Origin of the sequence: Saccharothrix sp. CB00851, assembly GCF_001905065.1 — a bacterium.
Lineage (GTDB): Bacteria > Actinomycetota > Actinomycetes > Mycobacteriales > Pseudonocardiaceae > Actinosynnema.
In genome coordinates, this window is record NZ_LWLC01000023.1 from 288,358 (window position 1) to 334,676 (window position 46,319).

At 72.7% G+C, this 46,319-nt stretch carries 43 protein-coding genes and 1 riboswitch (1 of these 44 running past the window's edge); of the genes, 23 read left to right on the forward strand and 20 right to left on the reverse strand.

Annotated features, from left to right (window positions below):
- The 4 genes from A6A25_RS22700 to A6A25_RS22715 form a co-directional block, all read right to left on the reverse strand.
- A protein-coding gene (locus tag A6A25_RS22700) for an aminotransferase class V-fold PLP-dependent enzyme (protein ID WP_241828849.1) crosses the window boundary here: on the reverse strand, positions 1-61 show its beginning. 1,289 nt of this gene lie to the left of the window's left edge; 61 of the gene's 1,350 nt are visible here — the first part of the coding sequence; it begins with the start codon at positions 59-61; its stop codon lies off the left edge, out of view.
- Positions 58-1,050, reverse strand: coding sequence for a PLP-dependent cysteine synthase family protein (locus tag A6A25_RS22705; protein WP_083668561.1), 993 nt, complete (start codon positions 1,048-1,050; stop codon positions 58-60). The genes A6A25_RS22700 and A6A25_RS22705 overlap by 4 nt, the downstream gene beginning before the upstream one ends.
- 3 nt (positions 1,051-1,053) lie before the next feature.
- On the reverse strand, positions 1,054-2,499 hold the full coding sequence (locus tag A6A25_RS22710) for an EamA family transporter (protein ID WP_073893038.1): 1,446 nt from the start codon (positions 2,497-2,499) through the stop codon (positions 1,054-1,056).
- A gap of 79 nt (positions 2,500-2,578) precedes the next feature.
- The gene (locus tag A6A25_RS22715) at positions 2,579-3,586 is read right to left on the reverse strand and encodes a serine O-acetyltransferase (protein WP_198932813.1); all 1,008 of its coding nucleotides are present in this window, start codon (positions 3,584-3,586) and stop codon (positions 2,579-2,581) included.
- A 423-nt stretch (positions 3,587-4,009) separates the two neighbouring features.
- Between A6A25_RS22715 and A6A25_RS22720 the strand changes: the two genes are divergently transcribed.
- From A6A25_RS22720 to A6A25_RS22730, 3 genes are all read left to right on the forward strand, one after another.
- A complete protein-coding gene (locus tag A6A25_RS22720; RefSeq protein ID WP_073893041.1) occupies positions 4,010-4,810 on the forward strand; it encodes a class I SAM-dependent methyltransferase in 801 nt (266 codons plus the stop codon).
- Between the two features lie 180 nt (positions 4,811-4,990).
- Positions 4,991-6,121: an endonuclease gene (locus A6A25_RS46900; RefSeq protein WP_443217064.1), complete on the forward strand. Its 1,131-nt coding sequence runs from the start codon at positions 4,991-4,993 to the stop codon at positions 6,119-6,121.
- A 164-nt stretch (positions 6,122-6,285) separates the two neighbouring features.
- Positions 6,286-7,161, forward strand: a complete 876-nt coding sequence (locus A6A25_RS22730) for an LLM class flavin-dependent oxidoreductase (RefSeq protein WP_073893042.1) — start codon at positions 6,286-6,288, stop codon at positions 7,159-7,161.
- Positions 7,162-7,165: 4 nt separating this feature from the next.
- Here A6A25_RS22730 and A6A25_RS22735 read toward each other — a convergent pair whose 3' ends face one another.
- Positions 7,166-8,557, reverse strand: coding sequence for a pyridoxal phosphate-dependent decarboxylase family protein (locus tag A6A25_RS22735; RefSeq protein WP_241828851.1), 1,392 nt, complete (start codon positions 8,555-8,557; stop codon positions 7,166-7,168).
- Between the two features lie 647 nt (positions 8,558-9,204).
- Here A6A25_RS22735 and A6A25_RS22740 point away from each other — a divergent pair.
- Both A6A25_RS22740 and A6A25_RS22745 read left to right on the forward strand, forming a co-directional pair.
- Complete coding sequence (locus tag A6A25_RS22740) at positions 9,205-10,452, forward strand: nucleotide sugar dehydrogenase (RefSeq protein WP_073893044.1); 1,248 nt, start codon at positions 9,205-9,207, stop codon at positions 10,450-10,452.
- 97 nt (positions 10,453-10,549) lie between these two features.
- Positions 10,550-11,086, forward strand: coding sequence for an EF-hand domain-containing protein (locus A6A25_RS22745; RefSeq protein ID WP_073893285.1), 537 nt, complete (start codon positions 10,550-10,552; stop codon positions 11,084-11,086).
- Positions 11,087-11,149: 63 nt separating this feature from the next.
- Here the strand turns inward: A6A25_RS22745 and A6A25_RS22750 are convergent, their stop codons facing one another.
- From A6A25_RS22750 to A6A25_RS22775, 6 genes are read right to left on the reverse strand one after another with little or no spacing between them, the layout of a single operon-like run.
- Positions 11,150-11,563, reverse strand: a complete 414-nt coding sequence (locus A6A25_RS22750) for a DUF6917 domain-containing protein (protein ID WP_073893288.1) — start codon at positions 11,561-11,563, stop codon at positions 11,150-11,152.
- Positions 11,563-12,480 carry a Gfo/Idh/MocA family protein gene (locus A6A25_RS22755; protein WP_073893045.1) on the reverse strand — a complete coding sequence of 306 codons (918 nt, stop codon included), beginning with the start codon at positions 12,478-12,480 and terminating at the stop codon, positions 11,563-11,565. Before A6A25_RS22755 ends, A6A25_RS22750 begins: the two co-directional genes overlap by 1 nt.
- Positions 12,477-13,529: an Ldh family oxidoreductase gene (locus A6A25_RS22760; protein ID WP_083668564.1), complete on the reverse strand. Its 1,053-nt coding sequence runs from the start codon at positions 13,527-13,529 to the stop codon at positions 12,477-12,479. Before A6A25_RS22760 ends, A6A25_RS22755 begins: the two co-directional genes overlap by 4 nt.
- Positions 13,526-14,761, reverse strand: a complete 1,236-nt coding sequence (locus A6A25_RS22765) for a M20/M25/M40 family metallo-hydrolase (RefSeq protein WP_073893046.1) — start codon at positions 14,759-14,761, stop codon at positions 13,526-13,528. The genes A6A25_RS22760 and A6A25_RS22765 overlap by 4 nt, the downstream gene beginning before the upstream one ends.
- On the reverse strand, positions 14,758-15,594 hold the full coding sequence (locus A6A25_RS22770; RefSeq protein ID WP_073893048.1) for a sugar phosphate isomerase/epimerase family protein: 837 nt from the start codon (positions 15,592-15,594) through the stop codon (positions 14,758-14,760). Before A6A25_RS22770 ends, A6A25_RS22765 begins: the two co-directional genes overlap by 4 nt.
- Positions 15,584-16,606, reverse strand: a complete 1,023-nt coding sequence (locus A6A25_RS22775; RefSeq protein ID WP_241828852.1) for a Gfo/Idh/MocA family protein — start codon at positions 16,604-16,606, stop codon at positions 15,584-15,586. The genes A6A25_RS22770 and A6A25_RS22775 overlap by 11 nt, the downstream gene beginning before the upstream one ends.
- A gap of 298 nt (positions 16,607-16,904) precedes the next feature.
- Between A6A25_RS22775 and A6A25_RS22780 the strand changes: the two genes are divergently transcribed.
- From A6A25_RS22780 to A6A25_RS22815, 8 genes are read left to right on the forward strand one after another with little or no spacing between them, the layout of a single operon-like run.
- On the forward strand, positions 16,905-17,993 hold the full coding sequence (locus tag A6A25_RS22780; RefSeq protein WP_241828875.1) for a DegT/DnrJ/EryC1/StrS family aminotransferase: 1,089 nt from the start codon (positions 16,905-16,907) through the stop codon (positions 17,991-17,993).
- Positions 17,990-19,111 (forward strand): DegT/DnrJ/EryC1/StrS family aminotransferase, encoded by a 1,122-nt coding sequence (locus A6A25_RS22785; protein WP_073893051.1) that lies wholly within the window; start codon positions 17,990-17,992, stop codon positions 19,109-19,111. Before A6A25_RS22780 ends, A6A25_RS22785 begins: the two co-directional genes overlap by 4 nt.
- A 10-nt stretch (positions 19,112-19,121) precedes the next feature.
- A complete protein-coding gene (locus A6A25_RS22790; RefSeq protein WP_073893052.1) occupies positions 19,122-20,045 on the forward strand; it encodes a UbiA family prenyltransferase in 924 nt (307 codons plus the stop codon).
- Positions 20,045-21,352, forward strand: coding sequence for an NAD(P)/FAD-dependent oxidoreductase (locus tag A6A25_RS22795; RefSeq protein ID WP_073893054.1), 1,308 nt, complete (start codon positions 20,045-20,047; stop codon positions 21,350-21,352). The genes A6A25_RS22790 and A6A25_RS22795 overlap by 1 nt, the downstream gene beginning before the upstream one ends.
- Entirely contained in the window at positions 21,349-22,902 is a 1,554-nt protein-coding gene (locus A6A25_RS22800; protein ID WP_241828853.1) for a class I adenylate-forming enzyme family protein, read from the forward strand. Before A6A25_RS22795 ends, A6A25_RS22800 begins: the two co-directional genes overlap by 4 nt.
- Entirely contained in the window at positions 22,893-23,666 is a 774-nt protein-coding gene (locus A6A25_RS22805) for a class I SAM-dependent methyltransferase (RefSeq protein ID WP_073893057.1), read from the forward strand. The genes A6A25_RS22800 and A6A25_RS22805 overlap by 10 nt, the downstream gene beginning before the upstream one ends.
- The gene (locus tag A6A25_RS22810; protein WP_073893059.1) at positions 23,663-25,048 is read left to right on the forward strand and encodes a CoA transferase; all 1,386 of its coding nucleotides are present in this window, start codon (positions 23,663-23,665) and stop codon (positions 25,046-25,048) included. Before A6A25_RS22805 ends, A6A25_RS22810 begins: the two co-directional genes overlap by 4 nt.
- Positions 25,045-26,655 carry a class I adenylate-forming enzyme family protein gene (locus tag A6A25_RS22815; RefSeq protein ID WP_073893061.1) on the forward strand — a complete coding sequence of 537 codons (1,611 nt, stop codon included), beginning with the start codon at positions 25,045-25,047 and terminating at the stop codon, positions 26,653-26,655. The genes A6A25_RS22810 and A6A25_RS22815 overlap by 4 nt, the downstream gene beginning before the upstream one ends.
- 113 nt (positions 26,656-26,768) lie before the next feature.
- On the opposite strand, the gene A6A25_RS22820 is transcribed toward A6A25_RS22815, so the two are convergent.
- Complete coding sequence (locus A6A25_RS22820) at positions 26,769-27,419, reverse strand: hypothetical protein (RefSeq protein WP_073893063.1); 651 nt, start codon at positions 27,417-27,419, stop codon at positions 26,769-26,771.
- Between the two features lie 108 nt (positions 27,420-27,527).
- Between A6A25_RS22820 and A6A25_RS22825 the strand changes: the two genes are divergently transcribed.
- Positions 27,528-28,751, forward strand: coding sequence for an FAD-binding protein (locus tag A6A25_RS22825; RefSeq protein ID WP_241828854.1), 1,224 nt, complete (start codon positions 27,528-27,530; stop codon positions 28,749-28,751).
- Here the strand turns inward: A6A25_RS22825 and A6A25_RS45675 are convergent, their stop codons facing one another.
- A complete protein-coding gene (locus A6A25_RS45675) occupies positions 28,752-30,554 on the reverse strand; it encodes a Crp/Fnr family transcriptional regulator (protein WP_241828855.1) in 1,803 nt (600 codons plus the stop codon). It abuts the gene before it with no gap.
- Between the two features lie 461 nt (positions 30,555-31,015).
- Between A6A25_RS45675 and A6A25_RS22835 the strand changes: the two genes are divergently transcribed.
- Positions 31,016-31,447 (forward strand): SRPBCC domain-containing protein, encoded by a 432-nt coding sequence (locus tag A6A25_RS22835; protein WP_073893066.1) that lies wholly within the window; start codon positions 31,016-31,018, stop codon positions 31,445-31,447.
- Positions 31,437-31,784: an ArsR/SmtB family transcription factor gene (locus tag A6A25_RS22840; protein ID WP_073893068.1), complete on the forward strand. Its 348-nt coding sequence runs from the start codon at positions 31,437-31,439 to the stop codon at positions 31,782-31,784. The genes A6A25_RS22835 and A6A25_RS22840 overlap by 11 nt, the downstream gene beginning before the upstream one ends.
- 147 nt (positions 31,785-31,931) lie before the next feature.
- On the opposite strand, the gene A6A25_RS43270 is transcribed toward A6A25_RS22840, so the two are convergent.
- Together A6A25_RS43270 and A6A25_RS44205 are read right to left on the reverse strand one after the other, a co-directional pair.
- Positions 31,932-32,105, reverse strand: a complete 174-nt coding sequence (locus A6A25_RS43270) for a hypothetical protein (RefSeq protein WP_198932815.1) — start codon at positions 32,103-32,105, stop codon at positions 31,932-31,934.
- Positions 32,102-32,239, reverse strand: a complete 138-nt coding sequence (locus A6A25_RS44205; protein ID WP_158073792.1) for a hypothetical protein — start codon at positions 32,237-32,239, stop codon at positions 32,102-32,104. The genes A6A25_RS43270 and A6A25_RS44205 overlap by 4 nt, the downstream gene beginning before the upstream one ends.
- A 324-nt stretch (positions 32,240-32,563) precedes the next feature.
- Between A6A25_RS44205 and A6A25_RS22845 the strand changes: the two genes are divergently transcribed.
- The 5 genes from A6A25_RS22845 (at position 32,564) to A6A25_RS43275 (ending at position 38,790) form a co-directional block, all read left to right on the forward strand.
- Positions 32,564-33,631 carry an acyl-CoA reductase gene (locus A6A25_RS22845; protein WP_073893069.1) on the forward strand — a complete coding sequence of 356 codons (1,068 nt, stop codon included), beginning with the start codon at positions 32,564-32,566 and terminating at the stop codon, positions 33,629-33,631.
- Positions 33,628-35,004, forward strand: a complete 1,377-nt coding sequence (locus tag A6A25_RS22850) for an acyl-CoA reductase (RefSeq protein WP_073893071.1) — start codon at positions 33,628-33,630, stop codon at positions 35,002-35,004. The genes A6A25_RS22845 and A6A25_RS22850 overlap by 4 nt, the downstream gene beginning before the upstream one ends.
- 74 nt (positions 35,005-35,078) lie before the next feature.
- The gene (locus A6A25_RS22855) at positions 35,079-36,680 is read left to right on the forward strand and encodes a methyltransferase (protein ID WP_073893072.1); all 1,602 of its coding nucleotides are present in this window, start codon (positions 35,079-35,081) and stop codon (positions 36,678-36,680) included.
- 157 nt (positions 36,681-36,837) lie between these two features.
- On the forward strand, positions 36,838-37,968 hold the full coding sequence (locus A6A25_RS22860; protein WP_073893293.1) for a sugar efflux transporter: 1,131 nt from the start codon (positions 36,838-36,840) through the stop codon (positions 37,966-37,968).
- 153 nt (positions 37,969-38,121) lie between these two features.
- A complete protein-coding gene (locus A6A25_RS43275) occupies positions 38,122-38,790 on the forward strand; it encodes a hypothetical protein (protein ID WP_143193335.1) in 669 nt (222 codons plus the stop codon).
- Here A6A25_RS43275 and A6A25_RS22870 read toward each other — a convergent pair.
- The 5 genes from A6A25_RS22870 to A6A25_RS22890 are packed head-to-tail and all read right to left on the reverse strand — an operon-like array spanning position 38,735 to position 44,310.
- Positions 38,735-39,568 (reverse strand): ECF transporter S component, encoded by an 834-nt coding sequence (locus tag A6A25_RS22870; protein WP_073893074.1) that lies wholly within the window; start codon positions 39,566-39,568, stop codon positions 38,735-38,737. The two genes, A6A25_RS43275 and A6A25_RS22870, sit on opposite strands and share 56 nt — an antisense overlap.
- Complete coding sequence (locus A6A25_RS22875; protein WP_073893076.1) at positions 39,565-41,166, reverse strand: ABC transporter ATP-binding protein; 1,602 nt, start codon at positions 41,164-41,166, stop codon at positions 39,565-39,567. Before A6A25_RS22875 ends, A6A25_RS22870 begins: the two co-directional genes overlap by 4 nt.
- On the reverse strand, positions 41,163-42,215 hold the full coding sequence (locus A6A25_RS22880) for a CbiQ family ECF transporter T component (RefSeq protein WP_073893294.1): 1,053 nt from the start codon (positions 42,213-42,215) through the stop codon (positions 41,163-41,165). The genes A6A25_RS22875 and A6A25_RS22880 overlap by 4 nt, the downstream gene beginning before the upstream one ends.
- Complete coding sequence (locus A6A25_RS44210; RefSeq protein ID WP_073893077.1) at positions 42,212-42,961, reverse strand: hypothetical protein; 750 nt, start codon at positions 42,959-42,961, stop codon at positions 42,212-42,214. Before A6A25_RS44210 ends, A6A25_RS22880 begins: the two co-directional genes overlap by 4 nt.
- Before the next feature lie 50 nt (positions 42,962-43,011).
- Positions 43,012-44,310 (reverse strand): prenyltransferase/squalene oxidase repeat-containing protein, encoded by a 1,299-nt coding sequence (locus A6A25_RS22890; protein WP_073893079.1) that lies wholly within the window; start codon positions 44,308-44,310, stop codon positions 43,012-43,014.
- Between the two features lie 113 nt (positions 44,311-44,423).
- Positions 44,424-44,491: riboswitch (cobalamin riboswitch) on the reverse strand.
- 127 nt (positions 44,492-44,618) lie between these two features.
- On the opposite strand from A6A25_RS22890, the gene A6A25_RS22895 reads away from it, so the two are divergent.
- Together A6A25_RS22895 and A6A25_RS45680 are read left to right on the forward strand one after the other, a co-directional pair.
- Complete coding sequence (locus A6A25_RS22895; protein ID WP_073893080.1) at positions 44,619-45,881, forward strand: cytochrome P450; 1,263 nt, start codon at positions 44,619-44,621, stop codon at positions 45,879-45,881.
- 200 nt (positions 45,882-46,081) lie between these two features.
- Positions 46,082-46,319 (forward strand): EamA family transporter (locus A6A25_RS45680; RefSeq protein WP_241828856.1); only part of this gene is annotated, 238 nt, incomplete at its 3' end.

Sequence of the window (46,319 nt, forward strand, 5' to 3'; positions counted from 1 at the left end):
CGGTCGGCCGGTACCGGGCGAACGGCCTGACCGTCCGGTCCGGGTCGAGGAACAGGGTCACCGCGTTTCTCCGGCCGACGAGCCATCGGCGAACGCGACGTCGGCGGCTACGTCCGCGCCGACGTCCTCGGGCAGCGCGTCCAGGTAGTCGTGCACGCCGTCGTAGGCGAACGTCAGCACCCTGGACCCGGCGGGCAGCGTCCGCGCCACCCGGCAGGCCGCCACCAGGTTGGCCGCGGACGAGATCCCGACGGCCAGCCCTTCGGTCCGCATCACCCGTTGCATCATCTGCCGCGCGTCCTCGAACGACACCTGCTCCTCGTCGGTGACCAGGCCCAGGTCGAGCACCGCGGGCACCAACCCGACCGCCAGCCCCTGGATCGGGTGCGTAACGAACCTGTTCTCCCGCAACGAACAGCCCTCCGGCTGCACGGCCACGATCCGCATCGACGGGTGGTGCTCCGACAGCACCCGGCCGACACCGGTGAGGTGACCGCCCGTGCCGACGCCGGCGACCAGCGCGTCCGGCGGCCGTGCCCCGAGCGCGTCCATGATCTCCACCGCCGTGGTCCGCACGTGGATCGCCGGGTTCGCCGGGTTGGCCTGCTGGTTGAGCATCACCCAGTCCGGGTTGTCGAACAGCAGCCCCAGCGCCATGTCGGCGTGCGAGTTGTTGCCCAGCGTGTGGTCGGACAGCCGCACCTCGGCGCCGTAGCCGCGCAGCAGCCGCTGCTTGGCCGGGCTGTAGTTGTCCGGGATCACCAGCACCAGCCGGTAGCCCAGGATCGCCGCCGCCATGGCCAGCCCGATGCCGGTGTTGCCGCCGGTGGACTCGATGATCGTCTGCCCGCTGCCGCGGACCAGCTCACCGTCCTTCTCCGCCTCCAGGATCATGTTCAACGCGATCCGCACCTTGTGGCTGCCGCCCGGGTTGAGCAGCTCCAGCTTCACCAGCAGCTCGCGGTCCAGGTCCGGTGCCAGCCGGGACAGCCGCACGACCGGCGTGTCGCCGATCGCGTCCAACACCGAGTCGGCGATGCCCTTTCCCATGTCTCACTCCTGCCTGGCGTGCGGGGGTACGGTTTTCTCGCGCGGCGCGCCGAAGGTCGCGATCGCGGTGTAGCGGCCGAGGTCGGCGTCGAAGTCGAACAGCCGCGCGCCGAGCACCTCGTCCCGCGAGGTGTCCACGACGAGGTGGCGCACCGGGTAGACCGGCGTGCCCTCGTAGACGGCGAACCGGTGGTCCTCGTCGCTGAAGTACGCGCCCGCGTCGGGGTGCGAGTGGTAGATCACGCGGACCGGGTCGTCGCCGTCGAACGAGTCCTCCAGCTCGCGCAGGTCGTCCACGCCGAACGCGTACCCGGTCCGGCTCTCCCGGTCGTAGACCCCGGGCCGGTCCTCGATCACGTTGACGCAGTCCTTCACGCCGCTGTCCCGGATGAACCCGCAGGCCTCGGACGGGTAGCGGGCCAGCACGTGCCGGTAGACCTCGGCGAGCGCCGCGTCGGTCGGCCGCCCGTCCTCGACCGCGGGCACGACGGCGGCGTCCGCGGGTGCCGGCAGCACCTTGCGCTGGTTCCACTGCGTCACGCCGAACGCGCCCAGGATCACCAACGTCAGCAGCACGTCGACCCAGCCGAACGCGGCGCCCTCGATCACCACGGCCAGGACCTGCGCGATGATCGGGAACAGCACGAACGCGAACGACACGATGACCGTGTCCATCCGCTGGAGCAGCCAGAAGTACACCGCGAACCCGATGGCGGACGCGACGATGCCCAGGTAGATCGTCGCGCCGACGCTGCGGGCGGTGAACGCCTCCGCGCCGGGCCGTTCGACGATCAGGCCGAGGCCGGTGAGCAGCACGCCACCGACGGCCATCGGCATCGTGTTCAACGTCAGCGCCGGCATCCGGCCGCCGTGCTTCTTGATCATGATGTAGGCCAGCGCGTGGATCACCGCCGCGCCCAGCAGCGCGGCCACGCCGATCACGTTCGTCACCGCGACGCCCTGCGAGTGCACGATCAGCGTGCCCAGGGCGGCGAACGCGACCAGCACGGCGGCGGCCTGCGTCGTGGTGATGCGCGTGCGCAGGATCGGCACGCTGAACACGATCATCAGGATCGACACCGACGACACGCAGATCGACGCCAGGCCGGACGACACGTACAGCTCGCCGTAGTTGAACAGGAAGAACGGCACGGTGAAGTAGCAGCCGACCATGAAGGCGAAGAACCAGCCCATGCCGCTCGGGTAGCGCAGCGGCTTGCGCAGCACGAGGCAGGCCGCGATGAACGCCGGCCCGGCGACGATGAAGCGCAGGCCGGACGCCGTCAGCGGTGGCATGTCGGTGATCGCGAGCTTGATCGCGATCCAGGTCGAGCCCCAGATCAGCACGACGGCGACGAAGCTCACCGCGATCAGCGCCTTGTGCTGCGGGGGACGACCGGGCGTCGAGGCGGCGGCGGGCCGAGGCGCCTCGATCTCAGGAGCGGACATCGGAGCGGGATCTCCAGACTGGATTCAGGGTGTGCTGGTCGAGCGCGACGGCGGGCCGCGGGGGACCGGACCGGCGGTGTCAGCCGGCCGCGGTGCGCGGCAGCGAGGCCGTCCGGGACTTGCGGGCCAACGGGATGCCGACGGTGACCTCGGAACCTCCGTGGCTGACCCGGATGTGCGCCACCGAACGCAGCCCCCGTGCCCGCGGTGAGATCTGGATCGTGAGGCACTTGGCGTTGTTCTGCAGCACGGACCAGTCGCCCGCGGCGAGCGGCAGCTGGGTCGGGCCGAGCAGCTGCACCTCGAGGCCGGGCCGGTCGAGGTCGTTGCCGTGCAACCGGAAGCGGTACTCGCCGAGCCCTTCCACGCCGTAGACGGTGATCGGGCGCGGGCCCGCGACCATCTGGTACTGGTGCAGCACGGCCACCTGCGCGCCGGCGGGCACGTCCGAGCGCACCAGGGCGTGGCTGCCGATCATGACGTCGTCGCCGACCGTGATCGGACCGAGCACGCGGGCGAAACCGCCGACCTGCACCCGGTCGCCGAGCGTGGGGTGCCGCCTGCCCGCGGCGTTGTCCGCGATGCCCAGCGCGCCGAGCACCACGCCCTGCAGGATGTAGCAGTCCGCGCCGATGGTGGCGTCCTCGCCGATGACCGTGCCGATGCCGTGGTCGACGATGAACCGGGGGCCGATGGTCGCGCCGGGGTGGATCTCCACGCCCGTGCGGACCTTCGCCGCCTCGGAGATCTTGCGGGCCAGCACGCGTTGCCGCCACGGGTCGCCGCACGGCGTCGTCAGCACCTCGTGCGCGACGCGGTAGGCCAGCACGGCGTGGAAGCACGCGTACGCCTCCAGCACGTACTGCCACGAGCCCAGGCTCGCCGGGTCGCGCCGCGCGAGGGCCAGCAGGTCGCCGACGGCGAGGTCGGCGGCGCGCCGGAGCACGGCGGCGGAATCGAGACCGAGTGCGGCCGAATCGGACGCGTGCGGTGCGAGCACGTTCTCCGCTGCCCGAACTATTTCCGGGTAAGCGGCGTCCGGTTCCCGATCAACGGGACAGGCGGACTCCTCTCGAACGACAGACACCGGTTCCCCCTAGTCAACAGATGATGTCGCGGTCGGCGACATTACCTCGGTTTCCGCACTTCGGCGACCGCAGTTTTGCGGCTCGCTCGGCCGACCTGGGCGGCTTGCTGCGCCGATCGGTCGCACGTGGTTACGCCGTCATCGGGCACGTTCACTGCATCGGCCCAGTGGCGAAGATCGGGATTAGCGCAGATTAATAAATCTGAAACGCATCGTAGTTCGATACTTCACCCGGATGTCCCAACGACCTGCATGCGCACACTATATTGCCAGGTCACGTGGCATGGCCCGGCTCGCCGCTCGGCTTGCCCGGTCCGCTAGCATCCCCGTCGTCGCACCTTTGGCCGCCCGATCGACCGGCGGCCGTAATGGTCGTGCGGGTACTGGGGAGGCACGTTGTCCGGGGGTTTGTCGCAGCCTGCCGTGGATTTCCACGCCTTCGAGTTGTCGCGCTGGCAACGCGTGGTGGACAGATATCACCGATCCTGGGGCGAGTTGACCGGTTCGGCCGGTTCGGGACTGCTCGACGTGATCGGCGTCGAGTCCGGAACGCGGTTGCTGGACATCGCGACGGGGCCGGGATATGTCGCGGGTGCGGCTTCCCGAAGAGGGGCGCGGGCGGTCGGCGTCGACTTCTCCGCGCCGATGATCGCGAAAGCGCGGGCGTTGTTCCCGGAGGTCGACTTCCGCGAGGGCGACGCGCTCGACCTGCCGTTCGGCGACGGCTCGTTCGACCGGGTCGTGATGAACTTCGGGCTGCTGCACCTGGGTGACCCGGAGCGGGCGATCCGGGAGGCGTTCCGGGTCCTGGTGCCCGGCGGCGTGTTCGGCTTCACGGTGTGGGCGTCGCCGGAGGAAGCGGTGGGGTTCTCGCTGCTCTCCGACGCGATCATGGAGTTCGGCGAACCCGTGGAGCTGCCCGAGGGGCCCGACTTCTACCACTACAGCGAGCCGGACAACTGCCGCGCGTCACTGGCCGACGCGGGGTTCGCCGACACCGGTGCCGAGGTGCTCGACCTCGACTGGCACCTGGCGAGCGTGGACGACCTGTTCCCGGCGTACCGGCAGGCGACCGTGCGCACGGGCGCCCTCCTGGACGGCCAGAGCGACGACGACCGCGAGAAGATCGAACTGCGGGTGCGGGAGACGGCGGCGCGTTTCTCGGACACCGACGGCGGGCTGGTGATCCCGATGCCCGCGGTCGCGGTCTGGGGTCGGCGGTGAGCGGATCGTCGAACCGCCCCGTCCCGTCTCGTCACTAATGTTCGTTGATCATTCACTCCGAAGTGTGATCTTTCGTGCGATCCTGCCTGCGTGCGGCCACCCTGCGCCGCCGCACCCGGGAGGAGACACCTCATCGTGCGACTACGACCCCTGCTCAACCCCCTTGCCGTTGTCGTTTCCGTGACGGCCGTCGCCGCGGCCCTGCTGATCCCCACCGCGGCCGCCGGTGCCACGCCGATCACCGTCGCCCAGGCCATCGGGCAGCAGAACGGCGCGTCCGCCACCGTGCGCGGTTACGTCGTCGGGCAGCCGACCGCCACCAACACCGTGGTGCGGTCCGACTTCCCCTCCGACTACGCGCTCGCGCTGGCCGACTCGCCGACCCAGACGAGCACGAGCCAGATGCTGTACGTGCAGGTCACGTCGGCGTTCCGGGCCCAGTGGGGCCTGCGGACCAACCCGGGTGTGCTCGGCAAGCGGATCGACGTCACCGGTCCGCTGAAGGCCTACTTCTCGCACCCCGGCCTGACGTCGCCGACCGCGTTCGCCTTCGCGGGCACCACGCCGACGTCCACCACGACCGCGCCCACCGCGACGTCCACGACGACACCCGGCGGCGGCTACGACGACACGTACTACCGCAACGCGCTCGGCAAGACCGGCGCGTCGTTGAAGACGGCGTTGAACGGGATCATCCGCACCAACACCAAGCTGTCGTACGACCAGGTGTGGGAGGCGTTGAAGGTCACCGACCAGGACCCGAACAACAGCGCCAACGTGATCCTGCTCTACACCGGGCGCTCGCAGAGCAAGACAACCAACGGCGGCGACCCGGACGACTGGAACCGGGAGCACGTCTGGGCGAAGTCCCACGGCGACTTCGGCACCGCGACCGGTCCGGGCACCGACATCCACCACCTGCGGCCCACCGACGTGTCGGTGAACGCGGAGCGCGGGAACAAGGACTTCGACCTCGGTGGTTCGCCGGTCGCCGAGGCTCCGGGCAACTACACCGACGCCGACTCGTGGGAGCCGCGCAACGCGGTGAAGGGCGATGTCGCGCGGATGCTGTTCTACATGGCGGTGCGGTACGAGGGAAACGACGGCTACCCCAACCTGGAGATGAACAACAACGTCAACAACGGCAGCGCGCCGTACCACGGTCGGTTGTCCGTGCTGCTGCAGTGGCACGCGCAGGACCCGCCGGACGCGTTCGAGAAGCGTCGCAACCAGGTGATCTACGACCGCTACCAGCGCAACCGCAACCCGTTCGTCGACCACCCGGAGTGGGCCGCGTCGATCTGGGGTTAGGCAGCGCTCGGCACGCGGACGCCCGTCCTCGTTTCCCCCGGCCGGGGGTGCGGGGTGCGGGCGTTCGTGCTGCTCGGGGAAGTAGATCACCCGATCCGGTGTTGACCGCTCACGTCCTCTCTGTTCGAATGAACGCATCGCGTGTTCAAACAAGGGGGGAAGTCATGAGGGCCGGGATCACGATCCTGCCGGAGTACCGCTGGGTCGAGGCGAGGCCGCGGTGGCTCGCGGCGGAGGCGTACGGGTTCGCCCACGCTTGGACGTTCGACCACCTGGGGTGGGGGCCGCTGGTCGACGGCCCGTGGTACGGCTCGGTTCCGACGTTGAGCGCGGCGGCGTCGGTGACGTCGCGGATCGAGCTGGGATTCATGGTCGCCTCGCCGAACTTCCGCCACCCGGTGCCGTTCGCGCGGGACCTGCTGGCGTTGGACGACCTGTCGGACGGCCGGGTCACGGTGGGCATCGGCGCGGGCGGGGTGGGCGGCTACGACGTGGAGGTGTTCGGCGGCACGACGAAGGCCGCGAGCCCGGCGCGTCGGTACGAGGAGTTCGTCGAGTTGTTGGACGCGTTGTTGACCAAGGACCGGGTCGACTACTCCGGCGAGTACTACACGGCGGTGGGCGCCCGGAACGTGCCCGGGTGCGTGCAACGGCCGCGCATGCCGTTCGTGGTGGCCGCGAACGGTCCGAAGGGGCTGGCGTTGGCCGCGCGGCACGGCCAGGGGTGGGTGACGTTGGGTACCGCGCGCGAGTCGCTGGAGGCCTGGTGGAAGTCGTTGGCGGAGTTGGCGTCCCGGTTCGAGGAGGCGTTGGCCGCGGCGTCGCGTGATCCGGGCGCGGTGCGTCGGTTCGTGCAGACCGACGCCGCGCCGGTGTTCTCGTTGTCGAGCGTGGAGTGCTACCGCGATTTCCTGGGCAGGGCGGGCGAGTTGGGCTTCACCGACGTGTTGGCGCCGTGGCCGCGGGCGGAGGGGCCGTTCGCGGGTGACGAGGCGATCCTGGAGGTGGTGGCCGCCGAGGTGCTGCCCACGTTGTCGTGACGGCTCACGTGCCGTTGCAGGCGTCGGCGATGGCGGCGTGGATCCTGATCAGGTCCGGTGGGCTGGTCCGCCAGTTGCTGAAGGCGGCGCGCAGGGCCGGCTGTCCGTTGTAGACGGTGGGGGTGAGGAAGGTCTCGCCGGTGGCGGCGATGCGGCGGGCGGCTTGGGTGACGCGTTCGGGGGTGGGTGAGTCGGCGAGGGTGAAGCAGACGACGTTGAGCCGGACCGGTGCGAGGAGGCGGACACCGGGGGTGTCGGCGAGCAGGTCGCCGAGGCGGCGGGCGAGGTCGACGGTGCGTTCGACGATGCGGCGGTGGCCGTCCTGCCCGTAGGCGGTGAGGGTGAACCACGTGGCGAGGGCGCGCAGGCGGCGGGAGTTCTCGGGGGTGAGGTGGACGAAGTCGGGGTTCTCGGTCGGCAGGCCGAGGTAGGCGGCGGAGTTGCGGAAGACCTGGACCTGGAGGTCGCGGCGGCGGGTGAACTGGACGGCCGCGTCGTAGGGCACGTTGAGCCACTTGTGCAGGTCGACGCAGACGGAGTCGGCTTCGGCGAGGCCGTCCACGAGGTGGGCGAAGGAGGGGGAGAGGGCGGCGAACCCGCCGAACGCGGCGTCGACGTGCAGCCAGAACGGCGTTCGTGAGCGCAGGTCCGCCAGGGCGCGGAGGTCGTCGAAGTCGGCGGTGTTCACGGTGCCCGCGTTCGCGACGACGATGGCGGGCGTGCCGTCGAGTTCGGCGGCGAGCCGGGTGACGTCGACCGCCTCGCGGTCGGGCAGGGTGGGCACCGGGCGCAGGCTGTCCCGGCCGAGCCCGAGCATCGACAGTGCCTTGTAGGTGCTGGAGTGCGGTGCGCCCGAGTACACCTTGACGGGGGCGAGGGCGCCGACGCCGGAGTCGGCGACCGACACCCCGAGCTGTTCGCCGAGCCATTCCCTGCCCAGGGCGAGGCCGACGAAGTTCGACATCGTCGCGCCGGTGACGAAGGCGCCCGCGTGTGCGTCGCCGAGCCCGAACATCCGGGCCAGCCACCGCACGGTCTGCCGTTCGAGGTCGGGGGCGGAGGACCCGTCCGCGGCGGCCGGGTTCTGGTCGAACACCGCGGCCAGCCAGTCGCCCGCGATGGCGGCGGGTGTGCTGCCGCCGGTGACGAACCCGAGGTACCGGGGACCGGCCGCGGCGGAGAACCCGGGCGCCCACTGGCGCGCGAAGACGTCCAGCGCGCCCGCGAAACCCTTGCCGCTCGCCGGGAGCGGCTCGTCCCCGGCTGGCGCGCCCTCCCGGGGTACGGCCGGGCGTGCGTCCAGAGACGACAGGATCGAGGCCGCGTAACGGGTGGCGGCGTCGAGCACGTCGGGTGCGTCCGCCGGGTCGGGCAGGTCGGTCACGTCGTCCAGCACGGAACCTCCAGTCGGAGAAGGGGGCACGGCCGACCCTAGGCACGGCGACGGGCCGGTGTCCCGGTCCACTTCACCGAAACTGGCTTTCCAGCTCCCGGGTGGCCGACCCACGTTCGGTCTTTCCGCAGCCGTCCTGGTGAACCTTCCGGGCGACCCGGGGTCACTCAGCGTAAGTCTTTTCGGGACCCTCGACGTCACCATGCGTAACCGTCGATCGGTGGCCGTGTGGCGGTGCCGAGCACTGGCGCAGGGCCGCTCGTCCGTGCGAGTTCGTGCGCGGCCGTGGCCGTCCATGTGCGGGTTCGTCACGCCATGCGTCTGACCTTTTTCTTGACCTGCCGGAAAAATCGGTGTCCGTCCCCCGAACTCGTGAATCCGGACGGTATCCGGATCACGGACAACCACCCCGGCTACGCGTGTGATCATCAACCGGATGAACTCCCGGTCGGGGCCGCAACCTGCACGAGTGGTGTTCGGTTCGACCGCTGCTTCTTGCTCTGGGTGACTGTTAGCTTGCGGAAGCGATGACACCGAGTGAGGAGGCGACGATGAAACGCGTGTTCGGTGTGGTGCCCATGTACGGCGCGACCTGCAAAGCCTGACCGCCGTGACCGCCATCCCCAACCCATGTCGTGGAAAGGGCGCAAGTGTCCTTCGATCTGGTCGTGATCGGAGTCGGCTACGTGGGGCTGCCGCTGGCGGCGGCGGCCACCGGAGCGGGCATGACGGTGGCCGGGTACGACACCGACCCGGACGTGGTGCGCACGCTCACCGAAGGCCGCTCGCACGTGCTGGACGTGTCGCACACCGAGCTGCGCGCCATGCGCGCCAGGGGTTTCACCGCCACGGCCGACCCCGCGGTGATCGCCGGCGCCGACACCGTGGTGATCTGCGTGCCCACCGGCTTAGGCCCTGACGGACGACCCGACCTGGAGGCGGTCCGTGCCGCCGCCGAAACCGTCTCCGACCACCTGCGGCCGGGCACGTTGGTGGTCCTGGAGTCCACCAGCTTCCCCGGCACCACCGACGAGGTCGTCCGGCCGATCCTGGAGCGGCACGGTCTCGTGGCCGGCGAGGACTTCCCGCTGGGCTACTCACCGGAGCGCATCGACCCGGGCAACCGCGGCTTCGGCCTGCGCAACACGCCCAAGGTGGTCAGCGGGCACACGCCGTTGTGCGCCAAGCACTGCGCCACCTTCTACTGCCGGTTCGTCGACCACGTCGTGGTGGCGCGCGGCACCCGCGAGGCGGAGATGGCGAAGCTGCTGGAGAACACCTACCGGTACGTCAACATCGCCTTGGTCAACGAGATCGCGGTGTTCTGCGACCGGCTCGGGGTGGACGTGTGGGACGTGCTGCACTGCGCGGCCACCAAGCCGTTCGGCTTCCAGCCGTTCACGCCCGGGCCGGGCGTGGGCGGGCACTGCATCCCCGTGGACCCGCGTTACCTGCTGGACAGGGCCCGCCGCGAGGGCGCGCGGCTCGACGTGGTGGAGGCGGCCCGGCGGGTCGACTCGGCGATGCCGTCCTACGTGGTCGAACGGGCGGTACGGCTGCTGACCCGCGACGGCGTGTCCGTCGAGGGCTCGCGGATCCTGCTGTTGGGCGTGTCCTACAAGGCCGACGTGCCCGACACCAGGGAGTCCGCCGCGTTCCGGATCGCCGACGAGCTGACGGCGCTGGGCGCCGAGGTGGCCTACCACGACCCGGTGGCCGGTGAGGTGCCCGCGCTGGGCCCGCCCGTCACCGACCTCGACTCCGCGCTGCGCACGAGCGACGCCACCGTGCTGCTCGTCGCGCACCGCGGCTATGACCTCGGCCACCTGGCCAGGAGGGCTCGGCGGCTGCTCGACGTCACGGGCAGCGTGCCCGGAGGGGAGGTGATGCGCCTGTGAACGCCCCCTGACCCGGGGGACCCGGTCCGCGGACCGGCTGAGCAAACCAGATTTTCGCTGCACCACTTCACACTTCGAGGGAGTATCCCGAATGGTCATGTCCACGGCGGTCACGAGCGATCGGCTGAAGAAGCGCTTCGAGAAGTGGGACGTCGACGGCAACGGGCTCATCGAGAGGTCCGACTACGAGGCCGAGGCGCACCGCATCATCGCGGCGTTCGGCGAGGATCCCAAGTCGCCGCAGGCGCGTGCGCTGATCGACGCCTACGTCTCCATGTACGAGTTCCTGGCGACCAAGGCCGGTGTGGGCGCGAACGGCTCGATGACCGAGGACCAGTTCCTCGGCGTGGTCGAGGCGCAGGTGTTCGCCGAGGGCGACGCCGGGTTCAACCGCGTGATCCGGCCGACCGTCGCCGCGATGGTGGGCCTGTGCGACACCGACGGCGACGGCGAGGTGAGCCCGTCGGAGTTCCGCAAGTGGCTGGAAGCCATCGGCGTGGACGCCTCGTCCGCGGTCGAGTCCTTCCGGACGATCGACACGAACAGCAGCGGGACGTTGACGGTCGAGGAACTGGTGGCCGCGGTGCGCGCCTACCACTTCGGCGCGCTGGACGTGCCGCTGCTCGGCCACTGACCTGACGAGCACGACGGCGCCCCGGGGCTTGCCCGGGGCGCCGTCGTCGTGGTCGAGAGTTGTTCAGAGCGCCGGGACGACCGCCGGGCTGAACACGACCTCCACCTCGGGGCGCAGGCCGAGTTCCGGGCCGGTGCGCGGGGTGGGGGTGGTGATCAGCACGTTGTAGTGGTTCGGGTGGTGGCAGGCGTCGAAGCCCAGCACGGTGCCGACCAGCTCGCCGTCGCACCACACCTCGTCGCCCCGGTCGATCACCCCGGCGTTGGCGATCTCCACGAACCCGAGGAACGCCACCCGGTCGATCCGCGCGCCGGGCGCGGTGTCGTCGTGGTCGGTGGTCACCAGCTCGTGCACCTCGCCGCGGCGCACGCAGCGGCTCGCGAACGGCTCCAGGCTCATGCCGCGGTCGTCGCGCCGGTGCACCAGCACCTTGACCACCCGGCTGCCGACCGCCCGCTTCTCGCCGTCCTCCAGCATCACTCGCCTTCCCGTCGGTACACCTCGTCCACCAGGTCCAACGCGGCCAACCCGCCGTCGCGCCACGCCGACCCCGCCGCCACGGCCGTCGCGAAGTCCCGCAGCACGCCCTCGTACTCGTGCCACAGCGAGCCCTTGAACTCGTCGTAGCCCGCGAGCACGTCGGCCCGCAGCACGGTGCCGTCGGTCAGCCGCGCGGTCACGTCCTTGGTCTCGCCGGGGTGCGACCAGTCCAGTTCCACCACCGCGGGCGCGCGGCCGCGCACGTGCAGCGTCGCCTGCCGGTCGATGCCGTCGACCCGGGTGACCCGCGCCGACTCCACCGTCACCTCGCCCAGGAACAACCGGACCAGGTCCAGCGCGTTGGGCCCGTTGTCGGCCACGCACCCGCCTCCGGACCGCGCCGGGTCGAGGTACCAGCGGTCGGCGCCGACGTGGTCCTCGATCCGCTCCAGGTAGCGCACGGTCAGCTCGGCGATCGGCGGCGCACCCGCGAGCTTGTCCAGCAGCGCCAGCACGTTGGCGTTGTACCGGCGGTGGAACGCGGTGAACAGCGCCACGTCCCGCGCCCGCGCCGCCTCGGCCACCGCCAACCCATCCCGCAACGTCGTGGCCAGCGGTTTCTCCAGGCACACCGGCAGACCGCGCCGGATGGCGTCCATCGCGATCCCGGCGTGCACGTCGTTGGACGCCGTCACCACCACCGCGTCGACCCCGCCCGCGTCCAGCATCTCCCGGTGCGACCGGTAGGCGGGCACGCGGTGATCCGCCAACGCCCGCTCGTCCAGATCGCAGACGGCGGCCAGCTCGAAGCCGGGGGAGGAGGCGATCGCCGCCAGGTAGAACCGGGAGATCACCCCCAACCCGACCACGCCCAGCCGGATCACCTCCGGGCCCGGCTCGTCCGCCCCGGTCATCCGGCGGCTCGCAGGGCGGGCGCGAGGGCGCGCAGCTCCTCGTACAGCTCCTCCGGCAAGGGGACGCCGTGCGCCCGCCGCCACCGGGCCCGTTCACCCTCGTGCCACCCCGGGTAGGTGACCGGTCGGCGCGGGTCGAGCGGCTTGGCGGCGGCCACCGCGCCGAACAGCGCCGACGCGTCCGACCCGAAGCCCGACCGCAGCGCCGACGGCGCGAACACCAGCGCCGTCACCCCGATGTCGTCGTCCCGCGACACCGGCGACAGCGGCCCCGTCGCCGCACCCGGCACCAACGCCGCCAGCACCTCCACCAGCAGACCCAGCCCGAACCCCTTGTAGACGCCCGTTTCCGGCGCGCCGCCCAGCCACTGCAGGCGCGCGTCACCCAGGTCGAACGCCGCCGGGTCCGTCACCGGTGTCCCGTCCTCCGCCGCCAGCCACCCCGGCGGGACCTCCTCACCGGCCCGCGCCGCCGCCCGCACCCGACCCGTCGGCACCACCGTCGTGCTCATGTCCAGCACGAACGGCGGCCGGTCGCCCGCCGGGCAGGCCAACGCCAACGGGTTCGTGCCCAGCAGCGGCTCCCGACCACCGGGCGCGGGCGCGATGCGCTGACCGCCGCAGTTCGACGCGATCAGCCCGACCATCCCGTGCGCCGCCGCACGTGCCACGTGGTACCCGGCGCACCCGATGTGCGTCGCGCCGCGCAGCGTCACCATCCCGATCCCGTACCGCCGGGCCCGCGCCGAGGCCAGCTCCACCGCCTGGGACGCCGACCACAACCCGAGCGCACGGCGGGCGTCGGCCAGCACCGACGCGCCGCGGTCGGCCAGCACCACCATGTCGGCCGCGGGCCGGGTGCGCCCGGAGTCGAACAGCGGCAGGTACAGCCGGGTCAGGTTCACCAGCCCGTGCGTGCTCATCCCGGTCAGGTCGCCGTGGCACAACGCCTCCGCCGCGACCTCCGCCCGGTCCGGCGGCACGCCCCGCTCCCGGAACACACCGGCGACGGTGTCGAGCAGGGTCGGGTAGGGCACCAGGACGGTCATCTTCCTCCGTTCCGCGCGAACCGCACGACGATGTCGCGGACCACGTCGGCGAACCGGTCGAGGTCGGCGACGTCGGCGTGCTCGCCGCGCGCGTGGGCGTTGTTGGCCTCCAGCGATCCGGGGCCGAGGACGGCGGTGTGCGCGCCAGGCACGTCGGCGAGCCAGATCGCGTCGCAGGTGAACGCGGGTTCGTGCGCGGGCCAGCGCGGCGCGACGGCGTCCAGCAGCGGCACGTCCTGCGGCGGCAGCGCGGGCAGCCCGCGCTTGCGCCACACCAGCCGGGTGATGTCGGCGGCGTCGGCGGCGGTGCGGTGGAACGGCGGCACGCCGCGGAAGCGGGCGGTGAACTCGGCCAGCCCTTCCCGCAGCGCGGCGTCCAGCGCGACGGCCAGCACCCGCGCGGACGCCGTGCTGCCGTAGGACAGGTTCAGCAGCAGGTCACCGCTGCCGTACACGCGGTTGTGCAGCCGGCCGGTGTGCAGCCCGGCGACGCACACCTGGCCGTCCGGCACGCGTCCGGCCAACGCGCCCGCCAGGTGCTGGGCGAGGAACCCGAGCAGCACCGACGCGTTGTGCCCGGCCTGCGGCCGGTCGTCGATCGCGTCCTCGCCGCGCACCTGCACGCACGCCGTCATCGCGGCCGTGGACCGGGGCAGGTAGCGCAGCCCGGTCGGCTCGCAGAACACGTTCAGGCTGCCGTGGTACCCGGCCTCGACCAGCGGACGGGTGCCGAACACGCCCATCGCGCCGCCCTCCTCGCCGGACACGGCCTGGATCAGCACGCTGACGTCCCGCCCCACCGCCGGGTCGGTCATCGCGGCGCGGACACCGGCCAGCAGCGCCACCGCGGGCCCCTTGGCGTCGATCGCGCCACGGCCGTGGAACCGGACACCGTCGAACCCGGCCGGCTCGAACGGCGCGACCGTGTCCAGGTGCACGTTGAACATCAGCACCGGGTCGGCGTGGCCCACCCGCAGCACCAGGTTCGGCTGCTTGTGCAGGAAGTCCGGGTCCTCGGCGATCGCCTCGCGCACCACCGCGGGCACGTCGTGCCGCAGCACGTCGACCTCGCGCGCCGGTCCCAGGTGGACCGTCCGCATCCCGAAGCACTCGGCCGCCTCCGAGTACGCGTGCACCGCCTCCCACAGGCACACCTCGTCGGTGGTCTCCAACGGGCCGGCGGTCGGCAGCGCGAGCAGGCGCAGCAGCAGGTCGCGGTCTTCCCCGATCACCGCACCAGCCCGGCCATCGCCCGACCGGCCGCGACGAAGGCGGACGCCGCGTCCGGGGCGAGCGCACCCGACTCGTGCGGGCGCAGCGCCACGTGCGGCTCCAACGACCACGCACCCCGATAACCGTTGGCGTGCAACAACTCCACGCAGTCCGACACCCGTGCTTCACCCGATCCGGGCGGCACGAACCGGTCACCCGCCGCGTCCTTCACGTGCACGTGCTCGACGTGCGCGACCACCTCGCGCAGCAACGCGTACCCGTCGTAGCCGTGCGCGACGCCGTTGCCGGTGTCGAACAGCAGCTTCAACGCCGGGTTGTCCACCGCGTCGAGCAGGTCCAGCGCGCGCTCGGCGCTCGTGCCCGCCCAGCCGGAGCAGTTCTCGTGCAGCAGCACCACCCCGGCCGCCTCGGCCAGTTCGGCCAGCATCGACACCCGCGTGATCACCCGGTCGCGCCACCGCCGCGGTGACAGGCCCGCGTTCGGGTACGACATGATCCGCACGAACCGGGTGCCCAGCGCGGCGCACCGGCGCAGCAGCACGTCCAGCTCGGCCAGGTCGTCCTCGAACGGCGCGCTGATGGGCCGCGCCCACCCGCCGATCCGCGACGCCAGGCACACCACCCGCACACCCCGCGCGGCCAGCTCCTTCGCCACCACCGCGAACTCGTCGTCACCCAGGTCCGCGACCGCGCGCCCGTCCACGGTCCGCAGCTCGACGTGCGACCAGCCCAGCTCGGCGAGCACCGCCAACTGGCCGGGCAGGTCCGGCGCGGCCTCGTCGGTGATGCCCGCCAGCACCGGCCCACCCGACGGCACCGGCTCAGCGGACATGCGCGGCCACCGGGCCGGGCGACGCCTCACCGCGGGCGGCGGGTATCACCGGCTCGGCGCAGATGTTCTTGGCCACCGACAGCAGCTGCACCACGTCCGTGGCGAACGAGAACCCGCGCGCGTGCTGGTCGCCGGTGGCGTGGAACAGGCGGTAGGCCCGCAGCACCCACTCGGTGAGCGAGTCGTCCCGCAGCACCTCGTGCTCGCGCCGCCCGTTGACCGTGACGGTGAGCTGCGAGTGGTCGTCGTCGTCGCTGACCGCGTAGTGGCCGACCGCGCTGCCCTTCTCGAACTCCACGGTGATCCGGCGCTCCCGCACCGGCGAGGTGAGGTCCGAGCTGATCTCGGTGCGCACGCCGCTGTTGTGCCGCAGCCCTATCCGCGCGCCGCCCATCCGCGGCACGACCACGTCACCGACGGCCAGGTCGTACCCGGCCGCGTGGGTGACCCGCGCGCTGCCCGCGAGCCGCAACGCCAGCGCCACGCCGTGCGGCAGCTCCACGTCGAACGCGGTCTGGTGGCTCGGCCTGGTCAGCGACCGGCGGAAGCGCGGCTTGTTCTGCACGATCGAGATCGACTTCGGCTCGCCGAGCGTGCCGCCGCGCATCAACTCCATCAGCCGCACGGTGAGCGAGCTGGTCAGCCACGGCTCGACCACCGCGATGCGCAGGCCGTGCTTGCGGCGCAGCCGGATCACCCGGGCCAGGTCGTCGGTGTCGGCGGCGAGCGGCTTCTCCGCGATCACGTTGCGGAAACCGCGTTCGGCCAGTTCGGCCATCACCTCGGCGCGCACGGACGGCGGCGTGCACACGTGCGCGACCGTGTCGGCCGGGTCGAGCAGCGCGGCGGCCTCGGCGAGGCTGCCCACCATCGCCAGGCCGGGTCGTTCCGCGGGCAGCCGCCGCGGGTCGCACGCCACGATCGGTCGGTCGTCGAACAGCTGTCGGACCGAGGTCCGCGCCCTGGCCAGCACCGGCAGGTGCAGGTCCGCACCGGCTCGGCCCAGTCCCACGACGAGTGTGCGCACTATTGAGCCCCGTCTTGTCTCGTCCGGTCTCGAAGGCATCGGGAATGAGCGGTGTCCGCTCTCAATTGATGGCCCCGACGTTGTCCCAATCGCGAAGGTCTGTCAACTGCATGGGGGCGAGTTGACCAGGAAGAGTGAACTGCCCGGCGGTCGGCCGCCGGCCCGATGACCTGCCATACGCTCGACCGCGGAAGCGGTGACCGCGGAGGTGAGTGCGCTGACCGTGCCATTCTTCACGCAATCGGCGACATTTTCAGGATTGTGGCCGATAACGCGACGGCACATTGTTGATGTGATCCAGAACGGCAAGTACTCGCACGGGCGGAAAGTAGCGGAATTGGAAAGCGCGCTGGCCGCGTACACCGGGGCCGCGCACGTCGTGGGCGTGAACAGCGGCACCGACGGGCTCGTGCTCCTGCTGCGGGCGTGCGGCCTGCGGCCGGGTGACGAAGTGGTCGTGCCGGCGTTCTCGTTCGTCGCGTCGGCGTCCTCGGTGGTGCTCGCGGGCGGGCGGCCGGTGTTCGCCGACATCGAGCCGGACGGTTACGGCCTCGACCCGGCCTCGGTCGCCGCCGTCACCGGTGCGCGCACCCGGTTCGTCATGCCGGTGCACCTGTTCCACCACCTGGCGGACCTCACCGGACTGGGCGAGGTGGCCCGCCGGCTCGACCTCACCGTGGTGGAGGACAGCGCCGAGGCGATCGGCATGCGCCACGACGGCGTGCACGCGGGACTGGTCGGTGCCGGGGGAGTGCTGTCGTTCTTCCCCACGAAGACGCTCGGCGCGCTCGGTGACGCGGGCGCGGTGATCACCGACGACCCGGAGATCGCCGAGCGGGTGAGCGCGCTGCGCCACCACGGCAGGTTCGGCCGCACGATCGACGACTTCCCCGGCATCGCCACCGAGACCGGCGCGGTCGGGGTGAACAGCAAGATGGACGACGTCCAGGCCGCCGTGCTGCTGGCCAAGCTGGACCGGCTGGAAGCCGACATCCGCCGCCGCGCGGTACTGGCCCGCCGGTACGCCGAGGGCCTGGCCGGTGTGCCGGGCGTGCGCGAACTGCCCTCCGTGCTGCCGCGGCGGGCGAGCGTGCGGGGCGTGTTCTACGTGTACGTGATCGAGGTCGACCGGCGCGACGAACTGGCCGCGCACCTGGCCGGCCGCGGCATCGGCACGGAGACCTACTACCCGCTGCCGCTGCACCTGCAGCCGTGCTTCGCCGACCTCGGCCACCGGCCGGGCGACTTCCCGAACGCCGAACAGGCCTGCCGCCGCACCCTCGCCCTGCCGCTGTACCCGGACCTGCCGCTCGGCGACGTCGACCGGGTCTGCGCCGAAATCCGCTCCTTCTACCTCGGAGAGCGCGCGTGAGGATCCCGTTCTTCCCGCCCGACCTGTTCGACGGCGACCTGCTGCTGGAGGTGGTGGAGGAAGTCGGCCTGGCGCCGGACCAGCGGTTCATCCTCGGCACGCGCACCGCGCGGTTCGAGGCCGTGGTGCGGGACGCGCTCGGCGTGGCCGACGCGGTGGCGTGCGGCAGCGGCACGTCGGCGTTGACGCTGGTGCTGCGGGCGATGGGTGTCGGTCCGGGCGACGAGGTGATCGTGCCCGCCTACGGGTGCGCGCCGCCGGCGTCCGCGCCGTCGGTCCTCGGCGCGACACCGGTGTTCGCCGACGTGGACCCGTGGACGATGGTGGTCGACCCCGCCGAGGTGGACAAGCTCGTCACCGAGCGCACCAAGGTGATCATGCCCGCGCACGTGTTCTCGGTGATGGCGGACATGCCCGCGTTGCGGCGGATCGCCACCGAGGCGGGCGTGCGGCTGCTGGAGGACTCGGCGGTCGGCCAGGGCGGTGTGCTCGCCGGGCGGGCGGCCGGGACCTGGGGCGACGCGGGCGTGTTCTCGTTCGTGCAGGTCAAGACGTTCGGCATGCCCGGCGAGGGTGGGATGGTCGTCACCGGCGACCCGGCGCTGGCCCGCGAGGCGCGGATGCTGCGCAACCACGGCCAGGACGGCGTGCACCGGTTCGTGCACCACCGGATCGGCCACAACAGCCGGTTCGACGAGGTGATGGCCGCCTTCCAGCTGCGCCGGTTCGCGACCTTGCCCGAGCGGCTGGAACGGCGGGCGCGGATCGGCGAGTACTACACGTCCCGGTTCGCCGACCTGGCCGGTCGGGGCGTGCTCGCGCCGCCGCCGGGCCGCGACGGGCGCTGCTTCTACGTCTACTCGCTGCTGGCCGAGCGGCGTGACGCGCTGCGGGACCACCTGGCCGCGCACGACATCGGCTCGCACGTCTACTACCGGGCGCCGCTGCCGCTCCAGCCCGCGTTCGCCGGGCACGCCCAGCCGGGCCGCGACTGGCCCGCCGCCCAGGCCGCCGCACGACGCCAACTGGCCATCCCCATCCACCCACACCTGACCGACGCGCAGGTGGAACGCATCGCCGACGAGGTGTGCCGGTTCGCGTCCGGCGCACACGGCTGAGGAGACCTCGATGACCACCGTCATCGCGCCCGGATCCACGGGTGCGTACGTGAAGCTGGCCAAGCTCGACATCGTCGACTACTACCTCGGCGTCCTGGTGGTGTGGGCGCTGCTCGCGCCCGCGCTGCGGTTCGACGCCGGCGTGCTCACCACCATGGGCGTGTTCCTGGTGGGCGAGGTGTTCGTGATCGTCGCGATGGTCGCCCTGGACGACCTCACCGGCTACCGCGACGGCAGCGACATCGCCAACTACGCACCGGACGCACCGGCCCGCAAGCTGAACCGCAAACCGCTCGTCGCGGGCACGCTCACCGAACCGCAGGTGCTGAGGTTCGCGCTGGTCACCGCGGTGGTCGGGGCGGCGGTGTGGCTGGCTGCGCTGGCCGTCGCACCGCACCGTCCGGTGTGGACGGTCGTGCTCGTCGCGGTCACCTTCTTCTTCGCCCTGCAGTACTCGTGGGGCGTGAAGCTGAGCTACCACGGCTCGCAGGAGTTCTTCCTGGCCGCGCTGGGTTGGGCACTGGTGCTCGCCCCGTACGGTCTGGTCACCGGCCGGGTCGACGGCGTGGTGGTCGTGCAGGCGCTGATCTTCGGCCTCGGGCCGCTGCTGTTCGGCGTCTACTCCAACACCAACGACGTCGACGGCGACCGGCGGGTCGGCCGGCCGACCGTGGCGGCGCTGACCACGCCCCGCGGCAACCGGCTGTTCATCCGCGCGGTGTCGTCGTGCGAGTTCCTGCTGATCCTGGCCCTGCCGCTGGTCGGCGGGCCGTGGTGGTACCCGCTCGCGCTGCTGCCCACGGTCCTGTTGCGGCTCAGGCAGCTGCGCGTCGGTTTCGGCGAGGGCGACATCCTGCGGGCCCGGCGGATCGGCATCGACGCGCACCGGGTCACCGTGGTGACGCTCGTCGTGGTGAACCTGGTGGTGCGGTGATGGACCTCGACGTGGCCGTCATCGGCGCGGGGATCGCCGGGCTCGCCGCCGCCCACGAACTGGCCCGGGCGGGGCGCGAGGTGCGGGTGTTCGAGGCGGCCGACCACGTCGGCGGTCGGATGGCGACCCGCCGCGTGTCCGGGTTCGTGGTCGACACCGGCGCCGAGCAGATTTCCACCCGCGGCTACCCGCACACGTGGGAGCTGGTGCGGCGGCTGGGGCTCGACGCCGACGTGCCCAAGATCGGGCGGCAGCTCGGCATGTGGCGAGGCGGCCGGGTGCGGCGCGGGGTGGCGCACCCGCTGGGCCTGCTCACCGGCGCGGGGCTGTCGGTGCGGGCCCGGCTGGACTTCGCCCGCGCCGTCCGCGGCCGGTTCGACACCGGGCGGCCCGAGGCGTCCCGCGTGGGCGAGGCGACCGTGACCGAGTTCTGCGCGCCGCTGCACCGCGACGTGCTGGAGTACCTGTGCCAGCCGGTGGTCTCCGGGTTCTTCGGGTGGCAGCCGGAACGTTCGGCCGCCGCGCCGTTGCTGGCCCTGCTCGGCGCGATCGGGCCGTCCACCGCGTGGCGCACGTACGACCGCGGCATGGACGTCGTGGCACGGGCCCTCGCCGCACGCCTCGACGTCGCCTCGTCCTACCCGGTGCGCGAGGTCCTCGCCGGACCGGGGTACGCCCGCATCACCGGTCCGGACGGCGAGTTCCGGGCCAGGTCGGTGGTGCTGGCCGTGCCCGCGCCCGTCGCGCGCCGTGTCTACGTGAACCCGCCGGAGCACGAGCGGCCGTTCCTGGACGCCTGCGCGTTCACCCCCATGGTGAAGCTGCACCTGATGCTGGACCGCCGCCCCGAATCCGACGTGTACCTGCTGGCCGTGCCGCGGTCGGAGAGCCCGTCGGTGTCGGTGGTCCTGTTCGACCACCTCAAACACCCCGACCGCGCGCCCGACGGCCGCGGCCTGGTCACCGTGATCGCGAGCCCGGCGGTCGCACCGGCATTGCTGGACGCGCCGGACGACGAAGTCGTGACCACGCTCGCCGCCGAGGCCGAGCGCTTCGTGCCCGGCCTGCGTGCCGCGGTGACCGGATCGGTCGTGCACCGGTTCCGCCACGGCCTGCCCGAGGCCACCCCGCACGCCCTGGCGCTGCGCGGCGAGTTCGCGTCCCGGCTGGGCGGGGTCGTGGACTACGCGGGTGACTGGGTGAGCCTGAGCCCGTACAGCGAGGCGGCGGTGCGCTCGGGCCGCCGTGCCGCCGCCCGCGTCCACGCCGTGTCCCCGAAGACCGGCACGAGGAGGCAGACCGCATGAGGCCGCACGACATGGGCACGTTGTTCGACGAGGTCGCGGCCCGCGGCACGCACACCACCGTGCACCTGGACCGGCCGTTCGACATCCTGCCCGCCGGGTACGGGCCGGGTGTCGACTACACCGTGCCGCAGCTGGCCGGGCTGGTCCGCGAGGCGTCCGGCTGGCTGTACGAAATGGGCGCGCGGCGCGGTGACCGGGTGGCGGTGGTGAAGCGCAACCACTACGACTACGACCTGCTCGCGTGCGCGGCGGTGCGGATCGGGGCGGTGCCCGCGCTGCTGTCCGGGCACCTGTCCGACGACGTGCTGGAGATCCTGCTCAAGCGGCTCGACCCGGCGGTGCTGGTCACCGACCGCGTGCCACCCGTCGGCCTGGCGCGCCGGGTGCTGTCGCTGGGTGAGCCCGTGCCGGGCGCGGTGGCGTTGGACGACGTGCGCGGCGCACGGGTGCCCGCACCGCGGCGCAGGCACGACGGCGACCCGCTGGTGATCAACCACACCTCGGGGACGACCGGCGTGCCCAAGCTCGTCGTGCACACGACCCGCACGATCGTGCACCGGCTGGCCCGGTTCGAGGCGGTGCGCTGGCCGGTCATCGGCGTGCGCCGCGACGACGTGGTGGCCAACGCCAGCTCCTACGCGCACGGCCGCACGTTCTGCTGGACGGCCAGCGTGTTCTGCCTCGCGCCACGCAAGATCGTGGTGCTCAGCGACCCCGACTCGGCCGCGTCCGTGCTGGCGCGGCACCGGCCGACGACGCTGGAGGCCCTGCCCTCGGCCTACGTGCGCTGGCAGCCGCTGGCGGCCCGGCCGGACAACCCGTTCCGCGACGTGCGGCTGTTCGTCAGCACCTACGACGCCATGCACCCGCCGGCGATGCGCGCGATGCTGCACGCCTCCCGCCGCAGGCGCCCGCTGTGGATGCAGGGCTGGGGCCAGACCGAGACGGGACCGCTGACGTTCCGGTTCCTCACCCGCCGTGCGCTGGAACGCTCGCCCGACGCCCGCGACCTGGGACGCCCGGTACCCGGCCGGACCAGGTTGCGGGTGGTGGACCCGGTGACGTTCACGCCCGTGCCACGCGGGCACGCCGGGCTGGTGCTGGCGCGCACGCGGGCCCGGTGCGCGGGGTACGTCGGCGAGCTGGACCGCTGGCACGCCAAGAACACCGGGCCCTGGTGGAACACCGGCGACCTGGGCGTGCTGAGCCGCGGCGGCGCGGTGCGGCTGCTCGACCGCGAAGTCGACGCCGTGCCGGGGCTGAGCTGCCTGCGGGTGGAGGACCTGGTCGAGGACCGGCTGCCCGAGGTGGTGGAGTGCGTGGTGCTCGGCACGCCCGGCCGGCCGCCGATCCCGGTGCTGGTGACGTCCGGTCCGCTGGACCCGGCGGCGTGGCGGCGCGCGGTGGCCGACCTGCCGCCGATGGCCGACCCGCACCTGCTGGCCCGGGACGACGTGCCGCGCACCGCCACGGGCAAGGTGCGCAGGCTCGACCTGCTCACCCGGCTGGCCGGCACCGCCGAGACCCACGGCAGCGGGCGGTGGACGTGACGACCTACGTGTTCGACCGGGCGCACGTCGCCGAACAGCACCGCTGCCTGGCCGCCGCCTACGACCCGGTCACCTTCGCCCGGCTGGCGCAGACCGGTGTGCGGGCCGACTGGCACTGCCTCGACGTCGGGGCGGGCGGCGGCACCGTGGCCCACTGGCTCGCCGGGCGCGGCGCGACGGTGCTCGCCACCGACGTGCAGCCCGACCACGTGCCACCCGCGCCCCGGCTCACCGTGCTGCGGCACGACGTGGTGTGCGACCCGCTGCCCGACGCCGCGTTCGACCTGGTCCACGTGCGGCTCGTGCTGCGGCACCTGCCCGAGCGGGACGCCGTGCTGCGCAAGCTCGTCACCGCGCTGAAGCCGGGCGGGTGGCTGCAGGTGGACGAGTTCGACAACTCCTACAGCCCGGTGTTGCTCGCGCCGGACCGGGAGGCCGCCGAGCTGTACGAGACGTTCCTGGCGGTCAAGGAGAGCGTGTTCGACGCGTACGGCGTGGACGGCGCCTGGGGGCGCAAGGCGGCCGGCGCGATGGTCGAGGCCGGGTTGGTCGACGTGGACCCGCGGGTGGTCGTGCACCCGTGGCGGGCCGGGTCGCCCGGAGTGCGGCTGCTCTCCCACGCCACGCACATGTTGCGGGACAAGCTGCTGGAGGCGGGCATGACCGACGCGCAGCTCGCGGCCGTGCGCGAGGTGCTGGCCGACCGGCGGTTCCTGGCCACCTCGCCGGTCGTCTACTCGGTGCACGGGCGGCGACCGGCATGACCTCGACGTTGACGGCGGTGCCGTGGTCCGGGCCGGTGGACCTGCCGCTGCGAGGTGAGCTCGACGTGCAGGCGGCGTGCGGGCTCATGCACGTGCACGGTCGCCGGTTCGGGCGGCCGACCGCGCTCGGGCTGGACTACGCGTCGATCGTGGCCGGCGAGCTGGACGCGATCGGCGCGGCGGCGGTGGACGTGGCGCGGCTGCGCGGTGTTCCGCTGCGCGCTGCGTCCACGTCGGTCGCGCAGGCGGCGTTGCTCGCGGTGTCGCAGTACCTGGCGGCGGCCACGGCGGACGAGCCCGACCCCGTGCCGACGGACGTGGGCGGGCCGCCGTTCCTGTCCGCCGACGGCGTGGCGTTCGAGGTCGAGGCGCTGGACGCCGAGGTGTGGCGGCGGTTCTGGGCGGCGTTGGACGCCGACTTGGGCGCGGTGGCGGTGGCGTGGCGGCCGTTCCAGCACCGGTTCGCCACCGCGACGTGCCCGTTGCCGCCGGAGCTGACCGGGTTGACCGCGCGGCTGCCGATCGTGCGGCTGGAACGGGTCGCCGCGTCGACCGGGATGACGTTGGTGCGGGTGGCGCACCGCGCGCTGGACGATGTGCCGCCGTACGTGCTGCGGCCGTTGGGTCCCGGCGCGGGTGCGGTCCGCGCCGGGGGTGTGCTGCCGCTGTCGGGGCTCGTGGTGCTGGAGTCGTGCCGCCGGGTGCAGGGGCCGCTGGCCGGGCACCTGCTGTGGCAGCTCGGCGCGTCCGTGGTGCGGGTCGAGCCGCCGGGCGGTGACCCGTTGCGCGGCGTGCCGCCGATGTCCGGTGACGTGTCCGCCCGGTTCCACGCGGTCAACAGGGGCAAGCGGGTGGTCCACGTCGACCTCGGCACCGTGGCCGGGCGGCGGGAACTGCTGGAGCTGGCGTCGGGCGCGGACGTGTTCCTGCACAACTGGGGGCCGGGGAAGGCCGCCGCGTGGTCGTTGCGGGCGCGGGACGTCGCCAGGGCGCGGCCCGGGATCGTGTACGCGCACGCGTCCGGGTGGGGTGAGGCCTTGGGGCCGCGACCGCCGTTGGGCACGGATTTCGTCGTGCAGGCGCACGCCGGGGTGCCGCCGTCGCTGATGACGATCGTGGACGTGTTCGGCGGGGTGGTGTGCGCCCGCGGTGTCGTGGACGCACTCGCGACGCGGATCCGGTCCGGGACGGGGCAGTCGGTGTCGTCGTCGCTGCTGTCGGCGGCCGCGCGGCTGAACGCGCGGGCGACGCGGCGGTGCACGGCGCCGTTGAGCGTGCCGGTGTGCACGGATCTGGCGGAGCTGGCGGGGGATCGGCGGTTCTCGCGGGCGTTGGTGTCGGACGGGTGCGTGGTGCCGGGGCCGGTATGGGAGTTCGGATGACGTGGACGTCGTCGACCGGGGTGGTGTTGCGGGACTTGGTGCCCGCGGCGCTGCGGCGGTCCTGGGTTTCCGCCGGGTACTGCCCCGATCGGGACCTGTACTCGTTGTTCCGGGAGCGGGTGGCCGCGCACCCCGGGCGGGTCGCGGTGATCGACTCCCTCGGGTCGTTGGACTACGCGTCGTTGGATCGGGCGGTGAGGTGGCAGGCGAGGTTGCTCCGGCGTTGTGGCCCCTCCGACATCATCGGTATCGACGTGGCGAACGGTCGGGAGGGGGTGGTCGCGGAACTGGCGGTGGCGGCGGTCGGCGGGGTGGCGGTGCACCTGCCCGACGGTGGTTCGCCGGTGGTGAGCACGGTGATCACGGACGTGTCGGAGGCCTTGGCGGTGGCGTCCGACACGGCTCGGGAGGTGCCGTGGTCGCCGGTCGCGGTCGACCCGGAGGCTCCGGCGCGGATCCTGGTGTCGTCGGGGTCGGAGGCCGCGCCGAAGCTGGTGGCCTACTCGCACAACGCGTTCGCCGGTGGTCGGGGGAACTACGTGCGGGCGGTGCACGGTGCTGTGGGGCCGCGCGGTGCCGTGGGTTCGCCCGGGGCCACGGCGGTGCCGCGCGACCTGGTGCTGGTGCCGTTGGCGTCGGCGTTCGGGTCGTTCGGGGCGGCGATCACGCTGTGCGGGCTGGGCGGGACGGTGCTGCTGCTGCGGCGGTTCGACGCGGTGGAGGCGATGCGGGTGGTGGCGGAGCACCGGCCGACGCACGTGTTCGGCGTGCCCACGATGCTGCGCCGGATGGCGGCTCTGGCGTCCACTGTGGACACTTCGTCGGTGTGCGCGGTGGTGTCCAGCGGCGACGTGCTGACACCGGGGACGGCGGCGGTGGTGCGGTCGGCGTTCGGCTGCCCGGTGATCAACGTCTACGGGTCGTCGGACGGCGTGAACTGCCACACGTCGACACCGGAGCACGGCGTGGGCAGGCCGGACCCGGCGGTCACCGACATCCGGGTGGTGGACGGCGAGATCTGCGCGCTGGGGCCGATGACGCCGCTGTGCTACGTCGACGCGCCCGAACTGGACCGGCGGCACCGCCTGCCCGGCGGCTGGGTGCGGACCGGCGACGAGGGCTACTTCGACGGCGACGGCACCCTGCACGTCGTGCGGCGGCTGAAGCGGGTGGTGATCCGCGGCGGGTACACCATCAGCCCGGCCGAGGTGGAACGCGCGCTGGACGGCCACCCCGCCGTGGCGGAGGTGGCGTGCGTGCCGGTGCCGGACCCCGACCTGGGCGAACGGCTGTGCGCGTGCGTGGCCGTCCGCCCCGGCCACCGCGCGCCGTCACTCGGCCAACTGACCACCTACCTGCACGCCCGCGGCCTGAGCCGCCGCAAGCTACCCGAACGCCTCCTGGTGCTGCCGGAACTGCCGTTGGGGCGGACCGGCAAGGTGTGCCTGCCCACGGTCACCCGCCTGGCGGCCGAACACCACGCAGCCGACCCCGGATGCACGGCTGTCGGAGCCGGCGGTTTCGGACGCGGGAGCCTCGAACCCGCTGATCCGGGGCGCGGCGGTCTCGTCGATCTTGTTGGAGGTGGCGGTGGTGGTGAGGCTTGATCCGTTCGCCGGTCCGGGGTTCGCGGCTTTGGGTGCGTTGGCGAAGGTGGGTGGCGACGGTGGTCAACGCCTACAACCGGCTGGCGATCAGCGCGCGGCTCACCTGACGGTGGTCAACCCGTGAGGCCGACCACCGGCGCCGGTGTGCCGCCGAACGCCGTCCTGGTGATCACGATCGCGCCGGGCGCGACGACGAGGCGAACGTCCGAGCGGGCGCGTGAGCCCGAGCCGTCCAGGCGGACCGGGGTGGACGTCGGCGCCGAGCCGTCCAACGGCTGCGTCACGACGGTCAGCTCACGGCCGTTGTCGGCGCACGCGCGCACGTAGGTGGTGGACGTCGTGACGTCGGCCGTGCGCCGCGGGCAGTCCTCGATCGACAGCCGCGTGGTCGCGCCGGTGGCCGGGTCGAGCGCGAGGAGGTCGGTGACCTGGCCGCCTTCGTGCTCCTCCAGCAACGGCGTGGCGCCGACCTCCGTGCGCACGTTCGACGGCCGCGCCGGTCGGCTCAGCACCCGCCCGGTCTCGGTGTCCAGCAGCCCGTCCGGCACGGGCTGCGCACCGAAGGTCCGCAGGGCCGCGACGGACCCGTCCGCCGTGGCGTGCAGCCGCGCACGTCCACCCCCGACCGCCAGAGCCGCGGCGAGCACGACACCCACCACCAGCCCGATCACCACGGCGTCCGCCTCCGGCCGGGGCACCCCACCCGACAGGAACGGCGCCACCCCGGCGCACAACGCACCCACCACGGTCATGTAGCGCAGCATCTCGGCACCTCCCCGCGTGGGACGGGAATCGCCGGAGATCCGTTCCCCCGCGGCGAGCGGGGTTCGGAGCGGGCCGGACACCGGCGGTGATGAGGCAGAATCCTGCCGGTGAGCACCAACTGGGCAGGCACCTTCACCTTCTCCGCCGCGCGGACCGCGTACCCGACGTCGGTCGAGGAGGTCCGAGCCGCGGTCAGGGACGCCGAGTCCGCGCGGGTGGTCGGCGCGGGCCACTCGTTCAGCACGATCGCCGACACCGGCGGCACGCTGATCAGCCTCGACCGGATGCCCGAGGTGTTCGAGGTCGGTGACGGCACGGTGCGGGTGGGCGCGGGGACGCGGTTGGCGCGGCTCGCCGAACGGCTGCACGCCGCCGGTCTCGCGCTGCCCGCGATGCCGTCGCTGCCGCACATCACGATCATCGGCGCCTGCGCCACCGCCACCCACGGTTCCGGCAACGACGTCCCGTCGCTCGCGAGCCTGGTCCGTTCCCTCGACCTGGTCACCGCCGACGGCGAGATCATCACCCTGACCAGGGGAGACGACGGGTTCGACGGCGCCGTGGTGGCGTTCGGCTCGCTCGGCGTGGTGGTCGCCGTCGAACTGGACGTCGTGCCGACCTTCGACGTCGAGCAGCGGGTCTACCAGGACATGCCGTTCGACGCCCTGGTGGAGGACTTCGACGCCGTGTTCGCCAGTGCCTACAGCGTCAGCGCGTTCACCACCTGGCAGGGCGTGGCCCACGTGTTCGCCAAGCACCGCACCACCGACACCCGGCACGACCTGACCTGGACGGGTGCGACGCCCGCGACCGAGCCGGTGCACCCCGTGCCCGGCCAGCCTGCCCTGCACTGCACCGCCCAGCTCGGCGTGCCCGGACCGTGGCACGAGCGGCTGCCGCACTTCCGCGCCGACTTCACCCCCAGCGTCGGCCGTGAGCTGCAGTCCGAATACTTCCTGGCCCGCGAGCACGCGGCCGACGCGCTGCGGGCGCTCAACGACCTCGCCGCCGAGGTCGCGCCCGTGCTGCTGACCTCCGAGGTCCGCACGATCGCGGCCGACGCGCAGTGGCTCAGCCCCGTCCACGACCGGCCGAGCGTGGCGTTCCACTTCACTTGGCAGCCGGACGACGCGGCGGTGCGCGCCGTTCTCCGCAAGATCGAGGCGGCCCTGAGCCCGTGGCGGCCCCGCCCCCACTGGGGCAAGCTGTTCGAGCTGGCCGACCCCGGTGAGCGGTACCCGGACTGGGCCCGGTTCGCCGAGCTGCGCGACCGGCTCGACCCCACCCGCACCTTCCGCAACTCCCTGGTCGACAGCTGGTTCACCCGATAGTCACATCCGCGCGAATCGCCGCAGCCCTTCCAGGTCGGGCACGACCACGTCGCGCCGCAGGTGGCTGACCACCACACCGGCCTTGCGCAGGTCGGCGAACGCCTTCTCGGCGGTGCGCGGCTTCATCCCGGCGATCGAGGCCAGCTCCACCTTCGTCAACGGGATGCCGAGCACCCATCCGCCGACCTCCTGCCTGCCGTGCGCGCCGACCAGCTCGGCCAGCACCCGCGCCACCCGCTCGGCGGCGGTGTGGGACAGGAAGTCGCGCCGCCGCCGGTTGGCCCACCGCAGCTGGTCGTCGATGACGCCGATCAGCTCGACGAACCCGTCATTGCGGCGGTGCAGGAACCCGTGCAGCTCCGCGCTGGTGATCAGCTTTGCCGAGACGTCACCGCACGTGATCACGGTCGCCGAGCGCGGCTTGTGGTCCAGTGCGGCCAGCTCGCCGACCAGGTCGCCCGCGACCCGCACGGTGAGCACCGCGGTGTCCCCGCTCTCGTCGTTGACCAGCACCTTCACCACGCCTTCGAGCAGCAGGAACACGTGCGTGTCGGTGGCGTCCTGGACGATGATCTCCCGGTCGGCGCCGTAGCGGACCGCGGTGCCCAACGACATCAGCTCCTGCCGGCTGGTCTCCCGCAGCCGCGACAGCAACGTGCCCGGCGGCCACTCCGGCGTCGTCACGCTCTGCCGCACCGCGGGCGCGCTCGGCTTCGTCGTGGCCAGCGACCGGCCCGCGTCGGCGAACGACGCGTAACCCCGCTCGAACGACGGGTCCGGACCCACCCCGGACAGCAATGCCTCGCACGCCCGCCGCTGTTCGTCCAACGCCAGCACGGCCGGGTGGCCGGGGCCCAACGCCGCCACGGCGCGCATCGACGCGTCACGCACCACGTCCAGCAGCCGCTGCCCCTGAGCCCGGGTGCCGTCGAGGTGCGCCAGCTCCAGCTCGGCCGACGCCAGGTTCGACGTCGCGATCACCGCGTGCGGGTGGTCCGCGCCCAGCCGGGTCGCGGTGCGGTCGGCCGCCGAACGCAGGCTCGGCAGCGCCAGCCGGGCCCGTTCCGCCGAACGACGCACCCTGGCGAGCTCGAACTCCGCCGACGCCAGGTTCGCCTGCGCCACCAGCGCCCGCGGGTGGTGGGTGCCCAGCGCGTTCAACGCCCGGTCGGTCGCGTCACGCAGGTCGGTCAACGACTCGGCGACCTCCTCGGCGTCACCGTGGTCGCGGGCGATCCGGAACCGCGCGCACATCAGGTTCAGCCGCAGCACGCACGTCTGCGGGTGGTTCGACCCGAGCACCGCCGCGTTGCGCTGTAACGCCAGCTCCAGCGCGCCCGTCTCGCTCGGTTTCGCCGGCTCCACGGCGACCGCCACCGACCCGACCGCGACCGGGTCGGCCACCGGCAGCGGGTCCAGGAAGTCGCCGACCACCTGGCGCAACGGCGCGCCCCGGCCGAACGCGGTGCTCGGCGGCCTGCGCCGCACCTGGCGCGGCGCGGTCGTGCCCGGCTCGCGCCGACCGCGCGCCACCGACGCCAACGCCTGCTGGTCACGCACCCGTGACGCCTCCGGCCCGGTCGGGTCGACCAACGCCAGCATGGCGATCAGCAGCGCGTCCGCGGCGTCGGCGGACCCGATCCGCGTCAGCCCCGCGGCGCAGCGCAGCAGGCGGTCCACGTCGCGGCGCGCGCTGAGCGCGTCCAGCGAGCGGGCCAGGTCCACCGCGAGACGGCGGGCCGCCTGCCGGTCCGGCGCGGACCGGGACAGGACGGCTTCGAGTTCGACCATTCGGCTGTTCATCCGGCACCCCAGGTGGTTGCTCGGTCTGCGACGGCGCGGTTCCTGCGTTCGGACGCCGTGTTCCGGCGTTCGGGCGCGGGGACTCGTGCCGCCGGAGTGGAATCCTCGTCCATAGCGGCGATATCGGTTGCTCCGGGCATTCGTTAGCGCGTCCCTGACATTGTTACGTTACGAATGGTCGGATGTCCGACCGTTATCCGCACTACTGCGGAGAACTGTGCGAGTTTTTTGTCGTAGTGAACATCTTCGACGGTGCGCTTGGCGAGATCGGCTTTCGGCACGGGAGGATCGCTCGGATTCCCGGCTCCCCCTGTCCGCGCGGCAACGCCTACGCCGCCGGCGTGGCACTGGACCGCGCCGACGCCATCGCGCTGGTCGGTGAGATCACTGCCCTGACATTGACGCAACCTCCTGGTTGCCATAGTGTGGCAATCGAACGGTTGCTACTTGAGGAGGCTGTCATGGGATTCCCCGATCGGATCGAGCGGGTCGTGGAGATCGCCCAACCGCCGGGCGCGGTGTGGGCGGCGATCACCACGGCCGAAGGGCTCGGCGCGTGGTTCGGCGACGACGCCACGATCGACCTGCGCCCGGGCGGGACCGCGCGGATGAGCTGGAACGACGGGCCGACGGTCGAGATGCGGGTGGAACGGGTGGAGGAGCCGACCGTGTTCGGCTTCACCTGGCCGATGTTCGGGCTGCCCGAGGACGACCCCCGTCGCTCGTACGTCGAGTTCACGCTGGAACCGGTCGGCTCGGGCACCAGGCTGACCGTGGTCGAGACCGGGTTCGCCCAGCTGTCCGAGGACCTCTACGGCAAGGCGTACGACGCCCACCGCGAGGGCTGGGCGAGCGAGTTGGGTGAGCTGGTCGACCACGTCAATGGCACCTGACGCCGAAGCCGTCGCCGAACAGGTCTTCACCGCCCTGGCCGACCCGACCCGGCGCGCCATCCTGGCCGCGCTGGCGTCCGGGGGTCCGGCCACGGCCACGGACCTGGCCGATCGCCTGCCCATCACCCGGCAGGCGATCGCGAAGCACCTCGCCCTCCTGGCCGACGTCGGCCTGGTGACGGCGGAACCGGGGGAGCGGCGCCGGGTGCGGTACCGGCTGCGCTCCGCGCCGATGCAGGTCGCCCAGCGGTTCCTGGCCGCGCTGGCGCGGGACTGGGACAGCCCGCTCTCCGCGTTGAAGGACCACCTCGACCGCGGTGGCGGCACCGCGGACTGACGAACGGGAGGACGACATGACCCTGACCGACGAGGGCTACACCACGGGTTTCACCACCACCTCCACCGTCGACCGGTAGCCAGGACACGCGCGTGTCCTACGTTCGCCACGCGCGTGTCCTACGTTCGGAACACCCGAGTTGAACGCTCAGGCGCGGCGGCGGTAGGCGGTCACGGCCGGTGGCGCGAACACGGCCACGAACAGCGCTGACCAAGCCGGCGTCCACGCCGCCGGGCCGCCCACCTTCAGGCCGCGTGACGGGTCCGCGGCCACACCGGCGACGGTCCGCTTGAGCGAAGCGGGCGTGTCGTGCGTGATCACCCGGGTGCACGCCGCCCGGGTAGGACTTGACCTGCCGCCTGCCCCGCCGCGGTCAGCTCGAAGTCGCGCAACAGCTCGGCGGCGCGCACCCTTGCCTGTGTGCCGCGCAGGTTGAGCAGCTGCCCGATCAGCACGAGGTTCCGCCCATCGGGCTCTCAGACACATGCCAGGACGCCTGTCAAGGGTCGACTCGCGGACATGCCCGGGTGTTCACAGACGTTCGCGGGCGTTCCGGGTCGTTCCGGGTATGCCGGTGAGCACCATCGTGACCGTTCGACGTTCCGCTTACCGAAGCGGAACGCGCGCGTTCGGTTCTGCGCAGGCCGTCGCTGAGTCATCCTGTGGCCCGCACAACCCCCGGTCAGCGGTGCCCCGTTCCGGGGACGGACCTTGTCCGACACCTCCGCCGCTGCTGACCTTTCCCGAGTTCGACCTCGACCCGCAGGAGGAAGGCCCCGATGACCGTTGCCCACGACGATCCCCACGTCGCGCGGCTGTTCGACCACCTGGCACGGCTCGTCTGCGACGGCGTCGGCGACCCGCTCGACCTCCACGAGCAGCTGGTCGAGCTGGCGATGGCGAACTCGCCGGACGTCGCCCGCTACTGGAAGCAGGTCGGGGTCGGCGTCGGCGTTCCGGACACCGCCTACAAAGACGGAGGTCCGCACCTGTTCCCGGACGCGCCACCGGTCCGGGTGTTCCGCACCAGCGGAACGTCCGGCAGCGTCCGCGGCACCGTCCGCTACTCCAGGCTCGGGCTGGAGCTGAAAGGCCTCGCCATCGAGGCCAACGCCAAACGGCACCTCCGGCCGGACGACGGCGTGCGGCCGGTGATCCTGGCGTTCACGCCGTCCGAGGAGGCCGCGCCGGAGATGGCGATCGCGTTCGACATGGTGCGCATCGCGCGGTCGTGCGGCGACCCCCGGCTCAGCACGGCCGTCATCGGCGCGAACGGCGTCGACTTCGAGCTGCTCGGCCGTCGCCTGGACGCCGCCGTGGCCGAGGGCCTGCCGGTGGTGCTCATCGGCGGCACCTTCGCGTTCGTCAACGTCTGCGACGCGCTGGAGGCGCAGGGCAGGCGCTGGCAACTGCCGCCCGGCTCGCAGATGTGGGACGGCGGCGGGTTCAAGGGCCGGTCACGCGTCATGCGCGTGGACGAGCTGCACGACGCCGTGCGCCGGGTCTTCGGCATCGAGCGGCACGGCAACATCTTCGGCATGACCGAGCTGGCCAACCAGCTCTTCGACTCCGCCGACACCCCGGTCGGCCCGCTCGGCGAACGCCCCAAGGGCAGCCACCCCGGGGGTGGCCCCAAGGTCCGCGACCCCCGCACCCGCGAGCACCTGACCGAGGGCCGCGGCCTGCTGGAGGTCACCGACCTGTCCCTGCTCGACCGGCCGCACGTGCTGCTCACCGGCGACCTCGGCATCGCCGTGCCGGAGGGCGTGGCGATCGCGGGACGCATCGCGGGCAGCAGTCGCGGCTGCTCGCTGACCCTGGACGAGATGACGGGAGGCGCCGCATGACCGTGTCGTGGACCCCGGAGTGGCTGACGGCCGACCGCGCTCCGTTCACCCTCAAAGCAGGCCGGCACGAGTGGCGCGGCGTGCGCCCCACCGACTGGGCCGCGGTCGGCGCCGGCCTCCGGACCGCGCACGAGGACCTGCGGCGGCTGCCCGTGCGGCGGATCGTGGAAGCCGTCGACGCGGTCGTCGACCTGTGGGCCAAGCGCGACTTCACCGCCCGCCGCGCCACCGTCCGCAACGCGGCGCTGGTCACCGGCATGTCGGAGGAGACGATCGACCGCGCGCTGGACGCCGAGCTCGGCCACCTGCGCGCCGACTCGCTGCTGGCCGCGCTGACCCGCGAACTGGGCGACCCGGAGGTGCTCGACGGCTTCCGCGGCGGCACCACCGCGGTCGGGCCCCGCACCGTGCTGGCGGTGTTCTCCGGCAACGTCCCGGGCCTGCCCGCGCGGTCGCTGGTGCGGTCGCTGCTGGTGAAGGCGTCCGTGATCGCCAAGGTACCGGCCAAGGAGCCGCACTTCACCGCCGCGTTCCTGCGCACCCTGCACGACGTGGAGCCGGTGCTCGCCGACGCCGTCGTGGCCACCTACTGGGACCGCGACGACGAGGCCGTGCTGGAGGCCGCGCTGGACCAGGCCGACGCGGTGATCGCCTACGGCGGCGACCAGGCGTGCGCGGCGATCCGCGCCAAGGTCCGGCCGCACCAGCTCTACGAGGAGCACGGGCACAAGCTGTCGTTCGGCATCGTCAGCGACGGGTACGTGACGAAGTACGGCGTGGCCGAGGTGGCGCGGCGGATCGCCGCCGACTGCAGCGACTTCGACCAGCACGCGTGCCTCTCGCCGCAGGTCTACCTGGTGCAGGAGGAGCACGCGCGGGCGGTCGCCGAGCACCTGGCGGCCGCCATGAGGCGCGAGGCGCAGGACAGCCCGCCCGGGACGATCGACGCGCAGGACGCCACCGTGCTGCAACACCGCCGGCTCGTCGCCGAGTGGCGTGCGGCCACCTCGGAGGCGAGCGAGGTGTGGTCGCCCGATGGTCTGGAGTGGACGGTCGTGCTGGACGACGCGCTGATGCCGCTCAGCGGCTCGGGCAACCGGGTCGCGCGGATCGTGTCGGTGCCGGACGTGGCCGCGGCGGTCGACGCGATGCGCCCGTTCGCCGAGCACCTGCAGAACGTGGGCCTCGGCGCGGTCGGCGAAGAGTTCCGGCGGACCGCGCGGGAACTGGCCGAGCTGGGCGCGAGCCGGGTGTGCGCACCCGGTGCGATGACCAAGGCCTCGATGGTGTGGCGGCACGACGGGCAGCCGCGGATCGCGGGCCTCGTGCGCTGGTGTGACATCGAGCTCCACCCGGAGCTCGACAGACCTTAGCCCCGCACGGGGTGACGATTCCGCCGTGTTCCGCCCGCGGGAGGGGCACGGCCATCCTCTGGGGAGGATCAGCAATGTCCGTGACGGTCAGCGGCGCGCCCGGCGCGCTGAGGGAGAGAGACCTCCGCCGGTTGGCGGAAACCGTGGCCTTCGTGCGGGACCGGAGTGCCGGTGACGCGCTGGCCGCGGTGGTGGGTGGCGAGCCGCCCGCGCCTGTCTTGCGCCACCTGGAGTTCGCCTGCGCCGCGGTGCTCGTCGCCGCGGCACAGCCGTCGGACCTGATCGGGGTGCTCGCCGACCTGGGTGTGCGGGCGCGGGGGCCGCGGCCGGGCGCGGTGCCCGGTGACCGGCTCCGGGAACGGGCCGGGCAGGTGTGGAGCGTGCGCGGCGTCGTGGCCGGTGGGCCGCGCGAGGTGGAGCTGCTCGTGGTGCCCGGGACGGTGTGGTCCGAGGAGGAACGCGAGGCCGAGTCCTCGGTGACGTTCGACATCACGGGCGAGGACGACGTGCTGCTGCGCGGGGTGTGCGCGACGTTGCTGGACGCGGGCCTCACGGCCGACGGCGGCGGCTACGACGAGCACGTGACGGTGCTGCACTTCCGCGGTGCGGGTCGGGTCCGGTTGACGTTGCGGGTGCCCGGTCACCGCGCGGAGCCGCTGGCACGCCACCTCGGGCGGCCCGACCAGGCGCGGCGCACGATGCTCGACCTGATGACCGGGGCGTGGCGCACCCGCGCCGTGGCGGCGGCGGCCGAGCTGGAGCTGGCCGACCTGCTCGCCGACGGCCCGCTCGACACCGCCGAGCTGGCCGAGCGCACCGGTTCGCACGCGGACAAACTGCGGCGCGTGCTCGCCTACCTGGCAGCGCTCGGCGTTTTCCGCCGTCACGGCGAGCAGTGGTCGCTGACCGAGGTCGGCGCGATGCTGCGCACCGACGTGGCCGGGTCGCAGCGGGACCTGGCGCGGATCTACGGAGGACTGTTCTACCGGTCGTTCAGCGGGCTGGAGCACACCCTGCGCACCGGGGAGAGCGCGTTCGTCCACGTGTACGGCGCGCAGCCGTTCGAGCACTTCGCCGCGCACCCGGCCGACGCGCGGCTGTTCGAGGGCGCGATGGCGGCGGGCACGACGTTCCTGGAACTGGTGCCGGGCCTGCTGGACCTGCCGGCCACCGGCACGGTGGTCGACGTGGGCGGCAGCGACGGGCGGCTGCTCGACCTGGTGCTGACGGCCGGTCCCGGGCTGCGCGGTGTGCTGTTCGACCGGCCGCACGTGGTCGGCGCGGCGGCCGAGGCGCTGGCCGGTCACGGCGCGCGGGCGTCGGTGGTCGCGGGCGACTTCTTCTACGACCCGGTTCCCGCGGGCGGTGACCTGTACCTGTTGTCGCGGATCATGCACGATTGGGACGACGAGAGCTGCTCGGTGATCCTGCGCAACGTGCGTGCGGCGATGGCCGAGGGCGCGACGCTGGCCGTGATCGAGCGCCCGATCCAGGACGACCCGCGCACGGTGCTGCCCTTGGCGTTCAACGTGCACATGATGGTCAACACCGCGCGGGGCGTCGAGCGGACCACCGAGGAGCACCGGCGGCTGTTGGCGGCCAACGGGTTCGCGTTGCAGGACATCCGGGAGCTGCCACTGGACATGGCGGTGCTGGTGGCGCGCGCGACGGCGTGAGGCTGGGTGTGACGCTCGGTGTGAGCGCTCCCACAAGTCCGGATGCTGGAAATCGGCTACCTCGTCGCCCCGGTGGGCGGCGAGGATCGCCGGTGTGCCCGCCCTGAGCGAAACCCCTGCCCCGCCCCGGTCCCCTTCCTTCGTGCCGCTCGTGTCGATGAGCTTGCTGACCGGTGTCGGGTATGCGTTGGCGGCCCCGTTCCTGTCGCTGTTCCTGATCAAGGAGCTCCACGCCGGTCCGATCGCGGTCGGCGCGTTCCTCCTGATCAGCGCCCTGGCGTCGATGCTGGTGAGCACGCTGCTCGGGCGGTTGTCCGACGCACGCGCGATCCGCCGCACGCTGCTGGTGGTAGCCGGGGTGTCGGGTGCGGTGGGCTGGGTGCTGTTCTCCGTGCTGCGCGACTACTGGCTGCTGCTGGTGGTCGCGGTCACGTTCTGGGCGGTCTCGTCCTCGCAGATCCCGCAGATGTACGCCTACGCGCGCCAGCTGTTGGAACGCAGTGGCTCGGCGAAGGCGCCGTTGGCGATGAGCGGACTGCGGATGACGATGTCGATCGCCTGGGTGGGCGGGCCGCCGCTGGGCGCGCTGCTGCTCGGCGGCGGGTTCACCTGGCTGTTCGGCGTGAGCGCGGCGATCTACGTGGTGGCCGTGCTGGTGGCGCTGACGTGGCTGCCGGAGCTCGGACCGTCCGCCGCGCCGACGCACGAGGTGGCGCCGCAAGCCGGGTTGCGACGGGAGATGGTGCTCGCGGCGCTGGCGTTCGTGCTGCTGCAGGGCGCGACGACGGTCGGCGTGACGGCGATGCCGTTGTTCGTGACCGAGAACCTGGGCGGCACGACCCGGGACGCGGGTCTGGTCCTGGGGCTGTGCGCGGCGCTGGAGATCCCGCTGATGCTGGGCTTCGGCGCGTTGGCGCTGCGGTACAACCACCGGGTGCTCGTGCTGTCGGGTGGCGTGGTCGCGCTGGCCTACTACACGATCATGCTGCTCACCCAGGCGACCTGGCAGGTGATGGCCGCGCAGGTGATGCACGCCGTGGTCATCTCCGCGGTGATGGGCGTCGGCATCTCCTACTTCCAGGACCTCGCACCCGACCGGCCCGGGTACGCCAGCACGCTGTTCACGAACACGTACAAGACCAGCGCGATGCTCACCGGGCCGTTGGTGGGTCTCGCGCAGCACTTCGGGTACCGCACGGCGTACGGGATGGGGCTGGTGATGTCGGTGCTGGGGCTCGCGCTGCTGCTGGCGGCGAGGCGGAGGTCGGTGCCGTCCGTGGCGCCGTGACGGGTGATCGACCGGGGGACTACCTGCCGTGGTGGGTTACGCACGGTCAGTGAACCGACCGTTTGGTTTGCGCTCTTCGAGGGGTTCTCCGCGAAATTCGGGTTTCAGGACCCGTGGATTGCTAAACCTTCCCTCAGGGGGGAGGAGGTCGCGGTGCCCAGAGGTTTCTACGCCGACGACCGCGGTCGGGTGCGACCGGCCGCCGGAGGGGGTGGGCGGAGCGGTTCGGTGCTGTTGGCCGGGCTGATCGCGCTCAGCGCGGTGGGGTACGGGGGAGCGGTCGGCCTCAGCGCGGGCGGCGGTTCGGCTGGTGGCGGTGGCCCGGGGTTGAGCGTCGAGGAGCGTGCGCAGCAGGGCGGTGATCTCGCCCGGAGGGGCGACTCCGCGGGCGCGTGGCAGCGGATGGGGCTGCACGAGCTGAAGCGGACGGACGTGCAGCGTGCTCCGTGTGCGGACGCGTCGTTCGGCCGGGTGCGGGAGTTCCTCCGGCAGCACGAGTGCACGTCGGTGGACCGGGTGCTGTTCACCGTCGGGGACGACGCGGGCAACTCGGCGGTGATCGCGGTGGCCTGGGTGGCGTTGGCCTCGCGCGGTGACGCGCGGGAGTTCCAGGACCTGGTGGACGCGCCCGGCACCGGTGACGTGAAGGCGCTGGGCACGGCCCAGGTCGGAGTGGCCGAGGTCGCGTTCAGCGGCGCGAACTACGGCTCGGAACGGGACCGGGACACGGTCACCGTCGCCGAGGCGGAGATCGCCACCGGGTACGTCACGCCGGAGGTGTTGGACGCGCTGGCGGAGGTGGCGGCGCGGCTGCCCCGCTGAACGCCGGGTCGCCGAACGACGCCCGGCGCGCGGCCCGGCGCAGCGTGCGCAGCAGCACCGGGCCGGTCACCAGCACCAAGACCGTGGTGGTGACCGCCCGGCCGATATCCCAGCCGAGCGAGGTGGCCAGGCTGAACGCCACCACCCGCACCAGGTTGTCCAGGATCGGCCCGCCCGGCTGGAAGGACAGCGAGGTGCTGCCCGCGCTCAACGCGAACGGCCAGAACGAGAGGTTGAGCAGCAGTCCGTAGACCAGGGACGCGACGGCGCTGTAGGCGGCGAGGAGCGCGAGTTCGGCCTTGCCGCGCAACGGCGGCAACAGCCCCGCGCCCAACGCCACCCACGCCGCGCCGAGCATCTGGTACGGCAGCCAGGGGCCGACACCGCCCGTGAGCAGGGCGGACGCGAACAGCATGGTGTTGCCCAGGACGAACCCGAACCCGGGCCCGAACACGCGACCGCCGAGCACGAGCAGGAAGAACACGGTCTCGATGCCCGCCGTGCCCGCGCCGAGAGGTCGGATCGCGGCGCCCAGCGCGGACAACACGCCCAGCATCGCCACGGCTTTCGCGTCCATGCCGCGGTCGCTGATCTCGGCGAGGACGACCGCCAGGACGAGGGGGAGCAGGAGGGCGAACGTCCACGGCGCGGTGGCGCCCTGCGCGAGGACGGCGTCGGAGGAGACCAGCAACGGCCAGCCGAAGGCGACGACGCTGATCGCGGCGGCGATGGCCAGGGCGAGGGTGGCGCGGGGCCGGATCCGGACCGGCTCGCTCATGACGCGGCCAAGGCGGCGCGGACGTCGGCCACGGTCAACCAGGGTTGCGGGGCGAGCACCTTGGCCACCTGCGGTGAGAACACCGGGGACGCGGTCACCACCTCGGCGGTCGGACCGTCGGCCACCACCTCGCCCTCGGCCAGCACGACGACGCGGGTCGCGTACTCGGCGACGAACTCCACGTCGTGCGTGGCGAGCACGATCGCGTGACCTCGGTCGGCGAGTACGCGCAACGCCCCCGCCAGGCGGGTCTTGGCCGGGTAGTCCAGGCCCCGCGTCGGCTCGTCCAGCAGCACGGCCCGCGGTGACGGCGTGAGGGCGACGGCCAGCACCAGCGCCAGCCGTTGGCCTTCCGACAGGTCACGCGGGTGCCGGTCGTCCGGGATGCCCGGCGCGAGCCGGTCGAGGAACTCGCGGCACGTGCCGGCCGGCTTGCCCGACTCGCGGTCGGCCTGCGCGCACTCGCCGCCGACGGTGTGCAGGTACAGCAGGTCGCCGGGCTGCTGCGGGACCAGGCCGATGGCCTTGCGCCGCGGACCGGGTTTCAGGGTCGCCGGGTCGACGCCGTCCACCGCCACGTCACCGCCGGACCGCTTGCCCGTGCCCTGCACGGCCCACAGCAGGCTGGACTTGCCCGATCCGTTGCGGCCCATCACGGCGACCCGCTCGCCGGCGCCTACGTTCAGCGACACACCACGCACCGCGTCCACAGCGGAGTAACGAACCCGCAGGTCCTGGGTGTGGATCAGGCTCCCGGACGGCGCCGGTGGCACCACCGGCGGTTCGGCGAGGCGGTCGCGCAGCGGACCGGCCAGCCGCCGGGCGTCCCGGATGGACACCGGCACCGGGTGCCAGCCCGCCACCTGGCCGAGCCGCACGACGGGCGGCGCGACCGGGGCGTCCGCCAGCACCGGGCCCGGCTCGCCGGCGACCGGCGGCAGTCCGCCGCCGGGCAGCCACACCGCGCGGTCCGCGTACTGCGCGACCCGTTCCAGGCGGTGCTCGGCGATCAGCACCGTCATGCCCAGGTCGTGCACCAGGCGGTGCAGCGCGGCGAGCACGTCCTCGGCCGCACCGGGGTCCAGGGCCGAGGTCGGCTCGTCCAGCACCAGCACCTTGGGGTGGGCGGTGAGGGCCGCGCCGACGGCTACGCGTTGCTGCTGCCCGCCGGACAACGTGGCCAGTGGCCGGTGTCGGAGCTCGGCCAGGCCGAGCAGGTCCAAGGTCTCCTCGACCCGCTTGCGCATCACGGGGTTCGGCAGCGCCAGCGATTCCATCGAGTAGGCCAGTTCCTCCTCGACGGAATCCGTGACGAAACCGGCCTGCGGGTCCTGTCCCACCAGGCCGACGACGTCCGCCAGCTCACGCGGTGGGTGGGTGCTGGTGTCACGTCCGGCGACCAGCACGCGGCCGGTGAGCGTGCCGCCGGTGAAGTGCGGTACCAGGCCGTTGACCGCGCGCAGCAACGTCGACTTGCCCGACCCCGTGCGCCCGACCACCAGGCACAGCTCGCCTTCCGGCACGTGCAGGTCCACCGCGGCCAGCGCCGGCGCCTCGGCGTCGCGGTAGGTGACGGAGACGTTCTCGAACCGGATCACGTGTTCACCCTGTTCCTGGCGATGACGACGGGTGCGAGCGCGCACAGCAGGCCGACGGCGGGCAGCAGCGGCAGTCCGGGCACGGTCAGCGGCACGGTCGACGGGGTCAACGCGGCACCGCCGAGGCCGTCCGGCGCGAGGAACGTCGCCAGTGCCGCGACCAGCCCGGACCCGATGACCAGCAGCTCGCGCGGACCCCAGCGGTCGGGTCGGTACCGGCTGCGCCGCACCCGCCGTGAGCCGGTCCACAGGCCGCCGATCGCCGACACCGAGCCCACCAGCAGCATCGGCGCGGCGGGCGTGCCGCCGCCCAGCAGCCCGTACGCGCCGACGGCCAGGCCCGTCAACCCGCCCAGTACCAGCACGCCGGTCAGGACGCGGGTTCGCCGGGGCAGTCCCGCCGTCCGGCCGTAGCCGCGCGAGTCCATCGCGGCGGCCAGCACCAGTGACCGCTCGAACGCGTCCTCCAGCACCGGCACCATCAGCACGCGCATCGCCTTCACGCCACGCACGACATCACCGCGCAGTGCCCGAGCCCGCCGCACCGACCGGGCGCTGGCCACGAGCTGCGGTGCGACCGTCAACGCCACCACGACCGCCACGCTCACCTCGTACAACGCCGCCGGCAGCGATCGCAGCAGCCGCTTGGCGTTGGCCAACGCGTTCGCGGCACCCACGCAACACAGCAGCGTCGCCAGTTGAAGCCCCTGGTACAACGCGAAAGCGAGCCCTTCGGCGCTGACCGGTCCACCCAGCCGGATGCCCTTCGTCCACTCCGGCAACGGGATCTCGGGCAACGTCACCAGCACCGTCGGCCCGGTCACGCCGCCCAGCAGCACGTGCAAGACCACCCGGATGGCCAGCACCACCAACGCGAACTTGAGGAACACCCCGTAGGCACTGGCCCACGGGGTGTCCTCGCGGCACGACACGGCCACGTACCCGGCGACCGCGATCACCAGGGCCAGCAGCACCGGGTTGGTGGTGCGGCTCGCGATGGCGGCCAGGCACAACGCCCACAGCCACCACGCGCCGGGGTGAAGCCTCACTCCGCCGCCTTGGCGCGCCTTCGCGCGGTCCACCCGCCGAGACCGGCCAGTGCGGCGATCACCACGATCCCGATGACCAAGCCGACCGTGCCACCGGAGTCGGCGGGCGGCTCCGCCGCGGTGGAAGGCGGAGTCGTGGTCGGGCCGGACGTCGTGCTGCCGGCCACCGTTTCCGCGGAGGTGGGCGGGGTGGTCGTGGTTTCGGCCGTCGTGGTCGACGTGGCCGTGGCCGTCGCGGAAGTCGGTTGTCCGGGCTGTGCCGCGGGTTGTCCTGGATCCGGCGCGGGTTGTGCCGGGTTGGGTGCGGGCTCGGTCGGGTCGGGTGGTGGCGGGGCGGGTTGGACGGGCTTGGGGGAGGGTGCCGGTGGGGCGATGCCGGGCTGCTCTCCCGCGCCGAACGACCAGCCCTCCACGCTGCCCGGGGCCGGGTCGTACGAGCCCGCGCTGGTGCTGCTGTAGGTCCACGATCCGCCCGGCTGACCGTGCCAGTAAGCCCAGTGGGCGTTGGCGGGGGACGTGGTGACGCACGGATCGCTGCTCGGCTTGCCGTTGATCCGGCACACGAAGCCGGGTTGCCGCTGCGCGATCGTGTAGCCGAAGCCGGCGGCGGTCAGCGCGGCCGTGCCCGATGACGGGTCACCCGGGGCGCAGCCGGTCTGCACGCCGCCACCGAGGGAGCGGAAGTCCACGACCACCGTGACGCCCGCGCAGTCGGCCGCACGGGCGGTCAGTGGGGTGATCGTCATCGCGAGCCCGACGACGGCCGATGCCGTCAGCGCTCGTCGCCACCAACTCGTCACTTGCGTGCGTCCGCGTGGCGCTTGCGCGACAACGAGACCGCGAGCACGCCGCCGACCAGCAGCAACGCGCCGATCCACAACGCCGGGCCGACGGCGGCGCCCGTGCGGGCGAGGGTGCCGCGGTTGCCCGCCACGGCCACTACCGCAGTCGTCGTTGTGGTGGCCGTGGTGGTGGAAGTGGTGGTTGCGTCCGTAGTCGTGGTGGTGGCTGTCGTGGTGTCCGAAGTGGACGTCGTCGGCGAGGTGGTGGTGACCGGGCAGTCGAGCACGGGCACGTCCGCCCGGTCGCCCTCGGCCGACAGGTCCGCGAAGTTCGCGCCGACCAGGCCGAGGACGCCCTGTGCGCTCGCCCGCAACGACGTGGCCCGCGTGAACGCGGTCTTGTCGAACGCGATCGCGCCCCGGTCCGCCTCGGCGGCCGCGCAGCCGACCTGCAACGACCGGAGGAACGCCGCCGCCTTGTCGGCGGCGGCGGTGCGGCCGCCCGCGCGCAACGCCTGCGCGGCGAGACCGGTGCTGTTGGCGTTGCCCTCACCGGCCTGGCCCTCGTCGCGGAACCCGCCGCCGGGCTGCTGGACGCCGTCGCTGGACAGCCAGTCGAGCGCCTTGTCCGCCACGGCGGTCCGGTCGACCGCCAGCAGCGCCTGCACGGCCATCGCGGTGGCGTCCACGTGGGACACGCACGGCGTCGCCTCCAGGACGAGCGGGAAACCGCCGTTCGGGCACTGCGTGCCGACGAGGTAGTCCACAGCGGCCTCCGGCGCGCCTTCCCAGCGGTCCAGCGCGAGCACCGCGAACGCCTGGGTGAAGCCGTTGGAGTAGTCGCCGTACTTCGACTTGTCCTGGAACCTGCCCGACGGCGCCTGCAGCGCGGTGAGACCGGCGATCAGGTCGGTGCCGCCGAAGCCCGTCGGGTCCTGCCCGCGCACCTGGGCCGCGAGCGCCAGCTTGGCGTGCGCGCCCGCGAACGACTCGGCAGGGTCGCCGAAGTGCAGGTAGTTGTCGATGATCGCGGGTTCGGCGAGCCAGGCGGTGGCCCGGTCCGCGCGGTCCGCCGCCACGCCGGCCGCGGTGAACGCGAACAGCGCGTCCAGCGTGAGGCCCTGGTCGGGGTAGGTGACGCCGTCGAAGACGTTCTCGAAGTGGTCGCCGTCGACGAGCTGCCGGGCGAGCCAGCCCGCGGCGGCGTCACCCGCGTCCGTCGTCGGCACCGCCTGCGCCTGGCTCGGCGGGACCAGCGCGAGCGCGGTGATGGCGGCGGCGGCGATGACGGCGGCGGTCCGTCTCAACGGCATGGTCGGCCTTTCCGGGGGTGCGAGGCGCGAGCGGACCCCGGACAGCCGTGACCGACCTCCCCCGGGCTCCGACCCGTTGACCTCGACGGTGTCAGGAGCGTGGCACGCGTGCCGGGTGTTCGGGCTCGTCCCGGTGGGACCTACCGTTGCGGGTCAGCGCCGGATTTCGACCGGCTTCCCCCGTGTCACGCGCGATTGCCGATCGTCTGTCACCGACCTCGGCGTGTCAATCCACCTCAGGCGCGATGCTGCTCACCCCTACGTACGGTTACCGTCGGTCGATTCGATCTGGGGAAGAGGGGTGTTCGATGACGACTCTGGCGTCCGTGCGCGACGGCTTGGTGGCGTGGGTCGCACGGCGTTCGGCGACGCGGTGGGTGTTGGGCAAGATCGGTTCGCGGGCGTTGTCGCTGCTCCCGGACCGTGCGCTGGTCCCGTTGAAGCGGGACGGGGTGGTACCGGTCGCCGAGTTGGAGCGGATGCGGGAGACCGGCGCGGTGCACCGGATCCCGGTGCCGTTCGGCTTGCGGGTGTGGTTGGTCACAGGTCAGGGCGAAGCGAAGAAGGTGCTTTCCGACACAGGAGCGTTCAGCAACGACTACGCCCGGCTCGGCGCGGCGGTCGGGCGGCTGGAGCAGTCGCCCGGCGGCCTCGGCTTCGCCGACCCGCCCGACCACACCCGGCTGCGCAAGCTGCTCACGCCGGAGTTCACCATGCGCCGGCTGTCGCGGCTGGTGCCGCGCATCGACGCGATCGTCACCGAGCGGCTGGACGCCATGCAGGCCGTCGACGGGCCCGTCGACCTGGTGCAGGAGTTCGCGCTGCCGATCCCGTCGCTGACCATCTGCGAGCTGCTGGGCGTGCCCTATGAGGACCGTGACCGGTTCCAGGAGCTGGCGGCGGCGCGGTTCGACCTGTTCGGCGGTGCCGGGCAGGCGTTGGGCGCGATCTCGGAGTCGCTGTCCTACATGGAGGAGATCGTGCGCCGCGAGCGCCGGTCGCCGGGTGACGGCCTGATCGGTTCGATCATCCGGCAGCACGGTGACGACGTGAGCGACGTGGAGTTGGCCGGGCTGGCCGACGGTGTGCTGACCGGTGGGTTCGACACGACGGCGTCGATGCTCGCGCTGGGTGCGATCGTGCTGCTGAGGGACGACGCCGCGCGTGCGGCGATGCGTGACGACGACGCGGCGGTGGCGCCGTTGGTGGAGGAGCTGCTGCGGCACCTGAGCGTGGTGCAGGTGGCGTTCCCGCGGTTCGCCCGGCACGCGTTGACGGTCGGCGAGCAGCGGATCGAGGAGGGTGACGTGGTGGTGGTGTCGCTGTCGGCGGCCAACCGCGAGGAGGCGTCCGACTTCGACGCGGGACGTCCGGCGTCGCAGCACCTGGCGTTCGGCTACGGCGCGCACCGGTGCGTGGGCGCGGAGCTGGCGCGGCTGGAACTGCGGGCCGCGTACCCGGCCCTGCTGCGCCGCTTCCCCGAGCTGCGGCTGGTCGACGAGCGGCAGCCCGCGTTCCGGACCGCGTCGATCGTCCACGGTGTCGACTCGCTGTTCGTCCACACGCGCTGAGCGTTCAACTCGGGGGTCCTGAACGTAGGACACTCGCGTTCTGAACGTAGGACACACGCGCGCGTCCTACGTTCAGAACGCGAGTGTCGAACGTTCAGGCCCCCTGAGTTCGACGTTCGGGATTGATCTTGTAGTGCTGCTTAACGCGCTGTCATGAGGTTTCACTTTTCTTGAAGTCGGTCGTGGGGGACGGTGGTCCCATGACCGGACGTGGTGTGCTGCGGTTGGGTGTGCTGGCCCTGTTGTGGGGCTCGGGGTTCCTGTGGATCAAGCTGGCGTTGACGGGGCTGTCGCCGGTGCAGATCACGGTGATCCGGTGCGCGCTCGGCGCGGCGGTGTTGGTGGTCATGGCGCGGGTCGGGCGCCAGAAGCTGCCCGCGGGGTTGTGGGTGCACCTGGTGATCGCCGCGCTGTTCTGCAACGCGCTGCCGTTCCTGC

Bases quoted from the DNA above. Each gene is read 5' to 3' on its own strand.
- A6A25_RS22800 (WP_241828853.1), top strand. From the start codon at position 21,349: ATGAGGCCGCACGACATGGGCACGTTGTTCGACGAGGTCGCGGCCCGC.
- A6A25_RS22820 (WP_073893063.1), bottom strand. From the start codon at position 27,419: ATGCTGCGCTACATGACCGTGGTGGGTGCGTTGTGCGCCGGGGTGGCG.
- A6A25_RS44210 (WP_073893077.1), bottom strand. From the start codon at position 42,961: ATGACGATCACCCCACTGACCGCCCGTGCGGCCGACTGCGCGGGCGTC.
- A6A25_RS45675 (WP_241828855.1), bottom strand. From the start codon at position 30,554: ATGAACAGCCGAATGGTCGAACTCGAAGCCGTCCTGTCCCGGTCCGCG.
- A6A25_RS22815 (WP_073893061.1), top strand. From the start codon at position 25,045: ATGACGTGGACGTCGTCGACCGGGGTGGTGTTGCGGGACTTGGTGCCC.
- A6A25_RS22860 (WP_073893293.1), top strand. From the start codon at position 36,838: ATGAGCTTGCTGACCGGTGTCGGGTATGCGTTGGCGGCCCCGTTCCTG.
- A6A25_RS22895 (WP_073893080.1), top strand. From the start codon at position 44,619: ATGACGACTCTGGCGTCCGTGCGCGACGGCTTGGTGGCGTGGGTCGCA.
- A6A25_RS22790 (WP_073893052.1), top strand. From the start codon at position 19,122: ATGACCACCGTCATCGCGCCCGGATCCACGGGTGCGTACGTGAAGCTG.
- A6A25_RS22810 (WP_073893059.1), top strand. From the start codon at position 23,663: ATGACCTCGACGTTGACGGCGGTGCCGTGGTCCGGGCCGGTGGACCTG.
- A6A25_RS22755 (WP_073893045.1), bottom strand. From the start codon at position 12,480: ATGACCGGGGCGGACGAGCCGGGCCCGGAGGTGATCCGGCTGGGCGTG.
- A6A25_RS22835 (WP_073893066.1), top strand. From the start codon at position 31,016: ATGGGATTCCCCGATCGGATCGAGCGGGTCGTGGAGATCGCCCAACCG.
- A6A25_RS22745 (WP_073893285.1), top strand. From the start codon at position 10,550: ATGTCCACGGCGGTCACGAGCGATCGGCTGAAGAAGCGCTTCGAGAAG.
- A6A25_RS22855 (WP_073893072.1), top strand. From the start codon at position 35,079: ATGTCCGTGACGGTCAGCGGCGCGCCCGGCGCGCTGAGGGAGAGAGAC.
- A6A25_RS22705 (WP_083668561.1), bottom strand. From the start codon at position 1,050: ATGGGAAAGGGCATCGCCGACTCGGTGTTGGACGCGATCGGCGACACG.
- A6A25_RS22850 (WP_073893071.1), top strand. From the start codon at position 33,628: ATGACCGTGTCGTGGACCCCGGAGTGGCTGACGGCCGACCGCGCTCCG.
- A6A25_RS22750 (WP_073893288.1), bottom strand. From the start codon at position 11,563: ATGCTGGAGGACGGCGAGAAGCGGGCGGTCGGCAGCCGGGTGGTCAAG.
- A6A25_RS22730 (WP_073893042.1), top strand. From the start codon at position 6,286: ATGAGGGCCGGGATCACGATCCTGCCGGAGTACCGCTGGGTCGAGGCG.
- A6A25_RS22890 (WP_073893079.1), bottom strand. From the start codon at position 44,310: ATGCCGTTGAGACGGACCGCCGCCGTCATCGCCGCCGCCGCCATCACC.
- A6A25_RS22760 (WP_083668564.1), bottom strand. From the start codon at position 13,529: ATGACCGTCCTGGTGCCCTACCCGACCCTGCTCGACACCGTCGCCGGT.
- A6A25_RS22870 (WP_073893074.1), bottom strand. From the start codon at position 39,568: ATGAGCGAGCCGGTCCGGATCCGGCCCCGCGCCACCCTCGCCCTGGCC.
- A6A25_RS22845 (WP_073893069.1), top strand. From the start codon at position 32,564: ATGACCGTTGCCCACGACGATCCCCACGTCGCGCGGCTGTTCGACCAC.
- A6A25_RS22795 (WP_073893054.1), top strand. From the start codon at position 20,045: ATGGACCTCGACGTGGCCGTCATCGGCGCGGGGATCGCCGGGCTCGCC.
- A6A25_RS22770 (WP_073893048.1), bottom strand. From the start codon at position 15,594: ATGTCCGCTGAGCCGGTGCCGTCGGGTGGGCCGGTGCTGGCGGGCATC.
- A6A25_RS22710 (WP_073893038.1), bottom strand. From the start codon at position 2,499: ATGTCCGCTCCTGAGATCGAGGCGCCTCGGCCCGCCGCCGCCTCGACG.
- A6A25_RS22840 (WP_073893068.1), top strand. From the start codon at position 31,437: ATGGCACCTGACGCCGAAGCCGTCGCCGAACAGGTCTTCACCGCCCTG.